This window comes from Amycolatopsis sp. ATCC 39116 (genome assembly GCF_000231075.2).
Taxonomy (GTDB): Bacteria; Actinomycetota; Actinomycetes; order Mycobacteriales; family Pseudonocardiaceae; genus Amycolatopsis_E; species Amycolatopsis_E tucumanensis.
Window position 1 is genome coordinate 1 of record NZ_AFWY03000007.1, and the last position, 56,044, is coordinate 56,044.

Here is a 56,044-nt window from a genome sequence, read left to right on the forward strand (position 1 = left end):
ACAACTTCACAAATAAGCCCAGGGGCTCGGTCGAGAACAGTACGTTCTCCCGAGCCCCTGGGCGTTTTTGTGCCCTTATCCTGGACGCATGACGCGCCTCCTGGTCCTGCAGCCCGACCCGTCCGATCCGATCGGGCCCCTCGGCGACTGGCTCACCGCCGCCGGCGCGGAACTCGACCTCCGGCGTCTGCCCGAGGACCCGCTCCCCGGCACGCTCGACGGGTACCAGGGCCTCGTTTGCCTCGGCGGTGGTATGAACGCCGAAGACGACACCAAGCACCCCTGGCTCGCCGACGTCCGGGCGCTCCTCGCGACCGCGGCCCGCACGAATCTGCCGACGCTCGCGATCTGCCTCGGCGCTCAGCTTCTCGCGGTCGCCACCGGTGGGCGCGTCCAGCCCGGCGATTCCGGTCCCGAGGTCGGGGCGGCTCTCGTCGCCAAGAAGGACGCGGCCTGGACCGATCCGCTCTTCGCCGACCTCCCGCTCATGCAGGACGTCATGCACTTCCACGAGGACGTCATCACCCAGCTGCCCCACGGCGCTGTCCTGCTCGCATCCGCTCCCAAGTACCCCAACCAGGCCTTCCGGCTGCACCGCAGCGCCTACGGCATCCAGTTCCACATCGAGACCACCACCCAGGTCGTCCAGGCCTGGGCCGACGAGGCGCCCCAGATGGCGGCGACCCGCCCGGCGAGCGCGTTCGACACCGAAACCCTGGATCGCAACCACGCCGACATCGCCGAGACCTGGCAGCCCTTTGCCACCAGGTTCGTCCGGCTGGCTGAAGGTGCCCTCGAGAGCGCCCCACCGGCGTCCCTTCCGCTCACTTGATCGACAACGACCAGCCCGACACGGTTACGGTGGACCCTGATGGCAGAGCAGTCACGAGGGGCTGGATCCCCTGCGCGCTACGGCTTCACCGACGACCGCGCCGAGGAGCACCTCCGCGCCGCCGGCTGGTGGACCGACACCGGGCCCGCCCCGGACGCGCTGGACATCCTCGTCGCCCTGTCCCGCAGCGCCGATCCCGACCTGGCGCTGCGCAGCCTCGACCGCATCCGGGAGACCGACGAGCAGGGCTGGCCCGAGCTGACCGCCGCCCTGCGCGACAACCCCACGCTGCGCGGCCGGCTGGTCGGCGTCCTCGGCACGTCGAGCGCGCTCGGTGACTTCCTCGTCGGCCACCCCGGCGAGTGGACGCGTCTCGCCGCCGACAAGTGCACCGACGCCGACTGCTACGCCGACACCATGCTCGACGCAGTCCGTGAGGACGGCGAGATCCGGACGGGCGCCCCGGCGGAGAACGCCCTGCGCACCGCCTACCGCGGCCTGCTCCTCGAGATCGCCGGCACCGACCTCGGACACCTCGTCGAGGGCAAGCTCGACCGGCCCCGCTACGCGGAGGTCGCCCAGCAGCTCACACTCCTCGCCGAAGCGGCGCTCATCACCGGCCTCGACATCGCGCAGGCCGAGCAGGCGCCCAAGGGACTCGGTGACACCCGCCTGGCGGTCATCGCCATGGGCAAGTGCGGCGGCCGCGAACTCAACTACGTCAGCGACGTCGACGTCATCTTCGTCGGCGAAGGCGACCTGCAGCTCGCTACCCGTCTGGCCAGCACGATGATGCGGATCGTCGGCAAGGCGTGCTTCGAGGTCGACGCGGCTCTCCGCCCCGAGGGCAAGCAGGGCGCCCTCGTCCGCACGCTCGACGGCCACACCGCCTACTACGCGAAGTGGGCACGCACCTGGGAGTTCCAGGCCCTCCTCAAGGCACGCCCGGTCGCCGGCGACGCCGAACTCGGCAACCAGTACGCCGAGATGGTCACCTCCATGGTGTGGTCGGCCGCCGAGCGGGAGAACTTCGTCGCCGACGTCCAGCAGATGCGCAGGCGGGTCGAGGGGCACGTGCCGTCCGAGCTGGCCGAGCGTGAGCTGAAGCTCGGCCGCGGAGGCCTGCGGGACGTCGAGTTCGCGGTCCAGCTGCTCCAGCTCGTCCACGGCCGGGCCGATCCGAGCCTGCGGTCGCCGTCGACCGTCGAGGCACTGACGGCGCTCGGCTCGGGCGGTTACGTCGGCCGCAGCGACGCGGCGGAGCTGGAGATGTCGTACGAGTTCCTACGGACGGTCGAGCACCGGCTGCAGCTGCGCCGCCTGCGCCGCACCCACCTGTTCCCGGACTTCAACGACTCGGACGAACTCCGCGTGCTCGGCCGGGCGATCGGTATCCGTCCCGAGATGGCCCGCGGCGAGGGCGAGATCCTGCTCGTCGAGTTCCGCCGCCACAACCAGCGGATCCGTCGTCTGCACGAGAAGCTGTTCTACCGCCCGCTGCTGCAGTCCGTGGCCAGCGTGTCCACTGAGGACTTGCGACTCACCACGAAACAAGCCGCACAACGTCTCGCGGCTCTCGGCTACGCGGCGCCCGACGGCGCGCTGCAGCACATCCGCGCACTCACCTCCGGCGTTTCACGCCGGGCCGCCATCCAGAAGGCGCTGCTCCCCGTCCTGCTCGATCTGCTCGCCGACACCCCGGACCCGGACGGCGGGCTGCTCGCGTACCGGAAGGTGTCCGAGGCGCTGGAGGACACCCCGTGGTATCTGCGGGTGCTGCGAGACGAGGGCGCGGTCGTCGAACGGCTGGCGTCCCTGCTCGGCACCTCGAAGCTGGTACCGGACCTGCTGGTGCGCGCCCCCGAGGTCCTGCAACTGCTCGGCGACCCCGCCCGGCTGACCGGGCGGACGCCCGCCGAGGTGGCGAAGTCGCTGCGGGCGACCGTGCGCCGGCAGCCCGGGCTCAACGCGGCGGTCGCGGCGGCCCGGTCGTTGCGGCGCCACGAGATCCTGCGCGTCGCCGCGGCCGACCTGCTCGGCCTGCTGGACGTGCGCGAGGTGTGCGAGGCGCTGTCCTCGGTGTGGGTCGCCGTGTTGCAGAGCGCGCTGTCCGCGGCGATCCGCAAGCGCTGCGCCGAACTTGGTGGCGAGGCGGCGAAGATCGCCGTGATCGGCATGGGCCGGCTGGGTGGCGCCGAGCTGGGCTACGGCTCGGACGCCGACGTCCTCTTCGTCTGCGAGCCCGCCGAGGGCGTGTCCGACGGCGACGCCGTGCGCTACGCGTCCTCGGTCGCTGAGACGGTACGCAAGATGCTGGGCGCCCCGAGCGCGGACCCGCCCCTGCAGGTCGACGCCGACCTGCGGCCGGAGGGTCGTGGCGGTCCGCTGGTGCGCACGCTCGACTCGTACCGGGCGTACTACGCGCGCTGGGGCGAGGTCTGGGAGACGCAGGCGCTGCTGCGCGCCCGGTTCGTCGCCGGTGACGCGGAACTGGGGGAGCGGTTCATCGAGATGATCGACCCGATCCGCTACCCCGACGGCGGGCTGGACGCGTCCCGCGCCCGCGAGGTGCGGCGGATGAAGGCGCGGGTGGACACCGAGCGGATGCCGCGCGGAGCCGATCCGACCCTCCACACCAAGCTGGGCCGGGGCGGGCTGGCCGACGTCGAGTGGACGGTGCAGCTCTTCCAGTTGCGGCACGCGTTCGAGGTCCCGGACCTGCGGACCACGTCGACACCGCAAGCGCTGGCCGCGCTGGCCGAGGCGGGCCTGGCCGAACCGGAGGACACCGCATCGCTCACCGAGGCCTGGCTGCTCGCAACCCGGGTGCGCAACGCGGCGATGCTGGTCCGCGGCAAGGCCGTCGACCAGGTGCCGAGCTCGGGCCGCGACCTGGCCGCGGTCGCGCGCATCCTCGGGCAAAGCGCCGACGACGACCCGGGCGAGTTCCTCGACTCCTACCGCCGCACCACGCGGCGGGCGCACGCCGTCGTCGAGAGGCTCTTCTACGAGGCCTGACGTGGCGAACGTCCCAGCCCGCCGCAGCTTGGTCCCGCTTTACAGTGGATCCGTGACTGAGCGCGAACCGTTCCGGGTGGAGATCAAGGTCAGGCACTACGAGCTGGACACGCTCGGCCACCTCAACCACGCCGTGTACCACTCGTACGGCGAGGTCGCCCGCACTGAAGCGTTCGAGCAGGCCGGGGGCGCGGCGCTGCGCGAGCAGAACCTGGCACCGGTGCTGCTGGAGTCGCACATCGTCTTCCGCAGGGAGATCCGCGCGGGTGAGACCGTGCACGTGGGCTGCGAGGCCAAGTTCGGCACCGGCAAGACGTTCCAGATGATCAACAACATCCACAAGGCGGACGGCACCCTGTCCGCCGAGATCACCTGCACGCTCGGGCTGATGGACCTGGGGCGCCGCAAGCTGGTCGAGGACCCGCGCGGCCACTGCGAACGCGCCGGCCTGGACATGTCGGTCCTCACCGCCGAATAACCCCGCCCAAAAAGAACGCCGACGGCGAGGGCGTTTTCCGCTCCTCGCCGCCGGCGCGCTCAGGGTGTTTCTACCCGGTACGAATCACACGTCGTAGTACAGCGCGAACTCGTACGGGTGCGGACGCAGCCGCAGCGGGTCGATCTCGGTCTCGCGCTTCAGCGAGATCCACGTCTCGATGACGTCGGGGGTGAACACGCCGCCCTCGGTGAGGAAGTCGTGGTCGGCCTCGAGGTTGTTCAGCACCTCGTCGAGGGTCGCCGGGACCTGCTTGACGTCCTTGGCCTCCTCCGGCGGAAGCTCGTACAGGTCCTTGTCGATCGGCTCCGGCGGCTCGATCTTGTTCTTGATGCCGTCCAGGCCGGCCATCATCATCGCGGCGAACGCGAGGTACGGGTTGCCGGACGAGTCCGGGCACCGGAACTCGATGCGCTTGGCCTTGGCGTTGGAACCAGTGATCGGGATCCGGACGCAGGCCGAGCGGTTGCGCTGCGAGTACACCAGGCTGACCGGCGCCTCGAAGCCCGGAACCAGGCGGTGGTAGGAGTTCACCGTCGGGTTGGTGAAGGCCAGCAGCGACGGGGCGTGGGCCAGGATGCCGCCGATGTAGTGGCGAGCCATGTCCGACAGGCCGGCGTAACCGGACTCGTCGTAGAACAGCGGCTGGCCGTCCTTCCACAGCGACTGGTGGCAGTGCATGCCCGAACCGTTGTCACCGAACAGCGGCTTCGGCATGAACGTCGCGGTCTTGCCGGCGTTCCACGCGGTGTTCTTCACGATGTACTTGAACAGCTGCAGGTCGTCCGCAGCGTGCAGCAGCGTGTTGAACTTGTAGTTGATCTCGGCCTGGCCGGCGGTGCCCACCTCGTGGTGCGCGCGCTCGAGCGTGAAGCCGGAGTTGATCAGCTTCTGGCTGATCTCGTCACGCAGGTCGGCGAAGTGGTCGACCGGCGGAACGGGGAAGTAGCCGCCCTTGAAGCGGGTCTTGTAACCGCGGTTGCCGCCCTCTTCGTCGCGGCCGGTGTTCCACCAGCCCTCGACCGAGTCGATCTCGTGGAAGGAGCCGTTCTCACGCGAGTCGAAACGCACCGAATCGAACACGTAAAACTCGGCCTCGGGGCCGAAGAACACGGTGTCGGCGACGCCGGACTCGGCGATGTACTGCTCGGCCTTGCGCGCGATGTTGCGCGGGTCGCGGCTGTACGCCTCGCGGGTGAACGGGTCGTGCACGAAGAAGTTGATGGAGAGGGTCTTCTCCTTGCGGAACGGGTCGATCCGCGCGGTCTCCGGGTCCGGCAGCAGCAGCATGTCGGACTCGTGGATCGACTGGAAGCCGCGCACCGAGGAGCCGTCGAAGGCCAGGCCCTCTTCGAACGCGTCCGCGTCGAACGCCTTCGCAGGGACGGTGAAGTGCTGCATCACACCCGGCAGATCACAGAACCTGACGTCAACGAACTGCACGTCCTCATCTGCGATGAGACGCTGGATATCGTCTGGAGTAGTGGACACCCTCTGTAACTCCTTCATACGCATTGCCGGGGGCAGTACTCTCTTCGGCTCACGCTAAGAGCGCGGTGTTGCCCGACCGTCACCCGTATGTTTCGCGGAGGTTAACGGGCTGGGCGATATCCCCCAGCAGACCAGGGCGGACGTGGCGCACGCCACCGGCATACCCTGGTCGGGTGGCGAGATGGACCGGTGAGTGGTTGTCCGCACCTCGGCTCGGCGCCGAGGAGCCCCCGCGCTGGCGAGGGGAACGCCTCGGCCTCCCCGAGCAGGGGGTCGGCGCCGTGGCCGGCGGCGGCGCGCGCCTGCTCGGCCTGGTCGTCGACCTGGTCGCCGCGTCCCTGCTGACCTCCCTCTTCGTGCGCCCCGACCTGCAGGACACCGCCGCGATGCAGTCCTACAACCTGTGGGCGGTCGCCGTGTGGGCGATCATCACGATCATCCCGGTCTCGTTCTTCGGGTTCACCCCGGGCATGTTCGTGACCGGCATCCGCGTCGCCCGCCTGGACGGCGCGGGGATGGTCGGAGTGCCCAGGGCGATCGTCCGCGCGGTGCTCACCTTCGTGATCATCCCGGCCGCGATCCGCAACGCCGACGGCCGCAGCTGGCTCGACCGCCTCACCGGGACCGTCGTCATCCGGATGCGCTGACAAAGAAAGAAGGCCCCGACCTGCGTGGTCGGGGCCTTCGTCGTTTCCGGGTCAGCGGCGCTTGATGACGCGCTGCACGCTGCGCATCTTCGCGCCCTGCGGCATCGGGCCCTTCGGCATCGCGGCGCCACCGCGGTTGCCGAGCGCGGCGAGCTTCGCCTCCAGCGCGTCGACCTGCGCCGGGCGGAGGTTGCGCGGCAGCTTCATCATGTGGCTCGACAGGCGGCGCAGCGGGACCTGGCCCTCCTCATTGCCGACCACGACCTCGTAGATCGGGGTGTCGCCGACCAGGCGGGCCACGCGCTTCTTCTCCTGCGAGAGCAGGTTGCGCACGCGGTGCGGGGCGCCCTCACCGACCAGCACGACACCCGGGCCGCCGAGCACGCGGTGCACGGCGTCGAGCTGCGTGGTCGCGGCGACCGTCTGGGTGACCTTCCAGCGGCCGCGCAGGTTGTCCAGCGCCCAGCCCGCGGCTCCGGGCTGGCCCTCGGCCTTCGCGAACACCGTGCGCTGCACCCGGCGGCCGAAGATGATCACCGCGGCGAGCACGCCGAGGACGATGCCCAGCGGCAACAGGACCCACAGCATGTCGAGCAGCAGCCCGACCACGACGAAGACGCCGGCCACGACCAGGAACGCGCCGAGCATCCACGGGAGGAGCGCCTTGTCCTCCCGGCGCTGCATCTTGAACGCTTCCCAGATCTGACCGCGCCGGGCCTTGCTCGCGGCGCGCCGTTCCCGCTTGGCCTGCTTGGCAGCCTCTTTGTCCTGCTTTCCCGCCATATGAACCAGGATACGGCCGGGCAGGGCGACGCGATCCTGTCGGTCCCCTCTGCGAGGATGCCGGGGTGGCTAGCGCACCTGTGACCAAGTCCCCGACGGGCCTGTTGGACGGGCTGGACCCCGAGCAGCGTGCCGCCGCGGCAGCCCCGCGCGGGCCGGTTTGCGTCCTGGCCGGCGCGGGCACCGGCAAGACGCGCACCATCACCCACCGCATCGCGCACCTGATCGCGTCCGGGCACGTTTCCGCAGGTCAGGTGCTCGCGGTCACGTTCACCGCACGCGCGGCGGGGGAGATGCGGACGAGGCTGCGCGCGCTGGGCGTCGACGGCGCCCAGGCGCTGACGTTCCACGCGGCGGCGCGGCGGCAGCTGCGGTACTTCTGGCCGCGCGTGGTGGGCGACCGGATGTGGGACCTGCTCGACGGCAAGCTGCGGCTGGTCGCCCAGGCGGCGCAGCGCTCGCGGGTCAGCACCGACACGGAGATCCTGCGGGACATCGCGAGCGAGATCGAGTGGGCGAAGGCGTCGCTGATCAGCCCGGAGGACTACCCGGCGCAGGCCGCGCGGCTGCAGCGGGACACGCCGATGCAGGCCGCGCAGGTGGCCGAGGTGTACCGCAAGTACGAAGAGGTCAAGAACGCCGCGCGGATGCTCGACTTCGACGACCTCCTGCTGCACACGACGGCCGCGCTGGAGGACAACGCGGACGTCGCGCGCGAGTTCCGCGACCGGTACCGGTGCTTCGTCGTCGACGAGTACCAGGACGTCACCCCGTTGCAGCAGCGGCTGCTGGACGCGTGGCTCGGCGGGCGCGACGACATCACAGTGGTCGGGGACGCGAACCAGACCATCTACTCGTTCGGCGGGGCATCGCCGCGGCCGCTGCTGGACTTCACGCGGCGGTTCCCGGAGGCGACGGTGGTGCGGCTGGAGCGGGACTACCGGTCGACGCCGCAGGTGGTCGAGCTCGCGAACAAGGTGATCGGCGCCGCGCGGGGGCGGCCGGCGGGGTCGCGGCTCAAGCTGATCGGGCAGCGCCCGGACGGCCCGGAGCCGCGGTTCGCGGAGTTCGACGACGAGCCGACAGAGGCGGGCGCGGTCGCCGGGCGGGTGCGGCAGCTGCTGGACGCGGGTGTGCCTGCGAGCGAGATCGCGATCCTGTACCGGGTCAACGCGCAGTCGGAGGTGTACGAGCAGGCGCTGACGGACCTGGAGATCCCGTACCTGGTGCGTGGCGGCGAGCGGTTCTTCGAGCGGCGGGAGATCCGGCAGGCGATGGTGTCGCTGCGGACGGCCGCGGCGGATCCGCCCGCGGGTGATCTGGTGACCGCGGTCCGTTCGGTGCTGGCTCGCGTCGGCCTGACGGAGCAGCCGCCGTCGGGCGGGGCGGCGAAGGAGCGGTGGGACGCGCTGCTGGCGCTGGTGGAGCTGGCCGAGGAGCTGGCGGCGTCGGTGGAGGGCGCGTCGATGGGCCGGTACGTCGCGGAGCTGGAGCAGCGCGCGGCGGCGCAGCACCCGCCGACGGTCGAGGGGGTGACGCTGGCGTCGTTGCACGCGGCGAAGGGCCTGGAGTGGGACGCGGTGTTCCTGGTGGGGCTCGCCGAGGGCACGATGCCGATCCAGCGCGCCGACGGCGACGAGGCGGCGATCGAGGAGGAGCGCAGGCTCTTTTATGTCGGGGTGACGCGGGCGCGGGAGCACCTGTGGTTGTCGTGGTCGCTGTCGCGCCACCCCGGCGGGCGAAGGCACCGCCGCCGCAGCCGGTTCCTGTACGGCCTGATCCCGGAGGAACACCCCACGGCGCGGGTGCCCCGCCGCGCGGCGACCACGAGGACGAAGCCGAGCTGCCGCATGTGCGGCGAGCAGCTGGCGAACACGCTGGAGGTGAAGCTGGGACGCTGCGCCCGCTGCCCGAGCGACCTCGACGAGGGCTTGCTGACGCGGCTGAAGGAGTGGCGAGCCGAGCGAGCACGCGAGCTGAAGGTGCCGCCGTTCGTCGTCTTCACGGACGCCACGCTGGTCGCGATAGCCGAACAACGCCCCGACGACCAGCGCGGCCTGGTCGCGATCTCCGGCATCGGCCCGACAAAGGTGCAACGCTTCGGCGACGAGGTCCTGTCCCTCCTCCGCGGCGAGCACACCTGATCGGTTGTCCCGGTGGGGGACCGCTTCTGGTCGGTTGTCTGGTGGGGTGGCGGTTGCCGGTCGGTTGTCTGGTGGGCTGGCGGTTGTGAGGTGGGGGACCGCTTCCGGTCGGTTGTCGGGTGGGCTGGCTGTAGCCGGTCGGTTGTGAGGTGGGCGACCGCATCTGGTGGGCTGGCTGTAGCCGGTCGGTTGTCAGGTGGGCGACCGCATCTGGTGGGCTGGCTGTTGCCAGTCGGTTGTCAGGTGGGCCACCGCTTCTGGTCGGTTGTGCGGCGGCGTTGCCGCTCCTGCCGAACGCGCTCGCCAAGGCGCGACTCCTGCCCATCGCCTACCGAGACGTCTCCGTATGACACTTGCATGCCGGGCGCCAGTTGCATGCCGGGCGGGAGTTGCGTGCCGGGCGGCGGTTGCGTGCCGGGCGGCGGTTGCGTGCCGGGCGGGAGTTTGCGTGCCGGGCGGCGGTTGCGTGCCGGGCGGGAGTTGCGTGCCGGGCGGGAGTTGCGTGCCGGGCGGCGGTTGCGTGCCGGGCGGCGGTTGCATGCCGGGGCGACCGGTTGTGCTCGGTTGCCCGCCGGGCGACCCGTGCCGGTCTGGCCGAATCCACAGCGGTCACGGGCCGCCACCAGCCCTGTTGATCGCCTCAGCGATCGGCCCGTTTGGGACGTCTGGACCATCGGGTAGCGGATTTCGCTGTTCCGGCCGGTTCCTCGCGGAGCGCGCCGGTTCGTCGCGTCGCCTGGGTTCGCCGGGCAACTGTGGCCTGCCGTTCCGCCGGGCGGCCGCGAGCTGGGTCAGCAGCCTGTGCCGCGCAAAGACCTCGCGCGCTCGCCCCGAACTGGCTAACCTGGCTCGCCGGAACGATCGCACTGGGTGGTGCTCTCGTCACAGTGATCATCGGTGGTGGTGAGGGCAAGACAGGGGCAGGACCGCTTGACCGCGTCGAAGGGCCGCTTCGCGCGGCGGAACCGCTGCTCAGGGACGATCTTCGTCGTCCGGGAAAGTTCTGCGAAAAATGAGTTGCCCCACCTCGGGCAGGGGCAATAGCCTGCATGAGCGGGTGAAGAGCGCCCGCGAAGCGAACGCCCGTCGCCCGCCGGCGATGAGCGAAGGACGAGAGGAGGTGCTGGGACGTGAACATTTCGACGACGGTCACGCAGCCTGGCATCGCTCTGCCCTTCGCCCGTTCGGCGATGGCTTGCGCGAACGGCTGGGGCGTCGGCACTGCTGGCGTCGCTCTGCCGATCCTCGCCCGGCTGCGTGACCGCTTCGACGGGACCCGTGTGTCCGCCGTCAAGCCGGCGTACGTCCCGACCGACAAGCAGACCCGACTCCACGTTCCGCTGGCTCCACCGGAGCTCAGACTCTGACCCCCAGTCAGGGAGACAGGCTCACGAGGGCCGCGGAACCGAGTTTCGGATCCGCGGCCCTCGTGTTTTTGTACCACCTCACAACCGAAGAACCGTTACTACACAAAGGAGAACGGGAATGTCATCGGCAATCGCCTTCGCGTCAGAGAAGGCGTTACCCGACGAACTCGCCCTTTCGGGATCCGGAATCGGTGAGCTTTTCGATGCCGTGGCCTCGCCGGATGCCGACCTGCCCTGCAGGTCCGGCGACGCCGACCTGTGGTTCGCGGAGTCACCGGCGGATCTGGAGCTGGCCAAGAGCCGGTGCGCCGAATGCCCGATCCGGAGTGCGTGCCTGTCCGGCGCGCTCGCCCGGCGGGAGCCCTGGGGGGTCTGGGGAGGCGAGATCTTCGAGCGCGGTGCCGTGGTCGCGCGCAAGCGGCCGCGGGGACGTCCTCGTAAGAACCCGGTGGAAACGCCCGTCGCGGAGAAGCGCATCGAGCGCCGCAACCGCACTGACCAGCAGAGTGCAGCCGCATGAGTACTGAAGCCCCCTTCGTTCCCGTGTCGTGGACGAAGCATCCGAGCACGCCGCGCCCCCGCGCCGGGGTCGCGCCCATGACCAAGGAGATCACCCGAATGTTGCTCAACGAAGAACTGGCGAGAGCACGAATACAGGACCTGCACGACGACGTCCGCCCGCGATCGGCGCGCACCAACGCGCGCGCCGCCCGCCGGTGGGACCGGGTGGCGTGCTGGGCTTCCCGCCGCGCAGGCCGGTATCGCGCCTAGCCGATCACCGACACCGCTCCTAGCGGTTCGTCACGCCCATCGGCTCCTTGGCCAGGTGGTGTTCGAGGAAGCTCTCGAACACCACCGGGCCTGACGCCGTTGGGCATCCATCTCAATGACTGCCCAGCGGTGGCTGGAGCTTCGCCGCATCCAGCCACCACTGCGGCGGTGCTCCATGCCGCGTCGATGTGCCTCGAAACGCACCAACCATCCGGCAGGCGGCCGATCCGAAACGGCGGCGAGCGACGGTACGCCGGTGTTGAATGACCGGTATGGCCGCACACACGCACGATCACATCGACTGGGCCGAGCGGATCCCGGCGTTGCGCCGTGCCGACGAGCTTCATGCAGCAACTCACGCGGGAATCGCCGCCGGCCTGGTCGATCGCGTCGGCCCGCAGCCGGTGATCGTCGACGTAGGTAGTGGCGCTGGCGGGATGAGTGCGGCCTTTGCCGTGGAGTTGGCCCGCCGCGGCGGAGGCACCCTCGTTCTCGTCGACGCCGTTCCCGAGCTGCTCGAGGTGGCCGAGGCCACCGCCAGGGCGGCCATCGAGCGGGCGAATGCGGAACACCCTGGTCGGGTGGGCCTGGAGAGCCCTGCAGCCGGTACGCAACGCGAGCCCTCAGCTGCACAGCAACAGGTCGAACTCGAGCAGGCGCAAGCCGAGCTGGCGGGGAGTGCCGTGGCTGCGACTGTGGGTCGCGCCCACCCCGGACCCGAGGCTGTTTCCAACGCCGCGTTCGCCGGGCATGTCTCGATCGAGAGCATCCGAGCGGACGTCGCGTCGGTGGACCTCGCTCAGCTCCTCCAGCCTGCGGACCTGGTCTGGGCCGCCTCGATGGTGCATCACCTCCCTGATCAGCAAGCCGGAATCGCCGGCCTGGTCACTGCTCTCAAGCCGGGCGGAACGCTCGCCCTGGCTGAGGGGAGCCCGCCCACCTACTGTCTGCCCTGGGATCTGGGCATCGGCGAACCGGGTTTGGAACGCCGTCTGCTGGCAGCCCGCGACCATTCGTTCGGAGAAATGCGTGCCGGCATGCCGGGCTCGGTCCGGATGCCCTACGGCTGGTACACCGCCCTCCGGAAAGCGGGATTGGAGCAAGTCGGCTCGTTCAGTCGTCTTGTCGACCTGCCTGCCCCTCCCAGCGAGGTCGTTCGCAACTACGTGATCGAACACATCACCTGGCTCGCCTCGGACGGCGACGAGCTGGTGACGCAGGAAGATCGGGACGTCCTGCGCCGTCTCCTGGATCCAGCGGATCCCGAGTACCTGGGCAGCCGCGAGGACATCTACGTGCTCGGAACGCAGACAGTCCACTTCGGATCGCGCCGATGACCGAGCCGGTTTCCTGTTCCCGCTGCGGCACTCGACGGAAGCCCGACGAGGATCCGCTGGAAACACTGGCGTGGGTCAGCGACCGTGAGGGCGGTGCTCTGCGCTGGCTGTGTCCCCGATGTGCTCGTGAGCACGTCCGTGACATCGAGGGGAAGCTTCCACCCGAATACTGGTGACTGCTCGTCATACGGCCACCTCCTTCAGCGCCTGAACCCTCGGCCGCCGGCGGCGAGCGGCCGCGGCGAACGCGCTCGTGAGTTCCCGCGCGACTGCCATCGCGTCACCGCGCAGACGGCTGGGGGTGGTGTGGACCAGCATCACCCCGGCACCGGTGAGCGGCAGGTGGCTCGTCGCCGGACGGTCCGGGCAGGTGGCGGCGGGATCGAGGACCCAGCCCAGGGCGACTTCATCCCACCAGGCGTCGACCACGCCGAGCCGGCGTCCGGCCGAGTCGCAGATGGTCACGTTCCAGATCGGCGGCGGTACTGGGACACCGCCCAGCAGTTCCCGTGCCACACCCTGCTGGTAGGTGTCGCGGAGAGAACCCAGACTGCGCAGGGTTTGGCGGACCGCGGATGTTCCGCGTTGGTTGCCTGCGTTGACCTCGTCACGCAACTGTTCGGCGCTGCAGAGCCCGTAGTAGACCGGCAGCGTGAGCAGGCGCCTGAGCCTGTCCGGATCGGTCTCGTGCCTGGCGAGATCGACGGTGGCGCGGGCGGGCGGAGCGAACGGCAGCCCGTCCACGATGACCGGCTCGGGGACGCGGGACGTGCGGTCGAGCCAGGTGAATTCGTGCGAGGCGATCCGGCGTCCGATCGGGATCAGGACGTGGACGCGCCGGGACGGTGACAGCGGAATGCCCTGAGCCTGCAACGCATCCGTGCCGCTGATCACCGCGTCCGGACCGGCGTGGTAGATCGCCGCGCGGAGTTGTTGATCCCGGCTGGGTTCTCGGTTGCTCAACAGGATCACGCCTGGCAGAAGCCTGCGCCACGGGCCCCCCGGACGGCACCGGGACGAGATGACGTGCTGGCTCAGGCCCGCTCGGCGCAGGCGCAGGCTGGTGGTGACGTCCTCACCCGGCGCCGACTCACACGCTGGTGTTGCGCTGATGGTTTCGGTCATGGGATCAGCGTCGCGCTGGAAATGAGGCAGGGGAAGACGTTACGGGGAACTGTGGACAACTCGGTGGTGCGACTGGTCATCTCATGCAGTTCTCGAAGAAATTGTGGATAACTGGCGCTCCTGACGGCCCACGGAACCCACGTCGGCAGAAGTTTGCGGCATGGTGGGTGTTGGGGCGGGACAAGCAGGACAGGGGACAGGCTGCGCGGAAGCTCGGTCCGCGTGGCGACGGAAACTGCCCCCTGGCACGTACACGAAGACGAGGAGGTGACAGCTGACAAAGCGATGTGCGGGCCGAACTAGCGCGCATACCTTGCGCGAGGCACAAAATTGGCGAGAGAGGGCGTGTGTTGTGAGGAAAACACGAGGGCTCAGCGCAATGGACGGGGCGCCGATGTCCGCGACGTCAGGGGCCTGCGCGAGAGCGCCGCACCCCTGACGTCCGGACGAGGAACGAAAGAGGAGGTGGGGCTCAGTCGGCGAAGCCGGGCTGCCAGCGCTCCACGATCGCCCGGGCTGGGATCTCCGCGTCGAGCTGGCACAGGATCCCCGTCGAACCTGCTGTCACGCGGTGAATCAGCAGGTACTCCGGCGGGAGGTTCAGTGACCGGCCGGTGCGGAAATCGCGGCCACGGGTGTCGCCGACCCGCATCGCCTGGCGTTGCATCCAGCGGCGCGTGAAGTGGAAGCGCTCGTTGGCGAGCGGCTCGGTGAACGGGGCCAGGTAGGCGAGAACGTCGTCGGCGCTGAGGTCCGTGCCAGGCCGGATGAAGCCGGCGGAACGCAGCAACTCCATGAGTTCGGTGGAGCGGTGATCGAGGGCAAGACGGGTCATCTCGCCCAACTGGCGAGGGATGCCGTGCGGTAGACGGGCCACTGCGCCGAAGTCGATCACAGCGAGGCGGCCGTCGTCCAGCAACATGAAGTTGCCCGGATGCGGGTCGGAATGCAACAGCTTCGTCCGGGCCGGTGACGAGAAGTGGAACTCGGCCAGGAGCGCGCCGACGTGGTTGCGGGTTTCCGCGTCCGCGCCGGCGATGATCTTGGCGAGAGGGGTGCCGGTTACCCACTCCGTCACGAGCACCTTCGGCGCGCTCGCGACCACCTTCGGCACCAGCACCTTGTCGTCGCCGTCGAAGGCCTTCGCGAACTCGCGCTGGCTGTCGGCTTCGCCGCGGTAGTCAAGCTCCTCGTCCATCCGCGCGGACAGTTCGGCAAGCAGCGGCTTGACCTCGGTGCCCGGCAGGAGCGCCTGGAAGAGCCTGCTGAACCGCTGCAGCTGCCGCAGGTCGCTGCGCAGCGCCTCGTCGGCGCCGGGGTACTGGACCTTGACCGCCACCTCGCGACCGTCGTGCCACACCCCCCGGTGCACCTGACCGATGCTGGCCGACGCGGTGGGGGCGTCGTCGAACTCCCGGAACCGCGTCTCCCACGACCGGCCCAGTTGCTCGGCCAGGACACGCCGGGTCTGGCGGGCCGGCATCGGCGGCGCGGCGGCCTGGAGGCGGGTCAGCGCGTCCCGGTATGGGGCGGCGAGCTCGTCGGGCACGGCCGCCTCGAAGACGCTCAAGGTCTGGCCGAACTTCATCGCGCCGCCCTTGAGCGTGCCGAGCACCTCGAACAGCTGCTCGGCAGCCTTCGCCGACAGGTTCGCGTTGACTTCTTCCGCGCTCTGACCGGTCAGCCGACGTCCCCAGCCGCCGACCGCCCGCCCCGCGATTCCGAGCGGCAGGCTCGCGAGCTTCGCGGCGCGGGCGGCGGTGCGGCGGGGAATCCCGGGATCGGCACGGTCGTCGGTCTCTTCGGGAAAGTCGGTCACTCCTGCGATTGTGCCTTGTCGACCATGTCTTCCGCAGCCATCGGCGCTTGCGCGTTGCTGACCAGCGGTTCCGGGCGTGCCCCGCAGGTGCAGGCCGGGTTCGGCGGCCACGGGCGGTGGTAGACCGTGCAGTCGTAGGGGTCGATTTCCATCGTCGTGTTCCAGCCGGGCGGAACCCCGTCGGCCGGTCCGAGAGCCCGGAGCACCTGACCGGTCGCCAGGGCGGCGGTCGCCTGCACCGTAGTCAGGTCGGCCTGCTGGGTGCGGCCGGCGAGCTGCCCCGCGACCGTGGGCCAGCGGTCGTCCATCGAGCGGCGGATGAGGTCCGCGCACGCCAGGCAGCTGCTCCGCCCGGGTTCGACGAGCGGCCCCACGATCCCGATGCCTTCCCGCACGCGCACCGCCAGGTGCGGCACCCGCTCGTGCATCAGCTGCCGGACCAGTTCGGGCGCGGGGACGATGGCGTCGGCGAGCACGGCGAGTTCCGGAAGCCGCCCGTCGCGCAGACGGCGGGTCACGGTCGCGGGGTTTGCCCGCCGTACGGCATCGGCCGCCGCGGCGGAGCGGGACCGGCCGATGTCGGCGTCGGTGTAGCCGCTGCCGGTGTCGTGCTCGGTGACGTTGCCCGCGGCCTCGACGCACACCTGCCCCACTCCCGCGGTTGCGAGCAGCACCGCGATAGCCACCGTCAGCCGCCCCGAGCCGAAGAGCACGACGGCGCTATGGCGGCGCCGGGCGACGGTCTCGCTGTGGCGGTGCCCGGTCGACAGGGACCACAGGCCGGCCTCGCTGGCGGCGCGGTTGTAGGCGGACGGCGGCCACGCTTCCTCGACGAGTCCGAGCCGGGTCAGGTTCGCGACGATGTCGCGGAGGATTTCGACGTGTTCGCTCTTGGCGAGCGCGAGCAGGCTCTCCAGCCGGAGGCTGCCGTCGAGCCGGTGCAGAGCGTCCACCAGGTCGGGCGGCAGGTCCTTGGCGACCATGGCGTGCCTGGGGTCGAGACCGAACTGGACCTCGCCCGGACCGCGGTCGAAGACCTCGAGACCCGGCCGCAGCCAGGGCCGTTCGGGCAGGAAGACCGTGTGCTGACTTGTGTTTGTGTCCGTCATGGAGCACAGAGTGACGGAAGGTGGCTAAGAATCCGCTAACCAAGATCGCGAGTTATCCACAGGTGGGCCATGATGTGGATAACTCGGGCCTTCTCGAAGTCGGCTCTCCCGAGTTGTCGGCCCCTGGCTTTACCGTGGACGGGTGGCGAACGCACGGGTGCCCTCTTTGAGGAACCGGGACAACACCGGGCAGTCATCGAACCCGCAGCTCAAGGTCGAAGTACGGCGTAGTGCACGACGAAGGCGGACGGTCAGCGCGTACCGGGACGGCGACACCCTCGTGGTGCTCATCCCGGCGAGCATGAGCCGAGCCGAGGAAAAACACTGGGTGGCCGAGATGGAGCGCAAGCTCCAGCGCACGGAGACCAAGCGGGCGTCTCCGGCGCGCGAATCGGATGCCGCACTGCTCGCGCGGTGCGCGCAGCTGTCAGCGCGATACCTCGACCGGCAGGCGTTGCCGGCGAGCGTCCGCTGGGTCCCGCCGATGCGCACCAGGTGGGCTTCATGCACGCCGGCGGACCGGACGATCCGGGTGAGTGACAGGTTGCAGAACGTGCCCGCGTGGGTGCTGGATTACGTGCTGGTGCACGAGCTGGCGCACCTGCGGGTGGCGGCGCACAACGCCGAGTTCTGGGAGCTGGTCCGGCGCTACCCGAAGACCGAGCGGGCGATCGGCTACCTCGAGGGCCTGTCCGCGGCGGCCGGCTGGGGGATCAGCGAGCTGGACGAGGACTGAGGAACGCCGCTCGGGGCCCCGCGACTTCGGCGGGGCCCCGAGCCGGCGAGGGAGGTTGGCACGACGGCCTGGTCCCGTCGCGAGCGGTGCCGGGGTGTGGCGTCGAGCTGGGCTCGCGGCGATGGCGGTCTCCACGGTCGGGGGCGCCCACGGTCGTGTGGGGTTGGAGCTTGCGAGGCGCAGGGTGGGGAGGACCGGGCGCGAGCAGGACCGTGAGCGTCGCGGCGGTGGGGGCGTCCGCCGTGGTGGGGTTGGAGCTTGCGAGGCGCGAGGTGGGGAGGACCGAGCACGAGCAGGACGGTCAGTGGGCGTTGCGACGGGGCAGCGCGGCCGGTTCCGCGATGGTGGCGGCGTCGTGCCTCTTCCCGGCTGTGGCCGCGAATGCGACGGGTCTGGGCGTTGATGAGTGCGATGGGCTGCGCGGCGATGGTGGCAGCGCCGACCCCGATCGGCGGTGGCCCCGATCGGCGGTGGCCCCGATCGGGGGTGGCCCCGATCGGGGGTGGCCTCAATCGGCGCTGGTTGCGAGCGCCGGAGGCCGCAGCCAAGCACGGCTGGGGCGGGGCTTGCCGCCGCGCCCCAGCCGGCTCGGTTGTGTGACCGCGGGGGTCAGTTGCCGGGCTCGTCGTCCTTGCCGGGGTCGCCCTTGTCCTCCGGCTTGGTGCGCTCCAGCTCGGCCATCGGGTCGTCCAGCTCGCCCGGCTTGCCCAGCCGCTCGGCGAACTCCAGCGGGTCGTCCAGGCCCTCAGCCGACGGCATCAGGTCCGGGTGCGACCACAGGCCGTCCCGCTTCTCGGCGCCGTGCCGGTCGCCCACGAGCTTCCACAGCGCGGACGCCGCCCGCATCCGCCGGGGCCGCAGCTCGAGCCCGACCAGCGTCGCGAACGTCTGCTCGGCCGGGCCGCCCGTCGCGCGGCGGCGGCGCAGCGTCTCACGCAGGGCGTCGGCCCCCGGAAGCCTGTCGCCGACCGCGTCGGCGACCACCACGTCCACCCAGCCCTCCACCAGGGCGAGCAGCGTCTCCAACCGGTTCAGCGCCGCCTGCTGCTCGGGCGTCGTCTGGGGCTCCAGCAGCCCCGAAGACAACGCCTCCTCGATGCTCGCCGGGTTCGACGGGTCGACCTGGCCGGCCAGCTGCTCCAACGCCGAAGTGTCGACCTTGATGCCGTGCGCGAACTCCTCGACCGTCGCGAGCAGGCGCTGCCGCAGCCACGGCACGTGCGAGAACAGGCGCTGGTGCGCCGCCTCCCGCGCGGCCAGGAACACCAGGACCTCGCTGCTCGGCAGCTCCAGCCCCTCGGTGAACTTCTCGATGTTCGCGGGCAGCAGCGCCGACGTCCCCTCCGGACCCAGCGGCAGACCCACCTCGGTCGAGGTCAGCACCTCCGACGCGAGCTGCGCGAGCGCGTTGCCCAGCTGCGAGCCGAACGCCATGCCGCCCATCTGGCCGACCATCGACAGCAGCGGACCGGCGGCCTGCTTCGCCTCGGCGGGGAGCGCCTCCACCCACGCGCCGGACACCTGCTGGGCCACCGGGTCGCACAGGCGCTGCCACGTCGGCAGCGTCTTCTGCACCCAGTCGCGTGGGGACCACGCCGCGGTCACCGACGCGCCCGCGGGCAGGATCGTCGCCGCGTCGAGCCACAGCTCCGCGAGGTGCCCGGCGTCCCGCACGGCGCTGTCGGCGTCGCCGCTCGAGGCGAAACCCATCGTGCCGCCGGCGCTTCCGCTGAGCTTCTGCAGTGCGATCTGTTTGGCGAGGTCGTAGTTCACCGGGCCCGACGAACTGCCGGCCTGGCTCAGCATCTGCCCGAGCTGGCTCAGCATCTGGCCGAGCTGGTTGAACGCGTCGGCGCCGGGCTGCTGGCCGCCCTCCGACGGCCCGTTGTCACCGGGCTTGTCGGGATCCGGGGGCCCGAAGCCGAACGGGAGATTGCTCATACCCCCACCGTACGCGGCCGGAGCAGCCGTGACCCCGCCAGAGGTGTCCGATTTCGCTCGGCGCGATCAAGGCCTGGTGATCGAGCGTGCGGGCCGGTCACCGTACGCTGTGGGCCGTGAGCGAGTCCCGCGACGACAGCACTGCTCCCGGCGCCGCGACCGGCACCAAGCCCGACGACGGCGACCAGGCCCGCAACGGGCACCGCGCGACGCGGCCCCGCGAGCGCACCGGCATGACCCGGCGCGGCTGGACCGTCGTGACCAGCGGTGTCCTCATCGTGGTGTTCGGGCTCATCGGCGCGTTCGTCCAGGTGCCCTACGTGGCGATCGGCCCCGGCCCGACCTACGACACGCTCGGCCAGGTCAACGGCGTCCAGGTGGTCGAGATCGACGGGCAGCAGACCTACCCGACCGCGGGCGAGCTGCGCATGACCACCGTCTCGCTCAACGACGAGATCAGCCTGTTCGGCGCGCTCGGCCTGTGGGTCAGCGGCCGGTACGCGCTCGCGCCGCGCGAAGAGTACTTCCGCCCCGGCGAGAGCGACGAGCAGGTCCAGCAGGAGAACGTCCAGCAGTTCCAGGACTCGCAGAGCAACGCCGAGGTCGCCGCGCTGCGCCACCTCGGCTTCCCGGTCAAGGTGCTCGCCCAGACGATCGTCGACAACACCCCGGCCAGCCGGGTCCTCGCCGCGGGCGACCGGCTGCTGTCGGTCAACGGCCGCACCATCACCAACGAGGACGACGTCACCGCGGCGCTCGCCGACACCACCCCGGGCCAGACCGTGCCGATCACCTTCCAGCACGGCACTGAGCCTCCCCGCACCGAGCAGATCACGCTCGCCGCGAACCCGGACCCGTCCAAGAAGCAGGGGTTCATGGGCCTGCAGCCCATCGACCGGGCCGACGTGCCCTTCGACGTGAAGATCTCGCTGCAGGACGTCGGCGGCCCCTCGGCCGGCCTGATGTTCGCGCTGGCGATCGTCGACCGGCTCACCCCGGGCGAGATAGTGGCAGGCGAGCACATCGCAGGCACGGGGGAGATCACCGAGAAGGGGCAGGTCGGGCCGATCGGCGGGATCTCGTTCAAGGTCGTCGCCGCGCGCGAGGCAGGCGCCACCGTGTTCCTCACGCCCGAGGCCAACTGCGCGGAGGCCTCCGCCGCGGCGCCGGACGGGCTGAAGCTGGTCAAGGTGACCGATCTGAACAGCGCGCTCTCGGCGCTGGACGCGCTCAAGGCGGGGCAGCCCACGCCGTCCTGCTGACCCGCGCCGGGTGCGTGACGGCCGCGGCTCCGAGTGGGAGTGCCGGGACGCGTGCTTGGGCGTCGAGCGTGGAGACGCGGCGCCGAGCTGAGGGTGCTAGACGGTGGATGTGCGGCTCGGGTGGCGCTTGGTGTGGGCCGTGGCGTGGCTGTGGGTGAGGCTCGGACGCCAGCCATGGGGCCACGGCGGGGGCACGTGGCGCTGAGTGGGGAGCGCCCGGACCCGGGCGGTTGTCCGGGGGCACCGAGCGTGGGACCCGGTACGGGAGCGCCCGGATTCACGCGGTTGTCCGGGGGCGCCGCGCGTGGGGACCGGTGCGGGAGCGAGGGGCTCGTCGCACCGGGTGGAGGGACTCAAGACACCCGGCGTGGAGCGCGGCCCCACGCGGCCGGGCGCCGAGGTCAGGGGGCCAGCGTGGCTCGAAGCGCTTCCAGCAGGTTGGGCGCCAGGTCAGGGTGCTCGACGATCTCGTCGGCGGGCTCGGCGTCCTCCGCCTTCGTGTAGCCCCGCAGCCGCATTACGCAGGCTCCTGGGCCGTCCCTAAGCACGGCCGCCACCAGGCGCGCCTCCGTCCGGTCGGGGTGGTCCGCCGCGGCCTGCCGCAGTCGCTCCGCGTCGCCTGAGTCGGACAGCTCCGACTCGGCGCTCGGGGGCAGCACGATGATCTCCTGGGCCAGCGCGCAGCCGAGCACGACGTCCGGCCAGGCGATCCGCCCCAGCGCCTCCGCCAGGTCCCCCTCGGGCAGCGGCTCCTGCGCCACCGGGGTCAGCGCGCTCGACGGGTCGAGCTGCCCGGCCAGCTCCGGCTGCTCGCGCAGCAGCGACGCGGTCGGGACCAGCGCGAACAGCTGAGGAGCCTGGTCCCACCCGGCGGCGGCCACGAACTCCTCCACCTCACGGGCCAGCGCCGCGATGGCCGGACCGGTGGCGGGGTTGACTTCCGATGCCATCTCCTCATCGTGTCAGGTGCCCGCTGGACGTGTCCGATTCGGGCCGGTCGGGGAACCCGCGGCGGCCCTCCTAGAGTTAGGGGTTCAGGGGTGTCCTGCATTACGGGTCGCCCCGCCAGCGGACCAAGACAACAGGAGCGTGCGCAGTGGCCAGTCGGCCCCCAGTGAGCCTGCCGAAACTGTCCCGTCGCAGCCGGGTACTGCTGATCATCGCCGCGGTGATCGTCCTGGCGCTGCTACTCGGCGCGCGCCTGTTGGACACCTACGTCGACTGGCTGTGGTTCGGCGAGGTCGAAGCCCGCCAGGTCTTCAACACGATGGTCGTCACCCGCATCGTGTTGTTCTTCGCGATCGGGCTGCTGGTCGGCGGCTCGCTCGCGCTCAGCCTGTGGATCGCCTACCGCACGCGGCCGGTGTTCGTCCCGGTCTCCGGCGCCGACGACCCGCTGGCCCGCTACCGCTCGGCCGTGGTCGGCCGCATCCGGCTGTTCGGCATCGGCATCCCGCTGGTCACCGGCCTCATCGCGGGCGCGACCGGCGAGGGCGACTGGCAGCGCATCCAGCTGTTCCTGCACGGCACGAGCTTCGGCCAGACCGACCCCGAGTTCGGCAACGACATCGGCTTCTACGCCTTCACGCTGCCCTTCTACCAGTGGCTGCTCGGCTGGCTGTTCGTCGCGGTGACGATCTCGTTCATCGGCGCGCTCATCGCGCAGTACCTGTTCGGCGGCATCCGGCTCGCCGGCCGCGGCGGCCAGCTCGCCGGCTCGGCCCGCGTCCAGCTCGCCGTCACCGCGGGCCTGTTCGTGCTGCTGAAGGCCGTCGAGTACTACTTCGACCGCTACAACCTGCTGTTCTCCGACCGCAACGCCCCGCTGTTCTACGGCGCCACCTACACCGACCTGAACGCGGTGCTGCCCGCGAAGCTGATCCTGCTGTGCATCTCCGCGATCTGCGCCGTCGCGTTCTTCGCGGGCGCGTTTCTGCGCAATATCCAGCTGCCCGCGATCGCGCTGGTGCTGCTGATCCTGTCCGGCGTGCTGGTCGGTGTCGCCTGGCCGGCGATCCTCGAGCAGTTCTCGGTCAAGCCGAACGCCAACCAGAAGGAAGCGCTTTCCATCAGTCGCAACATGGAGGCGACGAAGTCCGCGTTCGGGCTCAACAACGTCCAGTACGAGGACTACACCGGCACCGGGCAGGCCACCGCGTCGGAGATCAGCGCGGACACCACGACGGTGCCGAACATCCGCCTGCTCGACCCGAACGTGCTGGCGCCCACCTTCACCCAGCGGGTCGGCCGGGAGAACTTCTACGGCTTCCCGCAGAAGCTCGACATCGACCGCTACGAGATCGACGGCAGGCTGCAGGACTACGTGGTCGCCGCCCGTGAGATCAACACCGCCAACCTCACCGGCAACCAGACCAACTGGATCAACAAGCACATGGTCTACACGCACGGCAACGGGTTCGTGGCGGCTCCGGCCAACACGATCGACCGTGCGGTGAGCAGCGCCAACAGCGACGGCGGTTACCCGATCGCGGTCACCAGCGACACGCAGAACCCGACCGGCGCCGGCATCAACCCGGCCAACCCCACAGCGCCGGGCATCGCGGTCACCGAGCCGCGGATCTACTACGGCGAGCTGACCAACGACTACGCCATCGTCGGCGGCCAGGAAGGCCGGGCGCCCGGCGAGTACGACAGCGCCAGCAGCAGCAACTACCGCTACGACGGCACCGGCGGCGTGAACCTCGGCAACTGGTTCAACCGCCTCGCCTTCGCGGCCAAGTACGGCGAGCGGAACATCCTCTTCTCCGACGCCATCAGCGACGGCTCGAAGATCATGTACAACCGCGACCCGCGCCAGCGCGTCAGCAAGGTCGCGCCGTGGCTCACCGTCGACGGCGACCCGTACCCGGCGGTGGTCGACGGCAAGATCGTCTGGATCGTCGACGGCTACACCACGCTGAACAACTACCCGTACTCCCAGCAGACGCCGCTCGGCGCCGCCACCGAGGACACCCTCGCCGGCGTCGCCCGCCAGGCCAACAACAACATCAACTACATCCGCAACTCGGTGAAGGCGACCGTCGACGCGTTCAACGGCACCGTCACCCTCTACTCGGTCGACGACAAGGACCCGGTCCTCAAGGCCTGGGAGCAGGTCTTCCCGGGCCTGGTCAAGCCGGGCAGCGAGGTCAGCCCCGAACTGCGGTCGCACTTCCGGTACCCGGAGGACCTGTTCAAGGTCCAGCGCGAACTCCTGACGAAGTACCACGTCACCGACCCGCAGGAGTTCTACACGACCAACACCTTCTGGAACGTGCCCCAGGACCCGACCCAGGAGGGCGGCACCAACCTGGACGCCTCCGGCCTGGCCAACCAGCCCGGCTACTACGTGCTGGCGCAGGCGCCGGGGCAGAGCGGCACGACGTTCCAGCTGACCAGCCCGCTCACCGCCCTGCAACGGCAGTACCTCGCGGCCTGGATGACCGTGTCCTCCGACCCGGACGACTACGGCGCCATCAAGGTCCTGCGGCTACCCACCACAGCGGCGGGCAACAGCCAGGTCGACGGCCCCGTCCAGGTCCAGAACAGGTTCCAGAGCGACTCCCGGTTCGCCCAGGAACGGACCCTGTTCAGCAACCAGAGCGTCACGGTGATCTTCGGCAACCTGATCACCCTGCCGGTCGGCGGCGGGTTCCTCTACGTCGAACCCGTCTACATCCAGCAACGCAACCAGAACAGCTACCCGCAGCTCGCCCGCGTGCTGGTGTCCTACGGGTCCAAGGTCGGGTTCGCGTCCACGCTGGCCGACGCGCTGAAACAGGTCTTCGGCGACCAGGCAGGCCAGGCGGCGACCTCGCCGACCCAGCAACAACCGACGACCAACACGCCGACACCGAGCACCACGCCGACGAACCCGCCTGCCACCGGCGGCACCGGCAGCAGCCCGGCCCTCGACCAGGCCGTCGCCGACATCCAGTCGGCGCTCGAACGGCTCCGGCAGGCCCAGCAGAGCGGCAACTTCGCCGCACAGGGCGAGGCCCTCGCCGCGCTCGACGCCGCCGCCCGCGCCTACGAGAACGCCAAGGCCGCCCAGACGACCTCGGCGCCTCCCCAGCCGGGCGGATGACCACCCCACCGGGTGCCGGAGCTGCTTCCGGCACCCGGTGTGCACACCCCCGCAACCGAGGCGTAAACTCATTCTCACAACGCGGGGTGGAGCAGCTCGGTAGCTCGCTGGGCTCATAACCCAGAGGTCGCAGGTTCAAATCCTGTCCCCGCTACGAGAGGCAGGGGCCCTGTATCCGCGGAAAGCGCGGATGCAGGGCCTCTCTTCGTTGTGTCTTCTGGGGGTCGGACCCCCAGGCCCCCGGCAGGGGGCGAGCCCCCTGCACCCCCCCGCGGTGCCGGATTGGGTGGGGACGTCCCGGTGAGTGGGGCGAGCCCCTGCACCCCCCCCGCGCGGTGCCGGATCTGTGGGGACGTTCGGTTGGGTGGGGCGGGGCCGGGTTTGCCCTTCGCGCCTGGCGGCGCTGGGGCAATGGGTCAGCTGGGGTTGGGCGCGGATGCCAGGGGCTGGGGGGTGTCTTGTGTGGACTGGGGGGGCCAGGTTTGGGGGGCGGGTGGGGTGTGTATAGTGGGTCTTACAGCGCGGGGTGGAGCAGCTCGGTAGCTCGCTGGGCTCATAACCCAGAGGTCGCAGGTTCAAATCCTGTCCCCGCTACCAGGGAAAAGGCCCGGTCTTAACGGACCGGGCCTTTTTCGTGCGCTTGGGGCACCCCCGATTGGGCCGGACGGGGGAAGGTAATGACCTTTGTGGACATTGATCGTGACCACTGTGGACAGATCGGCGGAAAAGTGGCACCTTGTAGGGGTGTCTGAACTCAATGCAACAGCAGCGGCATTGCTCGGCCTGCTCCAGGACGGCCCGGCCACCGGGGGGCAGCTGGTTGCGGCGGCGGAGGAGCGGTTCGGGACGTTCTTCAGCGTCACCCGCAGCCAGGTCTACCGTGAGCTGCCCGCCCTCGCCAAGGAAGGGCTCGTCCGGCTCGGCAAGCAAGGACCGCGCTCCAGCCAGCAGTACGTGATCACCGCCGCCGGGAAGAAGGCCTTCAAGGCCTGGCTGACCTCCGACGCCGGCCCCGACCACCTCCGCAGCCCCCTGATCCTGCGCCTCGTGCACGCCGCCTCGCTCACCGCGAAGCAGCGCGCCGGCCTCATCGAGACGGCCAGGGCCAGCTACCAGGAGGACCTGGACGAGGCCAGGGCCGCCGTCAAGGCAGCGGGCGACCCCTACACCAAGGCCATCGCCGAATTCGGCCAGGCGCACGCTCGCGCGGCGCTGAAGCTGATCGACGCGATCCCGGACGCCTGAGCGGCCACGGGGCCCCAAGCGGCCGGTTCCCGTAACCGGCCGCGCCCCGTGCCGTAACCTTGAAGGTTGTGAGTGGTGACTTCGCAGCCGACCTGAAGGACCTCGCCGGCAAGCTGACGCAGGTCGAGTCCGTCATGGACCTCGACGCCCTGCGCGCCCAGGTGGCTGACCTGGAAGAGCAGGCGTCCAACCCCAACCTGTGGGACGACCCGGAGGCCGCGCAGAAGGTCACCAGTCAGCTGTCCCACCGGCAGGCCGAGCTGCGCCGGGTCACCGACCTGCGCCAGCGGCTCGACGACCTCGAGGTGCTCCACGAGCTCGCCGAGGCCGAGGGCGACAACGCCAGCAAGGCCGAGGCCGAAGGCGAGCTGACCCGCCTCGCGAAGGAAGTGGACGCCCTCGAGGTCCGCACCCTGCTCTCCGGCGAGTACGACGACCGCAACGCGGTGGTCACCATCCGCGCGGAAGCCGGCGGCGTCGACGCGGCCGACTGGGCGGAGATGCTCCTGCGCATGTACCTGCGCTGGGCCGAGCGCCACGGCTACCCGACCGACGTGTACGACATCTCCTACGCCGAAGAGGCCGGGATCAAGTCGGCCACCTTCAAGGTCGCCGCGCCCTACATCTACGGCACCCTCTCCGTCGAACAGGGCACCCACCGGCTCGTCCGGATCTCCCCGTTCGACAACCAGGGCCGCCGCCAGACGTCGTTCGCCCACGTCGAGGTGCTGCCCGAGGTCGAGGAGGTCGACCACGTCGAGATCCCGGAGAAGGACATCCGGGTCGACGTGTTCCGCTCCTCGGGCCCCGGCGGGCAGAGCGTCAACACCACCGACTCCGCGGTGCGCATCACCCACCTGCCCACCGGCATCGTCGTCTCCTGCCAGAACGAGAAGTCGCAGCTGCAGAACAAGGCCGCCGCGCTCAAGGTCCTCCAGGCCAAGCTCCTCCTCAAGAAGAAGGAGGAGGAACGGGCCGAGCTCGACGCGCTCAAGGACTCCGGCAGCAGCTGGGGCAACCAGATGCGCAACTACGTTCTGCACCCGTACCAGATGGTCAAGGACCTCCGCACCGAGCACGAGGTGGGTAACCCCAGCTCCGTGCTCGACGGGGAGATCGACGACTTCCTGGAGGCCGGTATCCGCTGGCGCAAGCAGGCCAACGCTGCGTAACCGCCGCGCCGGAGGCAATAGGCCAACCCGGGCTTAACGACGCCCATGGGTAGGATTGCCCACCGTGATTCGGCTCGACAGTGTCTCCAAGGTCTACAAGACGTCGACGCGTCCCGCACTCGAGAACGTGTCGGTCGACGTGGACAAGGGCGAGTTCGTCTTCCTGATCGGGCCCTCCGGGTCCGGCAAGTCGACGTTCCTGCGCCTCCTCCTGCGCGAGGAGGTCCCCACCAAGGGCCGGGTCTTCGTGTCCAACTTCGACGTGGCCAAGATGGCCCGCCGCAGGGTCCCCCGCCTGCGGCAGACCATCGGGTGCGTCTTCCAGGACTTCCGCCTGCTCGGCAACAAGACCGTCGCGGAGAACGTCGCGTTCGCGCTCGAGGTCATCGGCAAGCCGAAGCACACCATCAAGAAGGTGGTGCCGGAGGTCCTCGAGCTGGTCGGGCTGGAAGGGAAGGCCGACCGCATGCCCCACGAGCTCTCCGGTGGTGAGCAGCAGCGGGTGGCGATCGCCCGCGCGTTCGTGAACCGGCCGCTCGTGCTGCTGGCCGACGAGCCCACCGGGAACCTCGACCCCGACACCAGCCAGGACATCATGCTGCTGCTGGAGCGGATCAACCGCACCGGCACCACCGTCCTGATGGCCACCCACGACCACTCCATCGTGGACTCCATGCGGCGCCGGGTCGTCGAGCTCCAGCTCGGCAAGGTGATCCGCGACGACGCCCGGGGCGTGTACGGCGTCGGCCGCTGAGTCACCCCGAACCCCCCGCCTGCCCCCGACCTGAGGAACCACCCCCCGATGCGTGCCAGTTTCGTGTTCAGCGAGGTCTTCACCGGCCTGCGCCGCAACATCACGATGACCATCGCGATGATCATCACCACGGCCATCTCGCTCGGCATGCTCGGCGGCGGCCTGCTGATCGTGCGGACCATCGACAAGATGCAGGTCAACTACATGGCCGACGTCGAGGTCTCGCTCTACCTGACCCAGGACGTCAGCGCCAACGACAAGACCTGCACCCAGGACCCGTGCCGCGGACTGCTGGCCGACCTGAACAGCAACCCGGCCGTCGACTCCGTCGTGTTCGAAAACCGCGACCAGGCCTACGAGCGGTTCAAGAAGCTCTTCCAGGACAACCCGATCCTGGTGCAGTCCGCCCGCCCCGAAGCGCTGCCCGCCTCGCTGCAGGTCAAGCTCAAGGACCCGAGCCGCAGCGACGTCATCACCCAGGAGTACGGCACCCGGCCCGGCGTGTCCCGCGTCGACGACCAGAAGCAGTTCCTCGACCGGTTCTTCGGCGTGCTCGGCGGCGTCCGCGACGGCACCTTCGTCATCGCGCTCATCCAGGCACTCGCCGCGCTGCTGCTGATCTCCAACACGGTGCAGATCTCCGCGTTCACGCGGCGCACCGAGGTCGGCATCATGCGGCTCGTCGGCGCCACCCGCTGGTACACGCAGCTGCCGTTCCTCCTGGAAGCGGTGGTCACCGGCGTCATCGGCTGGGCGATCGCGGTCGGCGGCCTGATCGCGGCGAAGTTCGCGTTCATCGACCGCATCCTGTCCGTCACCGGCGGCATCATCCCGAACATCCAGGTGCTCGACGTGATCGTGGTGGCGCCGTGGCTGCTGCTCGCGTCGATCATCATCTCGGCCACCACCGGGTACCTGACGCTGCGGCTCTACGTGCGGCATTAACGCCGTGCTCCAGCCGGGACGTGTGGGATAACCTGGAACTATGCCCAAAGAACGAGGCTCCAAGGTGATCGCGTCGAACCGCCGCGCGCGGCACGACTACGCGGTGCTGGACACCTATGAGGCCGGGATCGCGCTGGTGGGCACCGAGGTGAAGAGCCTGCGCGCGGGCCGCGCCTCGCTGGTCGACGCGTTCGCCACGGTCGACGACGGTGAGGTGTGGCTGCGCAACCTCCACATCCCCGAGTACGAGCACGGCACGTGGACCAACCACGAGTCGCGGCGCAAGCGGAAGCTGCTGCTGCACCGCGGCGAGATCGAGAAGCTGATCGGCAAGACCAAGGAGGGCGGGCTCTCGCTCGTCCCGCTGTCCATGTACTTCAAGGACGGCAAGGTCAAGGTCGAGCTCGCCCTCGCCAAGGGCAAGAAGGCCTACGACAAGCGCCAGGACCTGGCCAAGCGCGACGCCCAGCGCGAGATCAGCCGCGCCGTGGGCAGGGCGTTGAAGGGCCGCCGCTAGGTGGGGCCGGAGCGCGACGAGGACATCCGGGACTGGGTGCGCGGCCTCGGCCTGGACGGTCTCGTCGACCTGCACCTGCACTTCCTGCCGGAACGGATGCTGGTCAAGGTCTGGGCCTACTTCGACCGGATCGGTGAGCGCACGGGCTACGAGTGGCCCATCCAGTACCGGGTGGCCGAGGACGAGCGGGTCGCGCTGCTCGAATCGTTCGGGGTGCTGAGGTACGCGCCGCTGGCCTACCCGCACAAGCCCGGCATGGCCGAGTGGCTCAACGGCTGGCTGCGCGAGTTCGCCGAACGCGTCCCGGCCGCGGTGCCCACCGCGACGCTCTACCCGGAACCGTCGGCGGCCACCTACGTCGTCGAAGCGCTGCAGGCCGGCGCCCGCTGCTTCAAGGCGCACGTCCAGGTCGGCGCCTACGACCCGCGGGACGAGCTGCTCGACCCCGCGTGGGGTGCGCTCGCCGAGGCCGGGGTGCCCGTCGTCGTGCACGCCGGGCACGGGCCCGAGCGCGGCCCGCACACCGGGCTCGACGTGTTCGGCGAGGTGCTCGCCCGGCACCCGCGGCTGACCGCGGTGCTCGCGCACGCGGGGATGCCCGAGTACGCCGAGGCGCTCGCGCTGGTCGAGCGGTACCCGCGCGTGCACCTGGACACCACGATGGTCGGCGTCCCGTTCACCGAGGCGCTGATGCCGCTGCCGCCGGACTGGACGAGCCGGCTCGCGGACATCGCCGACCGGGTCGTGCTCGGCACCGACTTCCCGAACATCCCCTACTCCTACGCCACACAGCTGCGGGCGGTCGCCGGCTGGGCTGCCGACGACCGCCTCGGGGACGACTTCCTGCGGGCCGTCCTGCACGACACCCCGGCGAAGCTGCTCAACCTCTGACGGCGACCCGCACCGGCTTCGCCGCCAGCAGCAGCCCGGCCAACACCAGCGCCACCCACGGCACGGGACCGGCGAGCATCCCGGCGTCCAGCGGCGTGGTGAACCCCTTCGCGGCCAGGCCGAGCAGCCCGGCGGACGCGAGCACGGCAGCGGCGGCGAGCTGTCCGGCCGGGACGCCGCCCGCGGGGCTGGGCCGGGTTTCGAAGCGCCCGAACGCCTTCAGCAGACCGGCCAGCACGACTCCCGCCGCGCCGACCCACAGCGGGGCGACGGCGAACCAGTCCGCGCTGCCGGGTTCCGGTGTGGCGTAACCGAAGCCCAGCACGGCGATTCCGGCGACGACGACCAGCGCGGGCATGTGCCACAGGTACATGCTCATGAACCGCGGCCCGCTCCAGCGCAGCACGGCGGCGACGGCGGGGCGCTCGGCGAGCGTGGCCAGCGTGGGCTTGAGCGCCAGCCAGAACCCGGCCTGCCCGACGGCGAGGCTCATCAGCACCGCGGTCGGCGGGCTCATGTTGGACACCGGCGCGCCCGGCATGCCGATCATGCTCGCCGGGTACGGGCCGAACGCGACGGCCAGCGCGGTGACCCCGAACCCGGCCACGGCGAGCGCGGCCGCGCCACGACGGGTCAGCGTGCCGAGCCTGCCCTCCGCGTAGGAGAAGCCGAGCTGGTGCACCGCGAGCCAGACGAACACCGCGTTGGCGTAACCGAGCGGGCCGAACACCTCGAACCGTCCGAAGTCGACGATCACCGCGAGCCCGGTCAGCACCAGCGGCACACGCAGTCCCCAGCGGCGGTGCGCGGCCAGCATGAGCGGCGTCGCGGCCACGGTGATCAGGTAGACGGCGAGGAACCACAGCAACTGCCCGGCGATCGCGCCGGCGATCTGCACCGGCTGCTCCGGCGCGCCGAGGTCGCGCAGCAGGTCCGGCGCCAGCAGCCACACCGCGAACAGCGGCAGGACCGGGACCAGCAGGCGCTTGAGCCGTGTGGACAGCCAGTCGCGCGTGGACGCGGCGCGGCGCAGCGACATCAGGTTGGCCGCGCCACCGGCGAAGAAGACCATCGGCATGACCTGGGACAGCCAGGTCAGCGCCCACCAGCCGGGGGTGGTCAAGGCGTTGCCGGTCGCGAGACGGCCGTGGTCGTAGCTGAGCACGGGCATCAGCCAGTGCTGCCCGATGACGGCGAGGATCGCGGTCGCGCGGACCACGTCGAGGAAGGTGTCGCGGGCTCCCGCCGGGGCCTGCCGCAGGCTTGTTCGCATGCGTTCAGCCTGGTCGGAACGGGTGCCGGGCACAGCCGGGCAGACCGCCGTCTTCGGGCGGGGGACAGGTGCAGGACCGTGGTGGGGTCCGCCCTACCTACAGCTCGCGAGCCTCGTCGACCTCGGAGGCGGGCAGGCCGCAGAGCCGGTACTCCCAGCCGGCCTCCGGGGAGAACCCGAGCTGGTAGAAGGTCTCGATCTTGGGGCCCTCGTGCAGGTGGACGTGCCGCATGACCGTGCCGCTCACCGGGTCGTCGAGCGTCTGGACCCGGCCGTCGAGTGGGCCACCGAAGAACCGGACGTTCTCTTCGGTCATGGGGCCCTCCTCGTGCGGGGAAACGATGTCAACGTCCGCCCATGGTAGGTGAGCGGCGGACCGGGCGCCGCCGTCAGAACGGGTGAGGAGCGATTCACCACACCGGACGGACGGTGACCCTCCGGTGTCGCGCCATATCGTCCGCGAACGCCGACAACCCTTGGTGCATCCGGGCGAAATCGTCGGTGCCGATCAGGTGCACCCACCGTTCTTCGGCTGCCCGCGAGTGCGCCACCACCCGGTCGACGCACCGACGGCCGCGCGGCGTCAGGACGACCAGCCTGCTGCGCCGGTCGGTCGGGTGCGGCCGGCGTTCGACGTACCCACGGGTGATCAGTTCGTCGACGAGCTGCACGGCGGCCTGCTTGGTGATGCCGAGGTGCTCGCCGAGCTCGACGGCCGTGGCGGGGCGGTGCGACAGGAAGTGGAACACGAAGCCGTGCGCCGGGCGGACGTCGTCGAACCCCTCGGCGGCGAGGTGCTCGTGGATCTCGTCCATCAGCGCGCGGAAGGTCAGCGCGAGCAGTCCCGGCATGTCGCCAGCGGTCATGGTCAAGCTCCTTGACTAGATGGTCAAGCTGCTTTACCTTAAAACTGGTAAACCTGCTTGACTACTTGGAGGTCGGAAATGCCTGTCGCGACGTTGGCGGATGCGCCCCGGTTCGAGCGCGGCGGTGCGGTGTTCCGCCCGCTGGCCGTGCCCAGCCGCGGGTCCGCCGAGCTGGCGGTCTGGCTGCTGGAGCTCGAGCCGGAGCTGACCGGCGAGGAGCACTCGGTGAGCCGCGAGGAGGTGTTCGTGCTGCAGTCCGGGGTGCTCGAACTGACGCTCGACGGCGAAGTCCACCGGCTCGCCCCCGGCGACGCGGTGATCGTGCCCCCGGACACCCTGTTCCGGCTGGACAACCCCGGCGCGGAGCCGGCGCGGGCCACGGTGTGCACGTCGGCCGGAATGGTCGGCACGGTGGGCGGCGCCATGATCGTGCCGCCCTGGACGCGCTAGTTGTTGTGACCTGACAGGTTGTGGAGGGTCAGGGCAGTCGGGTGATTGGGTGGCCTGCTAGGGCGGAGTGTGCGCGTTCAGTGTTGTAGTGCTGGACCCACGGGCTGTGATGTGGACGGGAGGAACGGTCAGCCAATCCGGCGTCGCCCTCCTCCCGGTGCCGCGTCAGCCACTTGGAGATCGTGGAACGGGCCACTCCGAGCTGTTCAGCGATCCGCGCCGGCGGCCACCCCGCCTGACAACGCTGCACGATCAACTGCCGGGCATACACCGTGGTCCGTGCGTTAGCGTGACCCATCGAGGACCTCCAGGGCTGGTAGTGGATGCGTCGCAGCACCCACTCCGCCCGGAGGCCCTCCCCACAATCAACCCGACACGCCGTCCACGACCTCACCAGTCACAACAGCTAGGGGCGGCCGAGGTAGGTGAGGACCGCGCGGACCCGGCGGTGCTCCTCCGCGCTGGCCTCCAGCCCGAGCTTGGCGAAGATGTTGCCGATGTGCTTCTCCACGGCGCCGTGCGAGACGACCAGCGACGCGGCGATCGCGGAGTTGGACAGGCCCTGCGCCATCAGCCCGAGCACCTCGGACTCCCGCGCCGTCAGCGCGTCCAGCGGGTTCTTCCGTCCACGGGCCATGACCTGCGCGATCACCTCCGGATCGATGGCCGTGCCGCCCCGTGCGACACGGCGTACCGCGTCGAGGAAGTCGGCCACGTCGGCCACGCGTTCCTTCAGCAGGTAGCCGACGCCGCCTGCCCCACCGGACAGCAGCTCGACCGCGTAGCTCTCCTCGACGTACTGCGAAAGCACCAGCACCGGCAGGCCCGGCACCGCCTCGCGCGCCGCCAGCGCGGCGCGCAAGCCCTCGTCGGTGAACGTCGGCGGCATCCGGACGTCGACGATCGCCAGGTCCGGCCGGTGCTCGGTGACCGCGCCGACCAGCTCGTCGCCGCGGTCGACCGCGGCGACCGTCTCGATTCCCTCGTCGGCGAGCAACCGCTCGACCCCGGCACGCAGCAGGACCGCGTCCTCGGCGATCACCACACGCATTCCGCCAACCCCCAGTTCGTGAGTGAATTCGCCCTATTCACTCACGAACCGGGTCACCAGGTACACGGCAGGTCGGCTCGCACCACCGTCGGCCCACCCTCGGGGCTCACCACCGTCATCACGCCGTCGATGGTGGCGGCCCGGTCGGCCAGCCCGGCCAGCCCGCCGCCGGGGCGCACCTCCGCGCCGCCGTGCCCGTTGTCGGTGATCTCGATGATCACCTTGTCGTCCGTGCGCCAGGCCTTGACCTGCGCTTCCGTCGCGCCGGAATGCTTGGCGACGTTGGTGAGCGTCTCCCCGGCGATGAAGTACGCGGTGGTCTCCACCGCGGCCGGCGGGCGCGGCTCGATGTCGACCGAGACCTCCACCGGGATCGGCGTCTTGGCCGCCAGCGCGGACAACGCCGCGTCGAGGCCGCGGTCGCCGAGCACCGCCGGGTAGATGCCGCGGGCGAGGTCCCGCAGCTCCGACACCGCGAGCTTGGCGTCGGTGTGCGCCTCCTCGATCAGCGCGCGGACCGCGTCCGGTTCCTTGTCCAGCTTGTTCTTGACCCGGCCCAGGTTCAGTGCGACCGCGACCAGCCGCTGCTGCGCACCGTCGTGCAGGTCCCGCTCGATCCGGCGGCGCTCGGCCTCGGCGGCGTCCACCCCGCGCGCCCGTGACGCCTGCAGTTGCTGCGCCTTCACGCGCAGCCGTTCCGCGCGGTTCGGTCCCAGCAGCGCGATGGCCAGTGAACCGTGCACCCAGCCGATCCACGGCGCGACCCAGATCGCCATCGGCACCAGCACGATCGACGCGAGGCCGACCGCGAACTCGACCACACTCAGCGGGAAGGCGATCAGCAGGTAGGCGAGGTCCCGCCACGTCGTGCTGTCCACCAGGCGCATCCGCCACCGGCGCAGCACCCCGCCCTCGACCGGCGCGCGGTCGGCGGGCGGCAGGGGAGTGCCCAGCATCCGGCGCACCCAGCGGCGCTCCAGGTCACCGAAACCACGCACCATGCTCGTGGTCCACAACAGGATCGGGATGCCGACCCAGATCACCGTCGTCGCGATCCCCACCAGGCTGAGCGTCACGACCAGCACGAACTGGACCAGGCGCAACGCGAAGGAGGAGATCATGTACGCGATCGACTTGGCGGCCCCCGGACGCGGCTGCTCGATCGGCCCGTGCTCACCGGCCACGACGCTCATCATGCCACCGCACCAGGGCGCTCGGTGTCCGATTCGACGAGCCTGCGGGCCCGCGGCCCCGGACCGAGCATGGCCCGGGCGAACAGCGCGTGAGCCGTGCCCATGCCGCGGGTCAGCGCGATCGCGCACGCCAGGACGATCAACCCGAGCGCGGCCCACGGCAGCGCGTCGACCGGCGAATCCACCACTATCCAGCGCTCGTCGAAGGCCGGGAAGAAGTAGGCGCCACCAGGCAGGTAGGTGCAGTAGAACGGCAACGTCGTCGCCGCGAGCCCGACCGACCAGAAGGCGACCACGGTCGTGAACTCGGCGATCCCGAGCGGCAGCAGCAGCACCAAGTAGAGGACGTCCCGCCACGTCGCGCCGTCGGTCAGCCGCGCACGCCAGCGAGCCTTCAGGCCGAACTCCGGCAGCGGCTTGTACGGCGTCGCGATGTAGGCGCCCAGCATCCGGTACACCCTGGCACGCTCGAACCGGCCGGCCGCGCGGGCGATCAACACCCCGGCGGCCAGCACCGGCAGCCCCACCCACACGACCGCGGTGCCCAGGCCAGCCGTGAACAACGTCACCATCAACGCGAACCCGGCCACACCCAGCGGCAGGTTGCACAGCAGGTACCCCAGCGCGCCGAGCACCGGAGGGCGCGGCCGCGTGCCGTCCAGCGCGGAATACGTCGGCCCCATGATCCGTTCCTCTCTCTGCAACACGGGACCAGCATCGCGAGGTTCCCGCTGGTGGGCCATGGGGCGCGCGGGCGTCACCGGGGTAGGGACAACCCCACCGGTGCGGAACAAACCCGGTTGCCGGGGGCGTTATGCTGGTAACGGAACACCATCAAGGGGGTGAACGGTTTCGACTCTGGACGTTGAGTCAAGGGAAGCGTGCCGGTGCAGGCGAGAGACCACCGTTAAGCGTCGTCGTAACCAAATAAGCGCCAAGACTAATAGTCAGCGCGACTTCGCCCTCGCCGCCTGAGCGAGTGCGAGTCTGTCGGCCCGGGAGCGCCTCCGTCCCGGTAGCCGGCATCAGCTAGGAGGCTCACCTTCCGGACCCGGCCGCGGGGACCGGAAGGGAAAACCACAGCGGCTGGGCCCGTCACACCGGCTTGTTCGCGTGACCGGTGGGGCCGAGTAGAGGCACAGCGAACTGCGCACGGAGAAGCCTAGGCAAGGCGCCAGAGGACCCGGGTTCAATTCCCGGCACCTCCACTCGGCCGAAGGCCGAGGTCTGCTCGCGGAGAACGCTCGCAGGCCTCGGCCTTCGTCGTTTCTCTGGGGGTCGAACCCCCAGGCCCCCGCCAGGAGGGCTTCGCCCCCTGGACCCCCATCTGCCGCTGGTTGCGTCGGGTGGGTGAGTTCCGGTGGTGGTTGGGGCGCTTCGCTGCTGGCTTCGCCAGGGGCGCTTCACTGTGGGTGCGTTGGGCGTTCCGAAATTGGGATTGGGTCTGGTGAGAAGCGTCGCCTGTTTAGGCGCGCGGGTCAGGTGGGTGGGGGCTTGCCGCCTACCTGGCGCGTCAGTGCGGCTGCTGTCGCGGCGGCTTCCCGGGCCAGGTCGGGCCAGGTTCGCGTGCACCCGGTTTCACAGACGTGCCGGAACGTCACCGCCACCGACGCCAGCGGGCGCCCGTTGTGGTCGAACACCGCGTGCGCCACCGAGGCGAAATCGGCCGTCACCTGGCCGTCCTCCACCGCCCAGCCGCGTGACCGCACCGCGGCCAGCGCCTGCCGCAGTTCGGCGGGCGACGTCGGGCCCCGGCCGGTCCGCGTGACGAACGAGCGCGGGTACAGCGCCCGGACGTGCGCGTGCGGCAGGTGAGCCAGCAACACCAGGCCGCTCGCCGGCAGGTGCGCCGGCAACCGGACACCCACATCGGTCACCAGCGTCTCCGGCGCGGACGGCCTTTCCTTCACCAGGTACAGCAGCTCGTTCCCGTGCAGCACCCCCAGCTGCGCGGTGTGCCCCACCCGATCGGCCAGCTTCCGCAACAACGGCGCCGCCAGCCGCTCCAGCGGGTCGTGCCGCAGGTACGCCGAACCCAGCTCGAACGCGGCGATCCCCAGCCCGTACCGGCGCTCGGCCGCCAGGTGCACCACGAAACCCGCGGCCTCCAGCTCCGCCAGCAGGTGGTACGTCGTCGACCGCGGCAGGTCCAGCTCCCGCGCGATCGCGGCGGCCGAGATCGGCCCCGGCCGCGCCGCCAGGACCCGCAACACTGCCAGACCACGGCGCAGAGCGGGGACATCCGTCATCTGTCTGGGATACCAGACACAACCACTCCGCAGGGACCACCGGCCACCCCCGCGGCGGAGTGCAATGACGGCATGAGCACAGTGCGGTTGGACTCCGGGCCACTCGACCGGCAGCAGGTCGTCGCCGTCGCGCGGCACGGCGCCAAGGTCGAGCTCACCGACGAGGTCCGCAAGACCCTCGGCGAGACCCGCCGCCACATCGACGCCCTCGCCGACGCCGACCAGCCGACCTACGGCATCTCCACCGGCTTCGGCGCACTCGCGATCCGGCACATCCCGCCCGACCGCCGCACCGCCCTGCAACGCTCCCTGATCCGCTCGCACGCCGCCGGCACCGGCCCCGCCGTCGAGGCGGAGGTCGTGCGCGCCCTCATGCTGCTGCGCCTGCGCACCCTCGCCTCCGGGCACACCGGCGTCCGCCCGGCGACCGCGGACGCGCTGGCCGCGATGCTCAACGCCGGCATCGTCCCGGTCGTCCACGAGTACGGCTCGCTCGGCTGCTCGGGCGACCTCGCACCGCTCGCGGCCGTCGCACTGGCGATGATGGGCGAGGGCGAGGTGCTCGACGGCCGTCCCGCCGCGCAGGCCCTCGCCGAGGCCGGGATCGCGCCCGTGACCCTCGCCGAGAAGGAGGGACTTGCCCTCACCAACGGCACCGACGGGATGCTCGGCATGCTCGTCCTCGCCCTGGACGACCTGAACCGCCTGCTCGACACCGCCGACCTCACGGCCGCGATGAGCGTCGAGGCACTCCTCGGCACCGACCGGGCGTTCGCGGCCGACCTGCAGGAGCTGCGCCCGCACCCCGGGCAGGCCCGCTCCGCGCGCCGGATGTTCGCCGCGCTCGCGGATTCGGAGATCGTCGCCAGCCATCGCGGACCGGAGTGCACCCGCGTGCAGGACGCCTACTCGCTGCGCTGCGCGCCCCAGGTCCACGGAGCGGCCAGGGACACCGTCGCGCACGCCGAACTGGTCGCCGACCGGGAACTCGCCGCCGCCATCGACAACCCGGTCGTCCTCGCCGACGGCCGGGTCGAGTCGAACGGCAACTTCCACGGCGCGCCGCTGGCCTACGTGCTGGACTTCCTCGCCATCCCGCTCGCCGACGTCGCGAGCATCGCCGAGCGCCGCACCGACCGGATGCTCGACGTGTCGCGCTCGCACGGTCTGCCCGCGTTCCTCGCCGACGACCCGGGTGTCGACTCCGGCCACATGATCGCCCAGTACACGCAGGCCGCGATCGTGAGCGAGCTGAAGCGGCTGGCCGTCCCGGCGTCGGTCGACTCGATCCCCAGCAGCGCCATGCAGGAGGACCACGTCTCGATGGGCTGGTCAGCGGCGCGGAAACTGCGCCGCGCGGTCGACGGGCTGACCTCGGTGCTGGCGATCGAACTGCTGACCGCCGCCCGCGCGCTCGACTTCCGCGCGCCCCTGCGCCCCGCGCCGGTCACCGCCGCGGTGCGCGACCTGCTCCGGGAACGCGTCGCCCCGCCGGGACCGGACCGCCACCTCGCCCCGGAAATCGCGGCCGCCGAGGAACTCGTCCGTTCGGGAGCCGCCCTCACCGCACTGGAGGAAGCATGAGCCGCACCGTCCGGGCCGCCCGCGGAACCACGCTGACGGCCAAGAACTGGCAGACCGAAGCCGCGCTGCGGATGCTGCACAACAACCTCGACCCCGAGGTCGCCGAGCGCCCGCAGGACCTGGTCGTCTACGGCGGCACCGGCAAGGCCGCCCGCGACTGGGCGAGCTTCGACGCGATCACCCGCTGCCTCACCGGGCTCGAGCAGGACGAGACCCTGCTGGTGCAGTCCGGCAAGCCGGTGGGCGTGTTCCGCACGCACGAGTGGGCGCCCCGCGTGCTGATCGCGAACTCGAACCTGGTCGGGGACTGGGCGACCTGGCCCGAGTTCCGGCGCCTGGAGAAGCTCGGCCTGACGATGTACGGGCAGATGACCGCCGGGTCCTGGATTTACATCGGCACGCAGGGCATCCTGCAGGGCACCTACGAAACGTTCGCCGCCGTGGCGGAGAAACGGTTCGGCGGCACGCTGCGCGGCACGCTCACCGTGACCGCCGGGCTGGGCGGCATGGGCGGCGCGCAACCGCTCGCGATCACCATGAACGGTGGCACCGCGCTGGTCGTCGAATGCGACGCGGCCCGAGCCCGCCGCCGCCTGGAGACCCGGTACCTCGACGAGCTCGCGTCCGATGTGGACGACGCCGTGCGCCGGGTCACCGAGGCGAAGAAGGCCGGCGAGGCCGTGTCGGTCGGCGTGATCGGCAACGCCGCCGAGGTGCTGCCCGAGCTGCTGCGCCGCGGGCTCGAGGCGGACATCGTGACCGACCAGACCTCCGCGCACGACCCCCTCGCCTACCTGCCGAGGGGCGTCGACGTCGCCGACTGGCACGACTACGCGTCCGCGAAGCCCGACGAGTTCACCGACCGCTCCCGCGAGTCGATGGCCGAGCACGTGGGCGCGATGCTCGGTTTCCTGGACGCCGGTGCTGAAGTGTTCGACTACGGCAACTCCTTACGTGGTGAGGCGAAACTCGGCGGTTGTGAGCGGGCCTTCGACTACCCGGGTTTCGTGCCCGCCTACATCCGTCCGTTGTTCTGTGAGGGCAAGGGACCGTTCCGCTGGGCCGCGCTCTCCGGCGACCCGGCCGACATCGCCGCGACCGACCGCGCCGTCCTCGACCTGTTCGGGGACAACGAGACCCTCACGCGGTGGATCCGGCTGGCCGGGGAACGCGTGGCGTATCAAGGGCTTCCGTCGCGAATCTGCTGGCTCGGCTACGGCGAACGGCACCTCGCCGGGCTGCGGTTCAACGAGATGGTGGCCTCCGGTGAGCTGAGCGCGCCGGTGGTGATCGGCCGCGACCACCTCGACGCCGGCAGCGTGGCCTCCCCGTACCGCGAGACCGAGGCGATGGCCGACGGCTCGGACGCCATCGCCGACTGGCCACTGCTCAACGCGTTGGTCAACACCGCCTCCGGCGCCAGCTGGGTGTCGTTGCACCATGGCGGGGGCGTCGGCATGGGCCGTTCGATCCACGCGGGGCAGGTGTGCGTGGCCGACGGCACTCCGCTGGCCGCGCAGAAGATCGAACGGGTGCTGACCAACGACCCCGGCATGGGTGTGATCCGGCATGTCGACGCCGGGTACGAGAGGGCGGCCGAGGTGGCGCGGGACCGTGGCGTGCGCGTGCCGATGCGGGAGGAGGCGTGAGCCTGCTCGACGATCTCGCGGATGTCGGCCGCGCCCCCGGCGGCGGATACGCCCGCCACGGGTTCGACCGCGCCGAGACCGAGATGCGGGAGTGGTTCCGGGAGCAGGCCGGGCGGCGCGGCCTGGACGTCGAGACCGACCGCAACGGGAACCTGTGGGCGTGGTGGGGTGCGCCGGGACCGGACGCGCTGGTGACCGGCAGCCACCTCGACTCGGTGCCCGGCGGCGGCGCCTTCGACGGACCGCTCGGCGTGGTCAGCGCGCTCGCGGCCGTCTCCCGGTTGCAGGACAACGGGTTTCGCCCCGCACGCCCCTTCGCGGTGGTCGTCTTCGCCGAGGAGGAGGGCGGCCGGTTCGGCGTGCCCTGCCTCGGTTCACGGCTGCTGACCGGCGCCCTCGACCCGGACCGGGCACGGGCCCTGCGCGATCCGGACGGGACGACACTCGCCGAGGCTGCCGCGAGCGCGGGCGTGGATCCGCGGCACTTCGGGCGTGACGACATCGCACTCGGGCGCATCGGCACGTTCGTCGAACTGCACGTCGAGCAGGGGCGGGCGCTGGACGTGCCGGTGGGCGTCGGCAGCACGGTCCTGGAACACGGGCGGTGGCGGTTCTCGTTCACCGGACAAGGGAACCACGCGGGTACGACAATTCTGCGCGATCGCCGGGACCCGATGTTGCCGGCGGCGGAAACCGTGCTCGCGGCCCGTAAAATCGCGTCCACAATGGACGTTCGGGCGACAGTGGGCCGACTCGTGCCGCACCCGGGCGGGACGAACGTCATCCCGTCCACCGTGGACCTGTGGCTGGACGCACGGGGGAACAGCCGCGAAGTGGTGGCGGAGCTGACCGAGGCGGCACAGCGGGCCGCGGCCGCGGAAGGGTGCGCGGTCACCGTCATCGAAGAGTCCTACGGCGGCACCGTCACGTTCGACACCGCGCTGCGCGACCGCCTGACCGGCCTGCTGAACGCGCCCGAACTGCCCACCGGCGCGGGGCACGACGCCGCGATCCTCGCCGCGCACGCGCCGACCGCCATGCTCTACGTGCGCAACCCGACCGGGATCAGCCACGCGCCGGAGGAGTTCGCCGAGGACGCCGACGTCGAGGAGGGCGTGGTCGCGCTCACCCGGGTACTGGAGGCCTTGTCGACATGACGACCTTGTGGGCCGAACGTGCCTGGCTGCCGGACGGCATCGCTTCCGCGGTGCGCCTGCAGATCGCCGACGGTGTCTTCACCGAGGTCAGCCCCGGCGCGCCACGCGAGGGAAACATCCTGCCCGGACTCGTGCTACCCGGTTTCGCCAACGGGCACTCGCACGCGTTCCACCGGGCGTTGCGTGGCCGGACGCACCACGACCGCGGCACGTTCTGGACCTGGCGCGAGCGGATGTACGCCCTGGCCGAGCGGCTCGACCCGGACTCCTACTACCGGCTCGCCCGCGGCGTCTACGCCGAGATGGCGCTTGCCGGGTACACGGCCGTCGGCGAATTCCACTACCTGCACCACGCGCCGGGCGGGCGGCGCTACGCCGACCCGAACGCGATGGGCCACGCCCTGGTCCAGGCGGCCGAGGACGCGGGCATCCGGCTCACCTTGCTGGACGCCTGCTACCTCACCGGCGGCTTCGGGCGCGAGCTGTCGGGCGTGCAACTGCGGTTCGGCGACGGGGACGTCGACGGCTGGGCAACCCGCGTGGCCGCGCTGAAGCCGGACTCGGCGCTGGTGGCGGCGGCCGTGCACTCCGTACGGGCCGTCCCAGCCGAGCAGCTGCCGTTCTTCGCCGACTGGGACGGCCCGTTGCACGTCCACCTGTCGGAGCAACGCGCGGAGAACGCGGACTGCCGCGCGCACCACGGCTGCACGCCGGCCGAACTGCTCGACCGCGCCGGCGTCCTGGGCTCGCACACCGTCGCGGTGCACGGCACCCATCTGACGGACACGGACATCGGACTGCTGTCGCAGGTCTGCTTCTGCCCGACCACGGAACGCGACCTCGGCGACGGCATCGGCGAGGCGCGGCGCCTGGCGGACGCGGGCGTGCGGCTGAGCCTCGGCAGCGACAGCCAGGCCGTGATCGACCCGTTCGAGGAGCTGCGGGCACTCGAACTGCACGAACGGCTCACGTCGGAGGAGCGCGGGCGCTTCGGCGTCGCGGAACTGGTGGCCGCGGGCACCCGCCACTCCGCCCTCGGGCGTGACGGCGGACGGCTGGCCGTGGGGGAGCCCGCCGACCTGGTCGTGGTCGCGCTGGACTCGGTCCGCACGGCGGGAACGGAGCCGGCGGGCGCCGTCTTCGCCGCCTCGGCCGCCGATGTGACGGACGTCCTGGTCGGCGGCCGGTGGATCGTGCGGGACCGGGCGCACCAGCTGGTCGACCGCCCGGCGGCGGTGCTCGCCGAGGAGGTGGCGGCGCTGTGGCAGTCCTGATCACCGGCATCGGCGAGCTGACCACGAACGACGACGAACTCGGCACGCTCACCGGCGCCGCGATCGTCTTCGACGGGCCCGTCATCGCCTGGGTCGGCCCCGCCGCGGCCGCGCCGGATGCCGACGAGCGGATCGACGTCGAGGGCCGCGCCGCGTTGCCCGGCTGGGTCGACAGCCACACGCACCTCGTGTTCGCCGGCGACCGCACCGCCGAGTTCGAGGCCAGGATGGCCGGTCAGCCGTACTCCGCGGGCGGCATCGCGGTCACGGTGGACGCGACCCGCGCGGCGACCGACGCGGAACTGACCGCCAACCTGCGGCGGCACGTGTCCGAGGCCGTGCGCCAGGGCACGACCTGCCTGGAGACCAAGACCGGCTACGGGCTGACCGTGGCCGACGAGGTCCGCGCCGCCCGCATCGCCGCCGCGGCCGCCGACGAGGTCACCTTCCTCGGCGCCCACCTGGTGCCCCCCGGCGCCGACGCGGAGTCCTATGTGGATCTTGTCTGCGGGGAGATGCTGGACTCCGTGGCGGGCTCGGTGCGCTGGGTGGACGTGTTCTGCGAGACGGGCGCGTTCGACGAGGCCCAGTCGGAGCGGGTCCTGCGCGCCGCCGCGCGGCACGGCCTCGGCCTGCGGGTGCACGGCAACCAGCTCGGCCCTGGGCCGGGCGTGCGGCTCGCGGTCCGGATGGGTGCGGCCAGCGTCGACCATTGCTCCCATTTGTCCGACTCGGACGTCGAGGCGCTCGCGTCGTCGGACACCGTCGCGACCCTGCTGCCCGCCTGCGACCTGTCCACCCGTCAACCGCTCGCGCCTGCCCGCAGGCTGCTCGACGCGGGAGTGACGGTGGCGTTGGCCACCAACGCGAATCCGGGCAGTTCGTACACCACGTCGATGGGCTTCTGCGTGGCGACCGCTGTCCTGCAGATGGGCATGTCCGTGGCGGAGGCAGTACGCGCGGCGACCCTCGGCGGCGCGAAGGCCCTGCGCCGGACCGATGTCGGCGTACTCCGCCCGGGCGCGCGGGCGGATCTGCACGTGCTCGACGCGCCATCCCGGACACACCTCGCATATCGCCCAGGGGTGCCCTTGACGTGGCGTGTGTGGCGCCAGGGAACGCCTGCGGCGTAAGGAGAATCACTTCGTGAACCGCGTTCACCACAAGTTCATCGGCCGAGCGGAGTAGCCCGTCACCCGAAAGGTACCGTGGGAGGTGTGGACCTCTCGCTGATCGTCCTGGTGGTCATCGTCGCCGCATTGGCCTTCGACTTCACCAACGGTTTCCACGACACCGCCAACGCCATGGCCACCTCCATCGCGACCGGCGCCTTGAAACCCAAGGTCGCGGTCACGATCTCCGCCATCCTCAACCTGATCGGCGCGTTCCTGTCCGTCGAGGTGGCCAAGACCATCTCCGGTGGGATCGTCGACGACACCAAGGTCACCCCCGTGGTCGTCTTCGCCGGACTTGTCGGCGCGATCCTGTGGAACCTCGTGACCTGGCTGGTCGGCCTGCCGTCCAGCTCCTCGCACGCACTGTTCGGCGGCCTGATCGGCGCCACCTGGGTCGCTTCCGGGGCCGACGCGGTGCACTTCGCCCAGGTCGTGCAGAAGGTCCTGATCCCCGCGGTGGCCTCGCCGCTGGTGGCCGGGCTGGTCGCGGTCGTCGGCACCTACCTCGTCTACCGGATCACCGCGAAGGTGCGGCAGGACGTGGTGGGCAAGTCGTTCAAGCGTGCGCAGGTGCTGTCGGCGTCGCTGGTCTCGCTCGCGCACGGCACGAACGACGCGCAGAAGACGATGGGTGTCATCACGCTCACCCTGATCTCCTCCGGCGCGCTGGCCGCCGGGTCCGGGCCGCCGCTGTGGGTCGTGCTCAGCGCCGGGCTGGCGATCGCGCTGGGCACCTACATGGGTGGCTGGCGGATCATCCACACGATGGGCCGCAAGATCACCGACGTGCAGACACCGCAGGGGTTCGCCGCCGAGACCAGCGCGGCTGCCACGATCCTGGCGTCCTCGCACCTCGGGTTCGCGCTGTCCACCACCCACGTCTGCTCGGGCGGCATCATCGGGTCCGGCGTCGGACGACGGCTGGCCGAGGTCCGCTGGAGCGTCGCGGGCCGGATGGCGCTGGCGTGGCTGCTGACCCTGCCCGCCGCGGCCGCGGTCGGCGCGGTCGCGGCGAAGGTCGCGACCCTGGGCACCGTCGGCACGGTGGTCGTCGGCCTGGTGCTGGTCGCCGCGGCGCTGGGCATCTGGCTCTGGTCGCGGCGCAACCCGGTGACGCCGCAGTCCGTGGCCGAGCCCGAGCAAGCCGTTCCCGTGGCGGTCTGAGGAGGCATTCCGTGCACATCGACTGGGCTGCCCTCGGCAGCGTGTTCGTGACGGCGCTGGCGGCGGTGGCCGTGGTGACCGGGCTGTTCGCGGTCGGCGTCCGCGGTGTCGCCGCCCGCGCCGACGCCAGGGAGACGGGGGAGAGCGGCACGGCGGGCGCGGTGACGGCGGGCGTGTGCTTCGCCGCGTGCGCGGCCGTCGTGCTCTACGGCATCTACCTCATCGTCGCGGCGTGAGCGAGCACGTTCACCACTGAGCCGCTGGGATCGGCCACGAAGAAACGCCGCACGCCCCACGCCTCGTCGGTGAGCGGGTAGACGACGCGCAGGCCCCGGGCGACGGCTTCGGCGTGGGCCGCGTCGACGGCGTCCGGAGCTCCCACGTCGACGCCGAACCGCGGTTCGGGTGACCCGGGCCGCTGGACGATGATCTGCGCCGCCGGGTTGCCGGGCGAGCGCAGGTTGAGCACCGGGTCCTCCATGGCCACTTCGAGGCCGAGGACGCCGACGTAGAAGTCCCGCACTCCAGCGGGGTCCGTGGTGGTCAGGTAAGGCACTATTCGCTGGATCATGCCGTCCATGGTGGCGCCCGCGGCGGGCCGCCGGCTTGGACGAATGGGAACGGTCAGCGCAGGTGTTCCGGCAGCGCGGCCAGCCGCTCCGGCGGCAGCAGGTCGCGCACCTTGGCGATCCTCGCCGGGTCGTCGAGCAGCGCGGCGACCTCGGGCAGCGCGGCGTCCGGGATGAACTCCAGGCTGGTCACGATCGTCGCGTCCGGCAGGTGGTCGACGAACCGCGCGATGGTGATCCAGTCCCGCCGCCTGCTCAGCTCGCGCGCGACCGCGACGACCACCCCCGCGGGCAGCTTCGCGATGATCCCGCGCGCCCGCCGCGGGTCCAGCTCGGCGGCCACGTCGGCGAGGAACGCCGGGGACAGCCGCCCGGCGATCTCCGCCCCGCGAGAGGCTTCGACCAGGCCCGCGATGCGCGCGGCGAGCAACGGCCCGAACACCCGCTCGGCCATCTTCGCCAGCACCGGGATGGGCAGCAGCTTGCTCGCGCCTGCCATCCGCTCCAGCACGCCCAGGTGCGCGTCGAACAACACCGTGGTGGCGCGTTCCCGCAGCTCACGGAGGTCCTCGACGGGCACGTCGGCGAGGTAGCCGAGGCGTTCCGCGCTTACTCCGAGCACGCGGGCGAGCTTGCGGATCTCCGCTTCCTGGGGCGTCACAGGCCGACGGCCTTCCGGACGGCGGGCCGCAGCAGGGCGGGCACGAACTTCAGCGCGTCGTTGCCCGCCTTGGCCAGCGCCGCCGCCTGACGGCGCCGGGCGGAGCGCACGGCGTCGGCCAGGTCCTGCTGGTGGGCCGGGTCCAGCGCGGCGACGCCCGCGGGCGGTTCGGCGCCGAGCTGCTCGGCAAGGGTGCGTTCGGCCATGCCGATCATCATGCCTAATGTCGCGGCATGACACAGGACATCGAAACGTCACGGCTCACCGTCAACGGCCTGAACGCCTACCTCGCGCGGCCCGCGGGCGGCAGTGAGTCCGGGATGCTGCTGCTGCCGATGGTCACCGGCATCGGCGAGCAGTTGCGCGAGTGGGCCGAGGCGATCGCCGCGATCGGCGTCACGGCGCTGGTGTGGGACCCGTTCCACGGCCCGAGCAGCGACGACACGTCGATGCCGGACCTGCTGGCGAAGATGCCCGAACTCGACGACGCGGTCGCGCTGGACGAGCAGACGCAGCTGCTGGACCACCTCCTCGGCGAGCTGGGCTGCGCCAAGGCGGGCGTCATCGGGTGGTGTCTCGGCGGGCGGTTCGCGTTGATCCTGGGTGGCCGGGATCACCGCGTGGCGAACGTGGTGGCCTACCACCCGACGGTGCCGGGAGAGACGCCGCCGAACCACACGATGGACGCGATCGCGCACGCCGGGCTGATCAAGGCGCCGGTGATGACGATGTACCCGACGGCCGACGAACTGGTCCCGCGGTCGCGCTTCGACGAGCTGCAATCGGCGTTGCAGGCGCGGGAAACCGGTCCGAGCCTGATCCACGTGTACCCGGCCGCCGAGCACGGCTTCGCCAACAAGACGCGGCACGGGGAGCCGGTCAACGCGGAGGCGTTCGCGATCTCGTGGCCGCAGGTCCTCGAATTCATCCGTGTGACGACAAAAACCTGTCTTTAGACAGATACCGTCCCTCCACCTTGGTCGGTACCGTTCCCTCTCGTGGGGAGATTCTGGGGAAGAACAGCGGAAGTACTGGCCGGGGCGCCGGTCGTCGCCTTGCTGCTGTACGAGAGCAGGCACAACGCCCAGCCGTGGGAGCTGATCGGCGGGTTGGTGGCGATCGTGGTCGCGGTCGCCGCCACCCGGCGCAGCCCATGGCTGTCGCTGACCGCCGCGGTGGCGTCGAGTCTCGCCATGATGTTCAGCTTCGGTGGGCGGGTTCCGGTGTGGCCGGTGCTGCTCATGGTGCCGTTCGCCTGCCTCGCCGGGCGGCGGATGGAATCGGTGCGCCCCGCGCTGGCGACGTTCTTGACGATCGGGGGCATCGGCGTCCCGCTGTCGCTCGCGATCGGCAGGCACGCCATGGCCGATTGGGGCGCGGTGATCGGGGTGATGCTGTTCGCCGCGGTGTTGCCCTGGCAGCTCGGCCGGTACATGCGCACACGGGACGACCTGGTGCGGTCCGGGTGGCAGCGCGCGGAGGAACTGGAGCTGCGGCAACGGATCGTCGCGGAGGAGGCCCGGCTGCGCGAGCGGGCCCGCATCGCCAGCGACATGCACGACTCGCTGGGCCACGAACTGAGCCTGATCGCCCTGCGCGCGGCGGCGCTGGAGATGTCGGGGAGCGCGGAAGCCAAGGCACTGCGGGAAAGCGCCGCCGCGGCAACCGAGCGGTTGCGCGAGATCATCGGCCTGCTGCGCGAAGACGCCCCACCGGTCGACCCGGTCCATGGAGGCGTCCCTGCGCTGGTCGAGCGCGCACGGGCATCTGGAGTGGACATCGAGTTTTCGGAAGAGCCGGCGGTTGCTAGGGAAAACACCGATGCCCCATCGCAGGCTGTAGCCCCACCGCAGACCGTAGCTCCACCGCAGGCCGCGGCGCGACGGCAGGCCGTCGCTCCAGGGCCGGCTGAAGCCACCTCGCCGCAGGCTGTCGATCCACCGTCGGCCGAAGTCACCCCATCGCAGGCTGTCGCTCTACGGCCGATTGATGTCACCTCGCCGCGGGCCGTCGCTCGACCGCAGGCTGTCGCTCCACGGCTGGCTGATGATGCCACCCCATCGCAGACCGGCGCCCCAGCCCGGGCGGCTGCCGGTCCGCACGCTGATGCCGCTTCGATCGCCGACCCGCCTCCGGGCACCGGTTCTGTTCCTCCGGCCGCCCCGGGCCAGGCCCGTTCCGGGAACGGTTCTGTTCCGTTTCCCGGTTCGACGCCGGATGCCTCGGGTGCGGATGCTGCTCCGCCACTCGCACCGAAAACCGACAATCCATCACCGGGCGCCCCAGCGCGGCCGGTCATCTCTCCGCAAGCCGATGCCTCTTCGGGCGTCGCCGCGATTCCGGGCACTGGTTCGGCCGCCTCGAACCAAGCCGGTTCCGTCCAACCCAACCCATCACCGACTCCGAGCGATCCGTCCTCTTCGGACGGTCCAGCCTCGGAACCGCCGATGGTCGAACGCGCCGCTTACCGCGTAGTCCAGGAGGCGCTCACCAACGTGACCAAGCACGCCCCGGGCGCCCGGGTCGCCGTCACCATTTCCCGCGGCCACCAGGAGACCGTCGTCCGGGTGTGCAACGGGCCGCCGCCAGCCGGGCCGTTGCCGGGTACCGTGTCCGGGCGCCAGGGGCTCGAAGGGTTGCGGGAGCGCGTCCGGTTGCTCGGCGGCACCCTCCGGGCCGGGCCGCTCGACGGCGGCTTCGAGGTGGTGGCCCGGCTCCCGCACGCCGCAGCCCCCGCGCCCGTCCAGCCCGTGCAGTCCGAGTCCGCCCGCCGGCACGTCCAGGCCCGGCGTGAGGTGCGCCGACGGCTGCTCGCCGCGTTGATCGTGCCGCCCTCGATCATGGCGGGGCTGCTCGGCGTGGTGGGCACGGTCTACCTGTACGAGTGGCAGACCTCCGTGCTGGACCCCGCCGACTACGAGCAGCTGCGTCCCGGCCAGGTCCGCGCCGAGATCGCCGCCGTCCTGCCGCAACGGCAACGCGGCCCGCACGTCCGCGCGCCCGAGCCGCCCGGCCTGACGTGCGAGTACTACGGCACCGGCCGCAGCATCACCCAGCTCCGCCTGGACGCCTACCGGCTCTGCTTCGCGGGCGACCGGCTCGTGAGCAAAGAACTCCTGACCGACGACAGTGACCGAGGAGAGGTTCCGACGTGATCCGAGTGCTGCTGGCCGACGACGAGGCCATGATCAGGGCCGGCGTCGCCGCCATCCTGTCCGCGGACGACGACATCGAGGTCGTCGCCGAGGCGGGGGACGGCCGCGAGGCCGTCGAGCAGGCCCGGCGCACCCGGCCGGACGTCGCGCTCGTCGACATCCGCATGCCTCGCCTCGACGGCCTCGCCGCGGCCGAGGAGATCCGCGGCCTGCTGCCCGGCACCGGCGTCATCATGCTGACCACCTTCGGCGAGGACGCCTACATCGAGCGCGCCCTCGCCGGCGGCGCCAGCGGGTTCCTGCTGAAGTCCGGCGACCCCCGCGAGCTGATCGCCGGAGTCCGCGCCGTCGCCGACGGTGCGGCCTTCCTGTCCCCGAAGGTCGCGCAGCGGGTGATCGCCCAGCTGTCCGGCGACCGCATGTCCCGGGCCGCGGTGGCCCGGGACCGCATCACCGTCCTGACCGCACGCGAGCGCGAGGTGCTCGCCCTCGTCGGCGCGGGACTGTCCAATGCGGACATCGCCGAGCGGCTGTTCGTGGTCGAGGGCACCGTGAAGGCCTACGTCAGCACGATCCTCGGCAGGCTCGACGTCCGCAACCGGGTCCAGGCGGCGATCATCGCCTACGAAGCGGGGCTGGTGACATGAGCTCAGGCATCCCGGCGCCGCAGCACCTCGTGCCCCACGACGAGCGCGGCGGCAGCCCACGCGGCGAGGATCAGCAGACCGGCCCACGACGGGTACGGCGGGACCAGCCCGGAGACCGGGTTCGGCTGCCCGGACGGCACGAGCGCCGCAGCGCCCGCGACACCGGGCATGTAGTTCACGACCCCGAGCCCGAGCGCACCGGCCACCATCGCGGTCATCAGCATCACCAGGAACGCCACCGTGACGCTGCCCGCAACGCTGCGCAGCGCCGTCCCGATCCCGAGGCTGAGCAAACCGGTGAGCGCGAAGAAAGCCCCGTTCGCCACGCACGCCTGGACGATCTCGCCGGTCGACGCGGCGCGCCCGAAACCGTCCATCAACGGCGTCGCCACCGCGATCGCCACCGCCGCGGCCACCACGCCGAGCACGAACAACACCGGAGCCAGCACCGCGCCCTTCGCGGCGAGGAGCCGGCTCCGGACCGGCACCCACTGCAATGTCCCTCGGATGCTGCCCGTCGCGTACTCGCCTGCGATGAACAGGCTCGCCAGCGCGATCACCGCGAACTCGGCGAGGTAGAAACTCCCGCCCGCCACCAGATCCGGCGCCGATTCCTGCGTGCTGCGGTTGTAGCCCACGGAAGTGGCCGACGGCAGCACGAACACCAGCATCAGCACCACCGCACCGGCCAGGCCCCAGAAGGTCGAGCGCACGGACCAGAACTTGACCCACTCCGAGCGGATCGCCGCGGTCGTCGTCATCGCACACCAGCCTTCCGCGCGGAGTCCGCGCCGTACTCGACCGCGTCCGCGGTCAGTTCCATGTACGCCTGCTCCAGCGACGCCCGCTCCTCGCTCAACCCGTGCAGCCGGACGCCCAGCTCGAAGGCCAGGTCGCCGATCGACTCCACCGTCACGCCGGTCACGAGCACCGAGTCGCCCTCGACCCGCGCGCCGGGCAGCTGGGCGGCCAGCCGTGCACCGTCGGCCGGTTCCGCGCAGCGGGCGCGCACCACCGAACCGCCGGCGAGCAGCTCACCCAGCGGCGCGTCGGCCAGCAGGCGTCCCTTGCCGATGACGAGGAGGTGGTCGGCGGTCAGTTGCATCTCGCTCATCAGGTGGCTGGAGACCAGGATCGTCCGGCCCTCCGCGGCGAGCGAGCGCATCAGCTGCCGCACCCAGCGCACCCCGTCCGGGTCGAGACCGTTCACCGGCTCGTCGAACAACAGCACTCCCGGGTCGCCGAGCAGTGCCCCGGCGATGCCGAGCCGCTGCCCCATGCCGAGCGAGAACTGGCCGGCCCGCTTCCCCGCGACGTCCGACAACCCGACGGTGGCCAGCACCTCCTCGACGCGGCGGTCCGGGATGTCGTTGCTGCGGGCCATGGCCAGCAGGTGCTTGCCCGCCGAGCGCCCCGGGTGGAGTGCTTTGGCGTCCAGCAGCGCGCCCACCGTGCGCAGTGGCCACCGCAGGTCCCCGTACCGCTTGCCGTCCACCAGTGCCTCGCCGGAGGTCGGGCGGTCCAGCCCCAGCACCATGCGCATCGTGGTCGACTTGCCTGCGCCGTTCGGGCCGAGGAACCCGGTCACCTTGCCCGGCCGCACCGCGAAGGTGAGCTGGTCGACGGCGGTTTTCCCGCCGAAGCGCTTCGTCAGCGCGCGTACCGTGATCATGGCCTCGACGGTAGGAACCGGACACGCCGGGGCGCATCGGCCGAAGGGCATCCACGCACCTGCACTTTCGGCAGGGCAGAATGCGCCCCATGATTTCCCGGCGCAGGGTGAGCCCGCTCGACGTGGCGATGCTGGCGCTGGCCGTCGTCTCCGTCGGCCTGGTCGTCTACGTCACGTTCTTCCCGCACTCGCCCGAAACGGCGCACCGCATCTTCGTCATCGACACCTCGATCTGCGGCGTGTTCCTGATCGAGTTCCTCTGGCGGTGGTCACGCGCCGGGTGGGACAAGCGCTTTCCGCTGCGCAACTGGTACGAGATCCTCGGCATGATCCCGATCGCGCACCCCGCGCTGCGCAGTTTCCGGCTGCTGCGGATCGTGATCGTGATCGTGCGGCTGGCACGCACGGCCGACCGCGCGTTCGGCGAACTGTTCACCCAGCGCCTGGTCGAGCGCATGTCCCGGCCGATCGTGCTGGCCATCAAGAAACCGATCACCATCGCGGTGCTCGACGAGGTGGTCAAGGTCATCGAGACCGGCAACTACCCGGAAAACCTGGCCAGGTCACTGGGCGAGAACCGGGAGACGTTGCGCGCCATCATCACCGAGAAGATCAAGGACGACCCGCAGGCGGGCAGGCTGTCCAAGCTCCCGTTCCACGACGAGATCCTCCGGTCCCTTGTGGACACGACGATGCGGGTCATGCTCGAGGTGCTGATCGACCCGCGGACGGAAGCGTTCTTCGCCCACGTCGTGCGGGAGAACCGGGAGCAGATCCGGCAAGCGGTGGTGCTCGGCCTGCACGAGGAGGAGAACGAGGAGCTCGAGCGCGATCTGCCTGCCCGGCCGGAGCGGTTCTACGGCGCCTGAGGGTCCGCAGGCCAGGCGTGTTTGGGGTAGCGCCCGCGCAGCTCCGCCCGCACAGCCGGATACCCGTTCGCCCAGAACGACTCCAGATCGCCGGTGACAGCCGCGGGGCGGCCGGCGGGGGAGAGCAGGTGCAGCACGACCGGCACGCGCCCACCAGCGACCTTCGGAGTTTCCCGCCACCCGAACACGAGCTGCAGCTTCACCGCGAGCACCGGCCGCCCGGACGCGTAGTCGAGCCGCAACCGCGACCCGGAGGGCACCTCGATCCGGTCCGGCGCCAGTTCGTCCAGCCGGCCGGCCTCCGGCCAGGGCAGCAGACGTCGCAACGCCGAGGCGGTGTCGATCCGCGCGAGGTCGGCGCGACGGCGAGCGCGGGACAGCTCCGGCTCCAGCCACTCGTCCACTCTGGACAACAGTGCGGCGTCGTCCACGGCGGGCCACGGGTCGCCGAGGACGTCGTGCAGGAAGGCGATCCGCGCCCGCAGGCGCTCGGCCTCGGTCGACCACGTCAGGACGTTTCCCTCGCGGAGGCCGGTCAGCAGGGCCTCGCGCACGAGAGCGGGGTCCGGGTCCCGCAGCGGCCGGTCACGCAGGACGATCGCGCCCAGCCGCCGGACCCGCCGCGCCACCACGTCGCCGTTCCAGGACACGTCGTCGTGTTCGGTCACCAGGTTCGGGGCAGCCCGCACCGCGAGCTCTTCGTCCGCACGGGCCGCGAGGCGGATCACCCCGTGCGCGCGGCCGGGGTCACGCGTCGCCTCGGCCACGGCGAGCCATTCCGCGTCGCCGAGGCCGCCGCCCGTGGGCAGTTCCGCGGCGGTGCCACCCGCCATCAGGTAGACCGGCGAATCCGGCCCCCGCCGCCGGGCGAGCCGCTCCGGGTGGGCGAGCGCGACCACCAGCGCCGGGTCGGGGGCTTCCGGGCCGCCGGGCACCAGCCGCTCCAGGCGCCGCACCTCGGCATGCCAGCGTGATCCGCGCTCGTCGCGCAGGCGGCGCAGCTCGGCCTCGACGTCGGTGAGCGTGCCGCCCGCGTCCATCAGCGCCACCACCTCCGCTGCGCAATGGGCGCCGACCTGGGCGGCCCCGTCGAGCAGCGCGCGGGCGAGGCGCGGGTGCAGGCCAAGCTCGGCCATGCGCCGGCCGCGTTCAGTGACCGTGTCGCCGTCCAGCGCGCCGAGCGTGCGGAGCAGGTCCTGGCCGGCGGCGAGTGGGCCGTCCGGTGGCGGATCCCACCAGGACAGGCCCGCGCCGTCGGGTGTCGACCAGCAGGCCAGCTCCAGCGCGAGCCGGGCCAGTTCGGCGGTGCGGATCTCCGGTTCGGGGTAGGCGGGCAGGCTGGCCTGCTCGTGCTGCGGCCAGCAGCGGTACGCCCGGCCGGGCGCCTCCCGCCCGGCCCGGCCCGCCCGCTGCTCGGCCACGGCCGCCGACACCCGGACGGTCGCCAGGCCGGGCAGGCCGCGGCGGTGGTCCACCCGGGGCACCCGGGTCTGCCCGGAGTCGACGACCGCCCGCACACCCGGCACGGTCAGGCTCGACTCGGCCACCGCGGTCGCCAGCACCACGCGGCGGCGGTCGCCGGGGCGCAGCGCCGCGTCCTGCTTGCCGGGCGCGAGCCTGCCGTGCAGGGGCAGCACGTCCACGTCCGGGAGGTCGAGCAACCCGCTGACCCGCGCGATCTCGCCCACGCCGGGCAGGAACGCCAAGACGTCGCCGTCGCCTTCGGCGAGCGCCCTGCGCACCGCCCGGGCGACGCACGCCTCGATCCGTTCGCCGCGGGCGGGTGGGACGTAGGTCGTCTCGACCTGGTAGGTGCGCGCCTGCGCGGTGACCACCGGCGCCCCGCCGAGCAGGTCCGCGAGCCGCCCGGACGCGACGGTGGCCGACGTCGCGAGCAGGCGCAGGTCGTCCCGCAGCCCGGCACGCACGTCCAGCAGGAGGGCGAGCAGCAGGTCGGCGTCCAGGTGCCGCTCGTGGCACTCGTCGAGCAGCACGGTCGCGACGCCGGGCAGTTCCGGGTCGTTCTGCACGCGCCGGACCAGCAGGCCGGAGGTGACCACCTCGACGCGCGTGCGCTTCGACACCTTCCGGTCGCCGCGCACGGAGTAGCCGACGGTCTCGCCCACCGGTTCGCCGAGCAGCGCGGCCATCCGGGCGGCCGCCGCACGCGCGGCGAGGCGGCGCGGCTCGGCCACCACGACGCGGCCGTCCGTCCGGGTCATCAAGTCCAGCGGGACGAGCGTCGTCTTGCCGGTCCCGGGCGGTGCGACCAGCACCGCGGTGCCGTGACCGGACAGGGCGTCGGCGAGTTCGCCGAGGACCGCGCGGACGGGGAGATCGGGCAGGTTCATGGCGTGAGCAACCGTAGACGGTGGGCGGTGGCTGAGTCCCTCGTCACCCGGACGTATGGCATTCGCGTGCTGGCCCCGGAACTCACAGGTTTCTCAGGGCAGGCCGCTAGCCTGGGTCCGTGTTCCGCCCGTCCCCCTCCGTGCTCGACGCCGTCGGCACCCTCGTGCGGCTCGGCCTGGCCGCGGTGTGGCTGGTCTCCGGGATCGCCAAGATCAGCGACTCCGGGCAGACGTACCTGGCCGTCAAGGCCTACGACGTCCTGCCCGACGCGCTGCTGCACCCGGTGGCGACCGCGTTGCCGCTGCTGGAGCTGGCCCTCGGCGTCTTCCTGCTGCTCGGGCTCGCCACGCGCTGGGTGGCCGTCGCTTCGGCCGTGCTGCTGGTGGTGTTCATCGCCGGGGTGGCCCAGTCGTGGGCGCGGGGCCTGACCATCGACTGCGGTTGTTTCGGCGGCGGTGGCGAGGTGGCGGCGGGGCAGACCCGGTACCCCCAGGAAATCGCCCGTGACGTGGGCTTCCTGGTCCTGGCCTGCTGGCTGGTCGTGC

General features: G+C 71.2%; 52 protein-coding genes, 2 tRNA genes and 1 other RNA gene (1 of these 55 cut by a window edge). 34 read left to right on the plus strand and 21 right to left on the minus strand.

What is annotated here, in order from left to right:
* Positions 1-88: 88 nt before the first annotated feature.
* From AMY39116_RS0310315 to AMY39116_RS0310325, 3 genes are read left to right on the plus strand one after another with little or no spacing between them, the layout of a single operon-like run.
* Positions 89-832 carry a type 1 glutamine amidotransferase gene (locus AMY39116_RS0310315; protein ID WP_020417582.1) on the plus strand — a complete coding sequence of 248 codons (744 nt, stop codon included), beginning with the start codon at positions 89-91 and terminating at the stop codon, positions 830-832.
* 39 nt (positions 833-871) lie between these two features.
* Positions 872-3,850 carry a bifunctional [glutamine synthetase] adenylyltransferase/[glutamine synthetase]-adenylyl-L-tyrosine phosphorylase gene (locus AMY39116_RS0310320; RefSeq protein ID WP_020417583.1) on the plus strand — a complete coding sequence of 993 codons (2,979 nt, stop codon included), beginning with the start codon at positions 872-874 and terminating at the stop codon, positions 3,848-3,850.
* Between the two features lie 52 nt (positions 3,851-3,902).
* The gene (locus tag AMY39116_RS0310325; protein WP_020417584.1) at positions 3,903-4,328 is read left to right on the plus strand and encodes a thioesterase family protein; all 426 of its coding nucleotides are present in this window, start codon (positions 3,903-3,905) and stop codon (positions 4,326-4,328) included.
* Between the two features lie 84 nt (positions 4,329-4,412).
* On the opposite strand, the gene glnA is transcribed toward AMY39116_RS0310325, so the two are convergent.
* Entirely contained in the window at positions 4,413-5,837 is a 1,425-nt protein-coding gene (glnA, locus tag AMY39116_RS0310330) for a type I glutamate--ammonia ligase (RefSeq protein ID WP_027932281.1), read from the minus strand.
* A gap of 173 nt (positions 5,838-6,010) precedes the next feature.
* Between glnA and AMY39116_RS0310335 the strand changes: the two genes are divergently transcribed.
* A complete protein-coding gene (locus tag AMY39116_RS0310335) occupies positions 6,011-6,484 on the plus strand; it encodes an RDD family protein (protein WP_084506053.1) in 474 nt (157 codons plus the stop codon).
* 51 nt (positions 6,485-6,535) lie between these two features.
* Here the strand turns inward: AMY39116_RS0310335 and AMY39116_RS0310340 are convergent, their stop codons facing one another.
* Positions 6,536-7,267 carry a DUF4191 domain-containing protein gene (locus AMY39116_RS0310340; protein ID WP_020417587.1) on the minus strand — a complete coding sequence of 244 codons (732 nt, stop codon included), beginning with the start codon at positions 7,265-7,267 and terminating at the stop codon, positions 6,536-6,538.
* An 80-nt stretch (positions 7,268-7,347) separates the two neighbouring features.
* On the opposite strand from AMY39116_RS0310340, the gene AMY39116_RS0310345 reads away from it, so the two are divergent.
* The 5 genes from AMY39116_RS0310345 to AMY39116_RS0310360 all read left to right on the plus strand — a co-directional run bounded on the left by AMY39116_RS0310345 (position 7,348) and on the right by AMY39116_RS0310360 (position 12,886).
* A complete protein-coding gene (locus AMY39116_RS0310345; protein WP_020417588.1) occupies positions 7,348-9,411 on the plus strand; it encodes an ATP-dependent DNA helicase UvrD2 in 2,064 nt (687 codons plus the stop codon).
* Positions 9,412-10,541: 1,130 nt separating this feature from the next.
* Entirely contained in the window at positions 10,542-10,778 is a 237-nt protein-coding gene (locus AMY39116_RS0310350; protein WP_020417589.1) for a hypothetical protein, read from the plus strand.
* A 118-nt stretch (positions 10,779-10,896) separates the two neighbouring features.
* The gene (locus AMY39116_RS0310355; protein WP_020417590.1) at positions 10,897-11,298 is read left to right on the plus strand and encodes a WhiB family transcriptional regulator; all 402 of its coding nucleotides are present in this window, start codon (positions 10,897-10,899) and stop codon (positions 11,296-11,298) included.
* 77 nt (positions 11,299-11,375) lie between these two features.
* Positions 11,376-11,549 (plus strand): hypothetical protein, encoded by a 174-nt coding sequence (locus tag AMY39116_RS45330; RefSeq protein WP_157358505.1) that lies wholly within the window; start codon positions 11,376-11,378, stop codon positions 11,547-11,549.
* A 272-nt stretch (positions 11,550-11,821) separates the two neighbouring features.
* Complete coding sequence (locus tag AMY39116_RS0310360) at positions 11,822-12,886, plus strand: trans-aconitate 2-methyltransferase (RefSeq protein WP_020417591.1); 1,065 nt, start codon at positions 11,822-11,824, stop codon at positions 12,884-12,886.
* Positions 12,887-13,069: 183 nt separating this feature from the next.
* Here the strand turns inward: AMY39116_RS0310360 and AMY39116_RS0310365 are convergent, their stop codons facing one another.
* The 3 genes from AMY39116_RS0310365 to AMY39116_RS0310375 form a co-directional block, all read right to left on the minus strand.
* Positions 13,070-14,011: a hypothetical protein gene (locus tag AMY39116_RS0310365; RefSeq protein WP_063710147.1), complete on the minus strand. Its 942-nt coding sequence runs from the start codon at positions 14,009-14,011 to the stop codon at positions 13,070-13,072.
* A gap of 472 nt (positions 14,012-14,483) precedes the next feature.
* Entirely contained in the window at positions 14,484-15,830 is a 1,347-nt protein-coding gene (locus AMY39116_RS0310370; protein WP_020417593.1) for an AarF/ABC1/UbiB kinase family protein, read from the minus strand.
* The gene (locus AMY39116_RS0310375; RefSeq protein WP_020417594.1) at positions 15,827-16,939 is read right to left on the minus strand and encodes a ThiF family adenylyltransferase; all 1,113 of its coding nucleotides are present in this window, start codon (positions 16,937-16,939) and stop codon (positions 15,827-15,829) included. Before AMY39116_RS0310375 ends, AMY39116_RS0310370 begins: the two co-directional genes overlap by 4 nt.
* A gap of 166 nt (positions 16,940-17,105) precedes the next feature.
* Here AMY39116_RS0310375 and AMY39116_RS0310380 point away from each other — a divergent pair, with 166 nt between their 5' ends.
* Complete coding sequence (locus tag AMY39116_RS0310380) at positions 17,106-17,675, plus strand: M48 family metallopeptidase (protein WP_027935799.1); 570 nt, start codon at positions 17,106-17,108, stop codon at positions 17,673-17,675.
* 609 nt (positions 17,676-18,284) lie between these two features.
* Here AMY39116_RS0310380 and AMY39116_RS0310385 read toward each other — a convergent pair.
* Positions 18,285-19,616 (minus strand): zinc-dependent metalloprotease, encoded by a 1,332-nt coding sequence (locus AMY39116_RS0310385; RefSeq protein WP_020417596.1) that lies wholly within the window; start codon positions 19,614-19,616, stop codon positions 18,285-18,287.
* A gap of 116 nt (positions 19,617-19,732) precedes the next feature.
* On the opposite strand from AMY39116_RS0310385, the gene AMY39116_RS0310390 reads away from it, so the two are divergent.
* Positions 19,733-20,878, plus strand: a complete 1,146-nt coding sequence (locus tag AMY39116_RS0310390) for a PDZ domain-containing protein (RefSeq protein WP_020417597.1) — start codon at positions 19,733-19,735, stop codon at positions 20,876-20,878.
* A 401-nt stretch (positions 20,879-21,279) separates the two neighbouring features.
* On the opposite strand, the gene AMY39116_RS0310395 is transcribed toward AMY39116_RS0310390, so the two are convergent.
* The gene (locus tag AMY39116_RS0310395; protein WP_020417598.1) at positions 21,280-21,828 is read right to left on the minus strand and encodes a PPA1309 family protein; all 549 of its coding nucleotides are present in this window, start codon (positions 21,826-21,828) and stop codon (positions 21,280-21,282) included.
* Between the two features lie 164 nt (positions 21,829-21,992).
* On the opposite strand from AMY39116_RS0310395, the gene AMY39116_RS0310400 reads away from it, so the two are divergent.
* The 9 genes from AMY39116_RS0310400 (at position 21,993) to AMY39116_RS0310440 (ending at position 30,489) form a co-directional block, all read left to right on the plus strand.
* Complete coding sequence (locus tag AMY39116_RS0310400; RefSeq protein ID WP_020417599.1) at positions 21,993-24,965, plus strand: UPF0182 family protein; 2,973 nt, start codon at positions 21,993-21,995, stop codon at positions 24,963-24,965.
* An 80-nt stretch (positions 24,966-25,045) separates the two neighbouring features.
* A tRNA-Met gene (locus AMY39116_RS0310405) sits at positions 25,046-25,119 on the plus strand.
* Positions 25,120-25,485: 366 nt separating this feature from the next.
* Positions 25,486-25,562: transfer RNA gene (locus AMY39116_RS0310410), tRNA-Met, on the plus strand.
* A 147-nt stretch (positions 25,563-25,709) separates the two neighbouring features.
* Positions 25,710-26,210, plus strand: coding sequence for a PadR family transcriptional regulator (locus tag AMY39116_RS0310415; protein ID WP_027935800.1), 501 nt, complete (start codon positions 25,710-25,712; stop codon positions 26,208-26,210).
* A 68-nt stretch (positions 26,211-26,278) separates the two neighbouring features.
* The gene (prfB, locus tag AMY39116_RS0310420; protein ID WP_020417601.1) at positions 26,279-27,382 is read left to right on the plus strand and encodes a peptide chain release factor 2; all 1,104 of its coding nucleotides are present in this window, start codon (positions 26,279-26,281) and stop codon (positions 27,380-27,382) included.
* 64 nt (positions 27,383-27,446) lie between these two features.
* Entirely contained in the window at positions 27,447-28,136 is a 690-nt protein-coding gene (gene ftsE, locus AMY39116_RS0310425; protein WP_017987098.1) for a cell division ATP-binding protein FtsE, read from the plus strand.
* 48 nt (positions 28,137-28,184) lie between these two features.
* Positions 28,185-29,081: a permease-like cell division protein FtsX gene (gene ftsX / locus AMY39116_RS0310430; protein WP_017987099.1), complete on the plus strand. Its 897-nt coding sequence runs from the start codon at positions 28,185-28,187 to the stop codon at positions 29,079-29,081.
* 40 nt (positions 29,082-29,121) lie between these two features.
* Positions 29,122-29,598, plus strand: a complete 477-nt coding sequence (smpB, locus tag AMY39116_RS0310435) for an SsrA-binding protein SmpB (RefSeq protein WP_026153846.1) — start codon at positions 29,122-29,124, stop codon at positions 29,596-29,598.
* Positions 29,599-30,489, plus strand: a complete 891-nt coding sequence (locus AMY39116_RS0310440) for an amidohydrolase family protein (protein ID WP_020417602.1) — start codon at positions 29,599-29,601, stop codon at positions 30,487-30,489.
* Here the strand turns inward: AMY39116_RS0310440 and AMY39116_RS0310445 are convergent.
* The 3 genes from AMY39116_RS0310445 to AMY39116_RS0310455 all read right to left on the minus strand — a co-directional run bounded on the left by AMY39116_RS0310445 (position 30,479) and on the right by AMY39116_RS0310455 (position 32,628).
* Positions 30,479-31,762 (minus strand): acyltransferase, encoded by a 1,284-nt coding sequence (locus AMY39116_RS0310445; RefSeq protein ID WP_020417603.1) that lies wholly within the window; start codon positions 31,760-31,762, stop codon positions 30,479-30,481. The genes AMY39116_RS0310440 and AMY39116_RS0310445 overlap by 11 nt on opposite strands.
* A 97-nt stretch (positions 31,763-31,859) precedes the next feature.
* Positions 31,860-32,078, minus strand: a complete 219-nt coding sequence (locus AMY39116_RS0310450; protein WP_020417604.1) for a hypothetical protein — start codon at positions 32,076-32,078, stop codon at positions 31,860-31,862.
* 94 nt (positions 32,079-32,172) lie between these two features.
* Positions 32,173-32,628: a MarR family winged helix-turn-helix transcriptional regulator gene (locus AMY39116_RS0310455; RefSeq protein WP_020417605.1), complete on the minus strand. Its 456-nt coding sequence runs from the start codon at positions 32,626-32,628 to the stop codon at positions 32,173-32,175.
* A 78-nt stretch (positions 32,629-32,706) separates the two neighbouring features.
* On the opposite strand from AMY39116_RS0310455, the gene AMY39116_RS0310460 reads away from it, so the two are divergent.
* Complete coding sequence (locus AMY39116_RS0310460; RefSeq protein WP_020417606.1) at positions 32,707-33,078, plus strand: cupin domain-containing protein; 372 nt, start codon at positions 32,707-32,709, stop codon at positions 33,076-33,078.
* Positions 33,079-33,106: 28 nt separating this feature from the next.
* Here AMY39116_RS0310460 and AMY39116_RS48090 read toward each other — a convergent pair whose 3' ends face one another.
* The 4 genes from AMY39116_RS48090 to AMY39116_RS0310475 form a co-directional block, all read right to left on the minus strand.
* Complete coding sequence (locus tag AMY39116_RS48090; protein WP_157358507.1) at positions 33,107-33,376, minus strand: leucine zipper domain-containing protein; 270 nt, start codon at positions 33,374-33,376, stop codon at positions 33,107-33,109.
* 108 nt (positions 33,377-33,484) lie between these two features.
* Positions 33,485-34,129, minus strand: a complete 645-nt coding sequence (locus AMY39116_RS0310465; RefSeq protein WP_020417607.1) for a response regulator transcription factor — start codon at positions 34,127-34,129, stop codon at positions 33,485-33,487.
* 53 nt (positions 34,130-34,182) lie between these two features.
* The gene (locus tag AMY39116_RS0310470; RefSeq protein WP_020417608.1) at positions 34,183-35,322 is read right to left on the minus strand and encodes a sensor histidine kinase; all 1,140 of its coding nucleotides are present in this window, start codon (positions 35,320-35,322) and stop codon (positions 34,183-34,185) included.
* The gene (locus AMY39116_RS0310475; protein ID WP_020417609.1) at positions 35,322-36,005 is read right to left on the minus strand and encodes a sensor domain-containing protein; all 684 of its coding nucleotides are present in this window, start codon (positions 36,003-36,005) and stop codon (positions 35,322-35,324) included. The genes AMY39116_RS0310470 and AMY39116_RS0310475 overlap by 1 nt, the downstream gene beginning before the upstream one ends.
* A gap of 155 nt (positions 36,006-36,160) precedes the next feature.
* Between AMY39116_RS0310475 and ssrA the strand changes: the two genes are divergently transcribed.
* Positions 36,161-36,533, plus strand: a transfer-messenger RNA (tmRNA) gene (gene ssrA, locus AMY39116_RS44990).
* 267 nt (positions 36,534-36,800) lie between these two features.
* Here the strand turns inward: ssrA and AMY39116_RS0310480 are convergent.
* Positions 36,801-37,571: an IclR family transcriptional regulator gene (locus AMY39116_RS0310480; protein WP_039791393.1), complete on the minus strand. Its 771-nt coding sequence runs from the start codon at positions 37,569-37,571 to the stop codon at positions 36,801-36,803.
* Positions 37,572-37,643: 72 nt separating this feature from the next.
* Between AMY39116_RS0310480 and hutH the strand changes: the two genes are divergently transcribed.
* From hutH to AMY39116_RS0310515, 7 genes are all read left to right on the plus strand, one after another.
* Positions 37,644-39,155 carry a histidine ammonia-lyase gene (gene hutH / locus AMY39116_RS0310485; protein WP_020417611.1) on the plus strand — a complete coding sequence of 504 codons (1,512 nt, stop codon included), beginning with the start codon at positions 37,644-37,646 and terminating at the stop codon, positions 39,153-39,155.
* Positions 39,152-40,804, plus strand: coding sequence for a urocanate hydratase (gene hutU / locus AMY39116_RS0310490; RefSeq protein ID WP_020417612.1), 1,653 nt, complete (start codon positions 39,152-39,154; stop codon positions 40,802-40,804). The genes hutH and hutU overlap by 4 nt, the downstream gene beginning before the upstream one ends.
* Positions 40,801-41,961, plus strand: coding sequence for an allantoate amidohydrolase (locus tag AMY39116_RS0310495; RefSeq protein WP_020417613.1), 1,161 nt, complete (start codon positions 40,801-40,803; stop codon positions 41,959-41,961). Before hutU ends, AMY39116_RS0310495 begins: the two co-directional genes overlap by 4 nt.
* Positions 41,958-43,235, plus strand: a complete 1,278-nt coding sequence (locus AMY39116_RS0310500) for a formimidoylglutamate deiminase (protein ID WP_020417614.1) — start codon at positions 41,958-41,960, stop codon at positions 43,233-43,235. Before AMY39116_RS0310495 ends, AMY39116_RS0310500 begins: the two co-directional genes overlap by 4 nt.
* Positions 43,223-44,368, plus strand: coding sequence for an imidazolonepropionase (gene hutI, locus AMY39116_RS0310505; protein ID WP_020417615.1), 1,146 nt, complete (start codon positions 43,223-43,225; stop codon positions 44,366-44,368). Before AMY39116_RS0310500 ends, hutI begins: the two co-directional genes overlap by 13 nt.
* Positions 44,369-44,452: 84 nt before the next feature.
* Complete coding sequence (locus AMY39116_RS0310510; RefSeq protein ID WP_020417616.1) at positions 44,453-45,574, plus strand: inorganic phosphate transporter; 1,122 nt, start codon at positions 44,453-44,455, stop codon at positions 45,572-45,574.
* 11 nt (positions 45,575-45,585) lie between these two features.
* A complete protein-coding gene (locus AMY39116_RS0310515) occupies positions 45,586-45,810 on the plus strand; it encodes a hypothetical protein (protein WP_020417617.1) in 225 nt (74 codons plus the stop codon).
* On the opposite strand, the gene AMY39116_RS0310520 is transcribed toward AMY39116_RS0310515, so the two are convergent.
* From AMY39116_RS0310520 to AMY39116_RS0310530, 3 genes are read right to left on the minus strand one after another with little or no spacing between them, the layout of a single operon-like run.
* The gene (locus AMY39116_RS0310520) at positions 45,789-46,145 is read right to left on the minus strand and encodes a VOC family protein (protein ID WP_039791394.1); all 357 of its coding nucleotides are present in this window, start codon (positions 46,143-46,145) and stop codon (positions 45,789-45,791) included. The genes AMY39116_RS0310515 and AMY39116_RS0310520 overlap by 22 nt on opposite strands.
* A 53-nt stretch (positions 46,146-46,198) precedes the next feature.
* On the minus strand, positions 46,199-46,804 hold the full coding sequence (locus AMY39116_RS0310525) for a hypothetical protein (RefSeq protein WP_020417619.1): 606 nt from the start codon (positions 46,802-46,804) through the stop codon (positions 46,199-46,201).
* The gene (locus tag AMY39116_RS0310530) at positions 46,801-47,010 is read right to left on the minus strand and encodes a hypothetical protein (RefSeq protein ID WP_027935804.1); all 210 of its coding nucleotides are present in this window, start codon (positions 47,008-47,010) and stop codon (positions 46,801-46,803) included. Before AMY39116_RS0310530 ends, AMY39116_RS0310525 begins: the two co-directional genes overlap by 4 nt.
* A 27-nt stretch (positions 47,011-47,037) precedes the next feature.
* Here AMY39116_RS0310530 and AMY39116_RS0310535 point away from each other — a divergent pair, with 27 nt between their 5' ends.
* The 3 genes from AMY39116_RS0310535 to AMY39116_RS0310545 all read left to right on the plus strand — a co-directional run bounded on the left by AMY39116_RS0310535 (position 47,038) and on the right by AMY39116_RS0310545 (position 50,606).
* Entirely contained in the window at positions 47,038-47,760 is a 723-nt protein-coding gene (locus AMY39116_RS0310535; RefSeq protein ID WP_020417621.1) for a dienelactone hydrolase family protein, read from the plus strand.
* Between the two features lie 99 nt (positions 47,761-47,859).
* Positions 47,860-49,959 carry a histidine kinase gene (locus tag AMY39116_RS45345; protein WP_084506064.1) on the plus strand — a complete coding sequence of 700 codons (2,100 nt, stop codon included), beginning with the start codon at positions 47,860-47,862 and terminating at the stop codon, positions 49,957-49,959.
* Positions 49,956-50,606: a response regulator transcription factor gene (locus tag AMY39116_RS0310545; RefSeq protein WP_020417624.1), complete on the plus strand. Its 651-nt coding sequence runs from the start codon at positions 49,956-49,958 to the stop codon at positions 50,604-50,606. The genes AMY39116_RS45345 and AMY39116_RS0310545 overlap by 4 nt, the downstream gene beginning before the upstream one ends.
* A gap of 2 nt (positions 50,607-50,608) precedes the next feature.
* Here the strand turns inward: AMY39116_RS0310545 and AMY39116_RS0310550 are convergent, their stop codons facing one another.
* Both AMY39116_RS0310550 and AMY39116_RS0310555 read right to left on the minus strand, forming a co-directional pair.
* The gene (locus tag AMY39116_RS0310550) at positions 50,609-51,367 is read right to left on the minus strand and encodes an ABC transporter permease (RefSeq protein WP_020417625.1); all 759 of its coding nucleotides are present in this window, start codon (positions 51,365-51,367) and stop codon (positions 50,609-50,611) included.
* On the minus strand, positions 51,364-52,278 hold the full coding sequence (locus AMY39116_RS0310555; protein ID WP_020417626.1) for an ABC transporter ATP-binding protein: 915 nt from the start codon (positions 52,276-52,278) through the stop codon (positions 51,364-51,366). The genes AMY39116_RS0310550 and AMY39116_RS0310555 overlap by 4 nt, the downstream gene beginning before the upstream one ends.
* Positions 52,279-52,367: 89 nt before the next feature.
* On the opposite strand from AMY39116_RS0310555, the gene AMY39116_RS0310560 reads away from it, so the two are divergent.
* Positions 52,368-53,147 (plus strand): hypothetical protein, encoded by a 780-nt coding sequence (locus AMY39116_RS0310560; protein ID WP_027935805.1) that lies wholly within the window; start codon positions 52,368-52,370, stop codon positions 53,145-53,147.
* Here AMY39116_RS0310560 and hrpB read toward each other — a convergent pair.
* Positions 53,135-55,498, minus strand: coding sequence for an ATP-dependent helicase HrpB (hrpB, locus tag AMY39116_RS0310565; RefSeq protein ID WP_020417628.1), 2,364 nt, complete (start codon positions 55,496-55,498; stop codon positions 53,135-53,137). The genes AMY39116_RS0310560 and hrpB overlap by 13 nt on opposite strands.
* 119 nt (positions 55,499-55,617) lie before the next feature.
* On the opposite strand from hrpB, the gene AMY39116_RS0310570 reads away from it, so the two are divergent.
* Positions 55,618-56,044, plus strand: the 5' portion of a protein-coding gene (locus tag AMY39116_RS0310570) for a MauE/DoxX family redox-associated membrane protein (RefSeq protein WP_020417629.1). The gene runs 80 nt beyond the window's last position; only the first 427 of its 507 coding nucleotides appear in the window; the start codon lies at positions 55,618-55,620; its stop codon lies beyond the right edge, outside the window.

Bases quoted from the DNA above. Each gene is read 5' to 3' on its own strand.
- AMY39116_RS0310535 (WP_020417621.1), top strand. From the start codon at position 47,038: ATGACACAGGACATCGAAACGTCACGGCTCACCGTCAACGGCCTGAAC.
- AMY39116_RS0310520 (WP_039791394.1), bottom strand. From the start codon at position 46,145: ATGATCCAGCGAATAGTGCCTTACCTGACCACCACGGACCCCGCTGGA.
- AMY39116_RS0310550 (WP_020417625.1), bottom strand. From the start codon at position 51,367: ATGACGACGACCGCGGCGATCCGCTCGGAGTGGGTCAAGTTCTGGTCC.
- AMY39116_RS0310530 (WP_027935804.1), bottom strand. From the start codon at position 47,010: ATGGCCGAACGCACCCTTGCCGAGCAGCTCGGCGCCGAACCGCCCGCG.
- AMY39116_RS0310455 (WP_020417605.1), bottom strand. From the start codon at position 32,628: ATGACCGCTGGCGACATGCCGGGACTGCTCGCGCTGACCTTCCGCGCG.
- AMY39116_RS0310450 (WP_020417604.1), bottom strand. From the start codon at position 32,078: ATGACCGAAGAGAACGTCCGGTTCTTCGGTGGCCCACTCGACGGCCGG.
- AMY39116_RS0310470 (WP_020417608.1), bottom strand. From the start codon at position 35,322: ATGAGCGTCGTGGCCGGTGAGCACGGGCCGATCGAGCAGCCGCGTCCG.
- AMY39116_RS0310480 (WP_039791393.1), bottom strand. From the start codon at position 37,571: ATGACGGATGTCCCCGCTCTGCGCCGTGGTCTGGCAGTGTTGCGGGTC.
- AMY39116_RS0310315 (WP_020417582.1), top strand. From the start codon at position 89: ATGACGCGCCTCCTGGTCCTGCAGCCCGACCCGTCCGATCCGATCGGG.
- hutH (WP_020417611.1), top strand. From the start codon at position 37,644: ATGAGCACAGTGCGGTTGGACTCCGGGCCACTCGACCGGCAGCAGGTC.
- AMY39116_RS0310445 (WP_020417603.1), bottom strand. From the start codon at position 31,762: ATGCGAACAAGCCTGCGGCAGGCCCCGGCGGGAGCCCGCGACACCTTC.
- AMY39116_RS0310560 (WP_027935805.1), top strand. From the start codon at position 52,368: ATGATTTCCCGGCGCAGGGTGAGCCCGCTCGACGTGGCGATGCTGGCG.
- AMY39116_RS0310500 (WP_020417614.1), top strand. From the start codon at position 41,958: ATGACGACCTTGTGGGCCGAACGTGCCTGGCTGCCGGACGGCATCGCT.
- AMY39116_RS48090 (WP_157358507.1), bottom strand. From the start codon at position 33,376: ATGGGTCACGCTAACGCACGGACCACGGTGTATGCCCGGCAGTTGATC.
- AMY39116_RS0310375 (WP_020417594.1), bottom strand. From the start codon at position 16,939: ATGACGGACACAAACACAAGTCAGCACACGGTCTTCCTGCCCGAACGG.
- AMY39116_RS0310460 (WP_020417606.1), top strand. From the start codon at position 32,707: ATGCCTGTCGCGACGTTGGCGGATGCGCCCCGGTTCGAGCGCGGCGGT.
- AMY39116_RS45330 (WP_157358505.1), top strand. From the start codon at position 11,376: ATGACCAAGGAGATCACCCGAATGTTGCTCAACGAAGAACTGGCGAGA.
- AMY39116_RS0310355 (WP_020417590.1), top strand. From the start codon at position 10,897: ATGTCATCGGCAATCGCCTTCGCGTCAGAGAAGGCGTTACCCGACGAA.
- AMY39116_RS0310555 (WP_020417626.1), bottom strand. From the start codon at position 52,278: ATGATCACGGTACGCGCGCTGACGAAGCGCTTCGGCGGGAAAACCGCC.
- AMY39116_RS0310385 (WP_020417596.1), bottom strand. From the start codon at position 19,616: ATGAGCAATCTCCCGTTCGGCTTCGGGCCCCCGGATCCCGACAAGCCC.
- AMY39116_RS0310360 (WP_020417591.1), top strand. From the start codon at position 11,822: ATGGCCGCACACACGCACGATCACATCGACTGGGCCGAGCGGATCCCG.
- ftsX (WP_017987099.1), top strand. From the start codon at position 28,185: ATGCGTGCCAGTTTCGTGTTCAGCGAGGTCTTCACCGGCCTGCGCCGC.
- hutU (WP_020417612.1), top strand. From the start codon at position 39,152: ATGAGCCGCACCGTCCGGGCCGCCCGCGGAACCACGCTGACGGCCAAG.
- AMY39116_RS0310395 (WP_020417598.1), bottom strand. From the start codon at position 21,828: ATGGCATCGGAAGTCAACCCCGCCACCGGTCCGGCCATCGCGGCGCTG.
- AMY39116_RS0310320 (WP_020417583.1), top strand. From the start codon at position 872: ATGGCAGAGCAGTCACGAGGGGCTGGATCCCCTGCGCGCTACGGCTTC.
- hrpB (WP_020417628.1), bottom strand. From the start codon at position 55,498: ATGAACCTGCCCGATCTCCCCGTCCGCGCGGTCCTCGGCGAACTCGCC.
- AMY39116_RS0310365 (WP_063710147.1), bottom strand. From the start codon at position 14,011: ATGACCGAAACCATCAGCGCAACACCAGCGTGTGAGTCGGCGCCGGGT.
- smpB (WP_026153846.1), top strand. From the start codon at position 29,122: ATGCCCAAAGAACGAGGCTCCAAGGTGATCGCGTCGAACCGCCGCGCG.
- AMY39116_RS0310465 (WP_020417607.1), bottom strand. From the start codon at position 34,129: ATGCGTGTGGTGATCGCCGAGGACGCGGTCCTGCTGCGTGCCGGGGTC.
- AMY39116_RS0310475 (WP_020417609.1), bottom strand. From the start codon at position 36,005: ATGGGGCCGACGTATTCCGCGCTGGACGGCACGCGGCCGCGCCCTCCG.
- AMY39116_RS0310340 (WP_020417587.1), bottom strand. From the start codon at position 7,267: ATGGCGGGAAAGCAGGACAAAGAGGCTGCCAAGCAGGCCAAGCGGGAA.